This is a genomic window from Azospira sp. I13 (assembly GCF_003112695.1).
In the GTDB taxonomy this organism is placed as follows: Bacteria; Pseudomonadota; Gammaproteobacteria; order Burkholderiales; family Rhodocyclaceae; genus Azospira.
Genome location: NZ_BFBP01000026.1, coordinates 1 through 57,671 on the forward strand (window position 1 = coordinate 1; position 57,671 = coordinate 57,671).

Here is a 57,671-nt window from a genome sequence, read left to right on the forward strand (position 1 = left end):
CGAATGTCCGTCTTGCTCCCATAAATACCTCCAGTTTCACCTTCACACCTTAACAAGGTGTCCATGAAACCGGCAGCAGCCCAAATCACCAAGTTGGTGCGCATTGCTGCCATAAGCGCAAGTATTGCCCAAATGTCGGTGATATTTGATGACGACCGCCTGAGGATTGTGTATCGGCAGGGAGCGCGAGACCGCGGATGGGTCGCATTTGATGGGTCGCTTCGTACATTGGTGATCAGACAGCACCTAAAGGTCGAGTTCGGTGATCTCGAAAACGTGCCTGGATTCGGCTTTCTTGCCGATACCGACCTCGATCCGAGTGGTACAGGAGTCGTCGGCTTGTTGACCAGACGCTTCCCCGGACTGCACCACCCTTTAAAGCATGCTGTGTTGATTGCATTCCTGTTTGACTCAGGGGAACACTTTTTTGACGCGTATCGAAGCGCTATGTCAGCCGAGATATCCAATGAGCTTGACACCATGGTGGGCGACTGGCGTGAAGGATTGCGGCAGCTGGTCGAGTTTGACAAGTGGTCAGTGACCCGTGCTGCAAAAGCAATGGGGATACCATTGTGCCAGGCATGTCGGTGGCTGGATTCGGTTGGTGTGCCGTTCGAACACCGGCCTCGAGTGCTAAACGACCAGATGAAGGTGCAACTTAGATGTCTGCTGGAAGCAGGTAACGATTACGGGCAGATTGCTGAAATAACTGGGTTGAAAACGAGTCTTGTCCGAGCATTCGCAGGCTCAGAACCTTCTTTACGGGACACTTGGAGAGCGCGACGATTTGAGCGTGTTCGCGCTAGCCATCGAGCTCGTGCCATGGAGTTGTTTAATTCCCAGGATGGGGTTTCCATCAAGGGATTGAAGTCGATAAAGGGAAATGGATTGACGTGGTTGGAGCGCCATGATCGGGAATGGCTCGCAGAAGTCGCTCCTTCTCTTTGGTAACTTGAAACGAGTTTGTCGCGCGGGCCTCCGCAGCCATCCTCAAAACAATAGTTGTTTGAAAGGCTAACAAATTAGGCACTTACATCTTTTTGTCGAGCCGCGTAATCTAGGGGTTGTGAGTCAATTGCTTGAAACCATGACTCAACCATATGAATTTTTGCGATTTCAAGAAAATATTGTGCGGTGACAGTTCGCTTGAAGAAAAAGGGGGGCGTTGCCCCCTTTTTTTATGTGGAAAATGCCGCAGAAATAATGTGACTTTTCTGGCATTTCACTTGCTTGGAGGTGAGCACAAAAGTTCATTGAGAACTGTGGAGAGAATATGTTGAAAAGTGCTTCCATGGCCCTGTCCGGGGCCGAACGGCGCTGGCTGCCCCTGTGGGGGAAAAGCGGGAAACTGGCCATGGGTTGGGCCACCTACCTCAACCGGGACCGCCAGGAGGCGCTGGAGCAGGCCTTCGAGGGCTTTGCCGCCACCCGGGTGCGAATCCTGCAGCATTGGGCCGAGCAGTGCTGGCACCACCTGGCCGCCCTGGCCGGCGACTTCCAGGCAGCCCACCCCCGGGTGCCCCGGCGCCTGCTGCAGGAAAAGAAGGACTTCGCCCGGGACTTTGCCGAACTGTTCTATGTAGATGCCCGGGGCGTGGTGCTGGAATCCACCGCGCCGGGTCGGATCGGCGCCCGGGACCTGCCTGCCAGGGCACTGGCCGAGGGGTTGAAGCAGCCCTTCCTGCACGGTCCCTACGACGACCCGGTGACGGCCAGCCTGCCGCCTTCCACTTCCCGTTTCCACGATGGCGTCACCCTCATGTTCTACCAGCCCGTGATTGTGGCCGGCCAGGTGCTTGGCGTGCTTTGCGGCCGGGTGCCCAACGATGTCGTGGGGGATCTGATCCAGCGGGAGGCCGGCCATATCTTCCGGGAGTCCGGGGACAACTATCTGTTCATGGTGAAGTCGGTCTTCGACGCCGGCCTGCAGCCGGGCACCGCCCTGTCCCGTTCCCGCTTCGAGGATGCCACCTTCTCCCTTGGCGACAACCTGAAGCAGGGCATCCGTACCGGCTACGGCACGGTGCAGGTGCGCCAGCACACCGAGCTGGAGTTGGTATTCAACGATCCGGCTACCGGCCAGCTGCATCCCGGCATTCGTGAAACCATGCGTAAGGGGGAAAACCTCTTTGTCAGCTACCCCGGCTATGCGGATTACCGCCACGTGCCGGTGGTGGGCAAGGGCGTCACCTTCCGCTTGCCGGGCTCCCCCGATACCTGGGGCCTGATGTGCGAGGCGGACCTGGAGGAGGTCTATCGCTATCGGGGCATCGCCTACAAGCTGCAGAAGCTCTACTGGGCCGTGGTCATCCTGGCCTGGGGGCTGGGGGTCGGCTGCCAGGAGTGGCTGGGGCTCTCCGGTCTGTCGGCACGGCTGCTGGAACTGGGTCTGGTGATTGGCGGCGGCCTGTTCTTCAAGCAACTGGGCACGCGCCCCCTGAGTCTGCGTCTGCGGCGCAGCAGCGGCGTGCTACGCACCATCGCCGAAGGCGGCGGTGACCTCAGCCAGCGCCTCCCCCTCAGCGAGGGAGGCAGCGACGAAACCACGGTCATGGCCCAGTGGATCAACAGTTTCATCGACAATCTGGAGCAGATCATCCGCCGGGTCATCCAGACCTCCGGCGAGATCGGCGGCACCAATGCCAATCTGCAGGAAAAGAGCCGGGCCACAGCCCAGGCGTCGGCGGAGATGGCCGCGGAAATGCGCGATACGGAGGAGTCCATTCGCGGCCAGGTGGAAGACATCAACGCCGCCAGCCAGAAGGTGGAGGCCATGCGCGAAGCGGTGGCCCAGGTGACGGCGGAGGCACGGCGGCAGATGGAACTGGTGCAGTCCCGCAGCGCCGGCATTCTGGCCTCCGTCGGGGGCGCCACCCGCACCATCCGCGACCTGGAAAGTAGCACGGCCGCCATCGGGCGCATCGGAACGGTCATTCACGAAATCGCCAGTCAGACCAACCTGCTGGCCCTCAACGCCGCCATCGAGGCGGCCCGGGCCGGCGAACAGGGCCGGGGCTTCGCGGTGGTGGCTGACGAGGTGCGCAAGCTGGCGGAGCGCACGGCCGAGGCCACCAAGGAAATCGCCGCCATGATCGGCGGCGTCCAGTCCCGCGCCGAAGAGGCAGTGAGCAGCATGGATACAGGCATGACGGAGCTGGAGGAGGGGCTGCGCCTGGCGGCTGAGGCGGCTTCCGACAAGCGGGAGGTGCAGGACATCCTGGAACATTTGTTCGCCACCATCGACGAACTGGAGGCAGCGACCCGGAGCACCGGCGGGCGGATCGAAAGCATCGCCGTGGCCGCCGAGGCGGTGCGCCAGTCGGTGGATGAATCAGGCCGCAGCACTACCCTCACCGCCGGCGCAGCCCGCACCCTGGCCCAACTGGTGGGCCAGTTCAAGGTATCGGCGGTCTGAAGCTGTTTTCGGAGCCTGAAAGCGCCAGGGGCGGCCGCGCCGGTAATGCCGGCGGGCCGCCCCTGGGGTGCTTGAGTAGGGCTTACTTGCCCAGGCTCCTCAGCTTTTCCTCAATCTTTTCCAGTGGCACGGCGCCGGGGATGCGCTCGCCGTCGGCGAAGAAGAGGGTGGGGGTGCCGGTAATGTTGAGGCGGCGACCCAACTCGAAGGACTTCTGCACCGCCGTGGTGTCGCAATCGGTACGGCCGGTAAAGGCTTTGGCGGAGGTCATCATCTCGTTCCAGGCGCCCACCTGATCCTTGGCGCACCACACCTGCTTGGATTTCTCCAGAGAGTCAGCGGAGAGAATGGGGTAGAGGAAGGTGTAGATGGTGACGTTGTCGAGCTTCTGCAGATCCTTGGCGAGGCGCTTGCAGTAGCCGCAGTTGGGGTCTTCAAAGGTGACGATGATGCGCTTGCCGTTGCCCTTGACCTGCTTCACCGCCAGTTCCAGGGGCATTTCGGAGGGCTTGGCGGCACTCAGCTTCTTCATGCGCTCGGCGGTGACGTTCTGCATGGTCTTGCCATCCACCAGGGAGCCGATGATAAGGACGCTGATCTTTTCGTCGGTGTAGATCAGCTTGCCGTCCACATACACTTCATACAGGTTGAGGTAGCCGGACTTGGTGACGCTTTCCACCTTGCCGTCGATCTTGGCTTCCAGGGCCTTTTTCACCGAGGCTTCGTCGGCCCGAGCGGGCAGGGAGGAGAGGGAGAGGAGGGCGCCGGCGCAGCACAGGGCGGCCAGGGCTTTGAAATGTCGCATGGGGTACTCCACAGGGGGGAAAGTCAGGATTCGAGGGCGTAACGGACCAGGGCGCTCTTCAGCGGCCCCAGTTTGTTGACCAGATTGAGGCCAAGATTGCGCAGGGGCTTGAAGCCCGGCAGGTCCTCGCGGAAAAGGCGGCGCAGGCCGTCGGTGGTGGTTTGCAGCAGCACCACTTCTTCCTTGCGCGCCCGGCGGTAGCGGGCCAGCAGGCGGGCATCGCCGATGTCCTGCCAGGGGGCGGCGGCAGCGATGATCTCTGCCAGAGCCTTGGCGTCCCGGTAGCCCAGGTTGATGCCGTGACCCGAGAGGGGATGGATGCCGTGGGCGGCATCGCCGATCAGGGCCAGGCGCGGCGCCGTCGGTTCCGGCACGCGCATCAGCTTGAGGGCGAAGGCCGCAGCCGGGGTGATCAGCTCCAGCTTGCCCAGGGTGTGCTGGCCGGCAGCGGCCACCCGGGCACACAGTTCCTCGGCGGGCAGGGCCGCCAGTTCGTCAGCGTGGGCATCCGGGGTGGACCAGACGATGGACATGCGGTTGCCCGGCAGGGGCAGATAGGCCAGCACCCCATCGTCCCGGAACCATTGGTAGGCGATGCCTTGGTGGGGCTTTTCCGTGGCGAAGTTGGCCACCAGACCTTTTTCGCCATAGGGGCTGTAGTGGGCCGGCAGGCCGGCCTTGTTGCGTACCCAGGACTCGCGTCCGTCGGCGCCAACCACTAGGCGGGCAGAGAGGCTGCTGCCGTCTTCCAGATGCAGTAGGGCGGCATCGGCACGGAATTCCAGATCCCGCGGGCGGGCCGGGCAGTGGATGTCCACATTGCCCTGGCGCTTGACGTTTTCCCACAGCTCCCGGGCCATCAGGGAGGATTCGAGAATCCAGGCCAGTTCCGGCACGCCGGAATCGTAGGCGGAGAATTCGAGGCGGCTTTCGCCATCGCCCCGCACATCCATGGCCTGCACCGGCGCCATGCGCTGGGCGTCCAGGTGCTTCCACACGCCGATGTCGGCGAGGAAGCGGGCGTTGGCCGGGCTGATGGCGTAGATGCGGGCGTCCCAACCTTCCGGGGTGGTGGGGGCACGGCCTTCCACCAGGGCGATTTTCAGGCGGGATTCCTTCAGGGCGCAGGCGAAGGCCAGGCCGGCCAGGCCGCCGCCGACGATAACGATGTCGTATTTCATGGGGCAAGACTCCAGAAGCCCCGGATTGTGCCTGCCCCCTCCGGCCAGCACAAGGCAGAATCCGGCCGCCGGGCGTTGCCAGGCGCCGGACGGCCATGCTAGAAGTCGGCCCATGACTGCGCCCCTTGTTTACTTCCCGGCGGTGATCCGCTCCGAGCATGAATCCCCCATTGATGCCCTGGTGGCCCTGGGGGTGCCCCGGGAGGAGTGCATGGACATGGTGGCCGCCTCCTGGTGCGTCGGGGCAGGCGCCGAATCCTGCCTGCTCACCGAAGTGGATGGCGGGCGTGCCGTCGCGGTGTTGCCCCTTGCCGCGGGGCGCTGGGCAGCCTGCAATGCCTATCCGGAACAGGGTTGCGGCGATCCCCGGGAGGCGGCGCGGCGCCTCGCCAAGCTGCTCAAACGGGGGCGACGAGGGCTGGTGGGCGTCTGGGCCGGAGGTGCTGCTGGTACAATGGGCGGGTGAACACCAAGAAAGACAACATAATCCTGGTCGGCCTCATGGGCGCTGGCAAGACCACCATCGGGCGGCTTCTGGCCAAGCGCATGGGCAAGCGTTTCGTGGACTCCGACCATGAGATCGAGGCGCGCACTGGCGTCACCATTCCCGTCATTTTCGAGATCGAGGGCGAAGCGGGCTTCCGCAAGCGCGAAGCCATGGTCATCGAGGATTTGGCCCGGGAAAGCGGTCTGGTCATGGCCACCGGTGGCGGTGCTGTACTCAGCGCCGAGAATCGGCGTGCGCTCCAGGCCGGCGGTTTCGTCGTTTATCTCTGCGCTCCGCCGGAACTGCTCTACGCCCGCACCCGCAACGATCGCAACCGCCCCTTGCTGCAGGTGAAAGACCCCTTGGGTCGTCTGCGGGAGTTGTTCGTGCAGCGGGATCCGCTTTACCGGGAAGTGGCCGACATGGTCATCGACGCTTCCTCCCACTCGGCCAATGCGGCGGTGCAGCTGTTGCTGCGTATGCATCAGTCGGCCGGGGCGGTCTGCCCTGAATCGCATCCTTCCTCCGAAACGCCATGACCCTGCAAACCCTGGAAGTCGCCCTGGGCGACCGCAGCTACCCCATTCATATTGGTGGCGGCCTGCTGCAACGTGCCGACCTGATCCTGCCGGCCATCGGCCGCAAGAAGGCGGTGATCGTCACCAATACCACCGTGGCGCCGCTCTATCTGGCCCGCCTCACTGCCACCCTCGAGTCTGCCGGGGTGGCCGCCAGTGCCGTGATCCTGCCGGACGGGGAGGAGTTCAAGGACTGGCCCACCCTCAACAAGATTTTTGACGCCCTGCTGGAATCCCGTGCCGAGCGCTCCACCACGCTGGTGGCCCTGGGCGGCGGTGTGATCGGCGACATGACCGGCTTTGCTGCCGCCTGTTATCAGCGTGGCATGCCCTTCATCCAGGTGCCGACCACCCTGTTGTCCCTGGTGGATTCCTCCGTGGGCGGCAAGACGGCGATCAACCACCCTCTGGGCAAGAACATGATCGGCGCCTTCTATCAGCCCAAGCTGGTGCTGGCTGACATCAACACCCTGGATACCCTGCCGGACCGGGAGCTGAAAGCCGGCCTGGCGGAAGTCATCAAGTATGGCCTGATCCGCGATGTGGAATTCCTGACCTGGATCGAGGCCCACCTCGATGGTCTGTTGGCCCGGGATAAATCCCTGCTGGCCGAGGCGGTGTACCGTTCCTGCGCCCACAAGGCTGAAGTGGTGGCCCGGGACGAGCGGGAAACCGGCGAGCGGGCTCTGCTTAATTTGGGGCATACCTTTGGTCATGCCATCGAAACCGGCCTGGGCTATGGTGTCTGGCTCCACGGCGAGGCGGTGGCAGCCGGGACAGTCATGGCGGCTGAGCTGTCGGCCCGTCTGGGCTGGATTGCTGCGGCCGACGTGGCGCGAGTAGAGCAGCTGTTCCGCCGTGCGGGGCTGCCGGTGGCGGGGCCGGACCTGGGGGTGGCACGCTATCTGGAACTGATGCGCCACGACAAGAAGGTGGAAGCCGGCAAGCTACGCCTGGTGCTGTTCCGCGCCATCGGCGAGGCGGTGGTCAGCGATATCGCCAGCGATGCGGAAATCGCCGCTGCCATCACCGCCCGGGTATCGGGTAGCTGAGAGCGTGTGCACCAAACACCGGCTCGTGCGTTGGTGTGAGAATGGGCTATGACTTTGGTGTGATTTTCCCGGGGTGTCAGGCTAGGGTCCAGTACTGGCGGGCGATCGGGGTCATGTGAGGCAAAGCCTTGATGGCTCATGGTTTTCGGGCTAAAATTTAGTGTTGCTCTTTGCAAGTAAAAGGCCGGTGCCGTCCGCACCGGCTTTTTTGACGCCGTTCGGTTTATCCCGGCGGCAGTCTTAATTCATAAAAAGGACTCTAGCGTGATGGATAGTGTTGTCCCTGGTGGGGCCGTCCCCGGGCGGCAGGGCCTGTACGACCCGGCCAACGAAAAGGATGCCTGCGGCGTCGGTTTCGTTGCCCATATCAAGAACAAGAAGAGCCACGGTATCGTCGAGCAGGGTCTGTTGATCCTGAAAAACCTCGACCACCGCGGCGCGACTGGTTATGACCCCCTGCTGGGGGATGGTGCCGGCATTCTGATTCAGATGCCCGATGCCTTCCTGCGTGCCGAAGCCGCCAAACTGGGCATTACCCTGCCCAAGGAAGGCGAGTACGCCTGCGGTATCGTGTTCCTGCCCCAGTCCTCCAACGGCCGTGCCGCCGCTGAGTCCGCCGTTGCCCGCATCGTGCATGAAGAAGGCCAGACCTTCCTCGGCTGGCGCGACGTACCCCGGGACAACGCCGGCCTGGCTGCTGCCGCTCGCGAGATCGAGCCGGTGATGCGCCAGGTGTTCATCGCCAAGGGCGAGAACGTCGGTGACCAGGACGCCTTCGAACGCAAGCTGTTCGTCATCCGCAAGCGGGTCGAGCACGCCGTGCGCAAGCTGAAGCTGGACGACGGCAAGCAGTTCTACATCCCGTCCCTGTCCTCCCGCACCATCAACTACAAGGGCATGCTGCTGGCCCATCAGGTGGGCGAGTACTACCTGGACCTGCAGGACGAGCGCCTCGTTTCCGCTCTGGCCCTGGTGCACCAGCGCTTCTCCACCAACACCTTCCCCACCTGGGATCTGGCCCACCCTTTCCGCATGATTGCCCACAACGGTGAAATCAACACCGTGCGCGGTAACGTGAACTGGATGAAGGCCCGCCAGAAGGCCATGTCCTCCAAGTGGCTGAAGGAAGACCTGGACAAGCTGTGGCCCCTGATCGTGGACGGTCAGTCCGACTCCGCCTGTTTCGACAACGCGCTGGAACTGCTGGTCATGGGCGGCTACTCCATGGCCCAGGCCATGATGATGCTGATCCCCGAAGCCTGGGCCGGCAATCCCCTCATGGACGAAGAGCGTCGCGCCTTCTACGAATACCACGCTGCCCTGATGGAACCCTGGGATGGCCCCGCTGCCGTGGCCTTCACCGACGGCCGCCAGATCGGCGCCACCCTGGACCGCAACGGCCTGCGTCCGGCGCGCTACCTGGTGACCGAAGATGACCTGGTGCTGATGGCCTCCGAAATGGGCGTGCTGACCTTCCCGCAAGAGAAGATCGTCAAGAAGTGGCGCCTGCAGCCCGGCAAGATGTTCCTCATCGACATGGAACAGGGTCGCATCATCGACGACTCCGAGTTGAAGAAGTCTCTCTCCAGCGCCAAGCCCTATCGCAAGTGGATCGAAGAGTCCCGCTACTTCCTCGGCGACCTGCCGGAAGCCGGCAGCGAGGCCCCCAAGGCCGACGTGCCCCTCCTCGACCAGCAGCAGGCCTTCGGTTTCACCCAGGAAGACGTGAAGTTCATCCTGCAGCCCATGGCGGCTCAGGGCGAAGAAGCCACCGGCTCCATGGGTAACGACAGCCCGCTGACCGTGCTTTCCAACAAGGAAAAGCCGCTCTACAACTACTTCAAGCAGCTGTTCGCCCAGGTGACCAACCCGCCGATCGACCCCATCCGGGAAGAGATCGTCATGTCCCTGACCAGCTTCATCGGTCCCAAGCCGAACCTGCTGGGCGTGGATGAAACCAACCCGCCCCTGCGCCTGGAAGTGCACCAGCCGGTGCTGACCAACGCCGACCTGGCCAAGCTGCGCGCCATCGACCGTTCCACCTCGGGCCGTTACAAGTCCCTGGTGCTGGACATCACCTGGCCCGCCGCCGAAGGCGCCGCCGGTTGCGAGAAGGCCCTGGAGGCCGTCTGTGCCGCCGCCGAACAAGGCGTGGCCGATGGCTACAACGTGCTGATCCTGTCCGACCGCGGCGTCTGTGCCGAGAAGGCCCCAATCCCCGCGCTGCTGGCCACCTCCGCCGTGCATCACCACCTGGTGAAGAAGGGTCTGCGCACCTCCACCGGCCTGGTGGTGGATACCGGCTCCGCCCGGGAAACCCACCACTTCGCCCTGCTCGCCGGTTATGGCGCCGAAGCCGTCTGTCCGTGGCTGACCATGGACACCCTGGCCGAGATCGCCGGAACCCTGCCGGGTAACGTCACCGCCTACGACGCTCAGAAGCGCTTCATCAAGGCCGTCAACAAGGGTCTGAACAAGGTCATGTCCAAGATGGGCATTTCCACCTACCAGTCCTACTGTGGCGCCCAGATCTTCGAAGCCATCGGCCTCTCTTCCGAACTGGTGAAGAAGTACTTCGCCGGCACTGCCACCCAGGTGGAAGGTATCGGCGCCCTGCAGGTGGCTGAGGAAGCCCTGCGCGTGCATCAGGCTGCCTTCAGCGCCGATCCCGTGCTGGCCGAGCATCTGGAAGCCGGCGGCGAATACGCTTTCCGTGTCCGCGGCGAAGACCACATGTGGACCCCGGATGCCATCGCCAAGCTGCAGCACTCCACCCGCTCCGGCAAGATGGACACCTACAAGGAATACGCCAAGATCATCAACGACCAGTCCAAGCGTCACCTGACGCTGCGCGGCCTGTTCGAGATCAAGGCGGCCGGTGCTCCGGTGCCCCTGGAGGAAGTGGAATCCGCCAAGGAAATCGTCAAGCGCTTCGCCACTGGCGCCATGTCCCTGGGTTCCATCTCCACCGAAGCCCACACCACCCTTTCCGTGGCCATGAACCGCATCGGCGGCAAGTCCAACACCGGCGAAGGTGGCGAGGACGCCAACCGCTTCAAGCCGGTGAAGGCTGGCCAGAAGCTGTCCGAGATCATCGGTGCCGGCCGTATCGCCCGTGACCTGGAACTGAAGGAAGGCGACTCCCTGCGTTCCGCCATCAAGCAGGTGGCTTCCGGCCGCTTCGGCGTCACCGCCGAGTACCTGGCCAATGCGGACCAGATCCAGATCAAGATGGCCCAGGGCGCCAAGCCCGGTGAAGGCGGCCAGCTGCCCGGCCACAAGGTCTCCGAGTACATCGGTGCCCTGCGTCACTCCGTGCCCGGCGTCGGCCTGATTTCCCCCCCGCCGCACCACGACATCTACTCCATCGAAGACTTGGCCCAGCTGATCCACGATCTGAAGAACGTGAATCCGGTGTCCTCCATCTCCGTCAAGCTGGTGTCCGAAGTGGGCGTGGGTACCGTGGCTGCCGGCGTCTCCAAGGCCAAGGCCGATCACCTGGTGATCGCTGGCCATGACGGCGGTACCGGTGCATCCCCCCTGTCTTCCATCAAGCACGCCGGCACTCCCTGGGAACTCGGCCTGGCCGAAACCCAGCAGACCCTGGTGCTGAACCGTCTGCGTGGTCGTATCCGCGTCCAGGTGGACGGCCAGATGAAGACCGGCCGCGACGTGGTCATCGGCGCCCTGCTGGGTGCCGACGAGTTCGGCTTCGCCACTGCGCCGCTGGTGGTAGAAGGCTGCATCATGATGCGCAAGTGCCACCTCAACACCTGCCCGGTGGGCGTGGCCACCCAGGACCCGACCCTACGCGCCAAGTTCTCCGGCCAGCCGGAGCACGTGGTGAACTATTTCTTCTTCGTTGCCGAAGAAGTGCGCGAGATCATGGCCTCCATGGGCATCCGCAAGCTGGACGACCTGATCGGCCGTGCTGATCTGCTCGACATGCGCGCCGGTGTGGAGCACTGGAAGGCCCGTGGCCTGGATTACTCCAAGATCTTCTACATGCCGCCCGTGGGTGCCGACGTTGCCCGTCTGCACTGCGAGACCCAGGACCACAACCTGGTGAAGGCCCTCGACCACAAGCTGATCGAGCAGGCCAAGCCCGCCCTGGAAAAGGGCGAAAAGGTGGTCATCAACACCGACATCATCAATGTGAACCGCACCGCCGGCGCCATGCTGGCCGGTGAAGTGGCCAAGCGCTACGGTCACGCCGGTCTGCCGGACGACACCATCCACGTGAATCTGACCGGTACCGCCGGCCAGAGCTTTGGCGCCTTCCTGGCAAAGGGCGTGACCTTCGAGCTGACTGGCGAAGGCAACGACTATGTGGGCAAGGGCCTCTCCGGTGGTCGTATCGTCATCAAGGCACCCAAGGCTTTCCGCGGCAACACCGCCGAGAACATCATCGTCGGCAATACCGTGCTCTACGGTGCGATCGAAGGTGAAGTGTTCTTCAACGGTGTCGGTGGCGAACGCTTCTGCGTGCGCAACTCCGGCGCCACCGCGGTGGTGGAAGGCGTGGGCGACCACGGTTGCGAATACATGACCGGCGGCACCGTCGTGGTGCTGGGCCAGACCGGCCGCAACTTCGCAGCCGGCATGTCCGGCGGCGTGGCCTACGTCCTCGACGAAGACGGTACCTTCGAATCCCGCTGCAACCTGGCCCAGGTCGCCCTGGAGCCGGTGCCGGAAGAAGAAGCCGCCTCCGAGAAGCTGGGCGAGTTCGGCGACGTCACCAGCCACGGCAAGGTGGATATCCGCCATCTGGCCATGGCCGACGAAGCCCTGCTCAAGGGTCTGGTCGAGCGCCATTTCGAAATGACCGGTTCCAGCCGGGCCCGCACCATCCTGGACAATTGGGCGACCTACCGCGCCAAGTTCGTCAAGGTCATGCCGAACGAGTACCGCCGCGCCTTGGCGGAACTTTCCGCCAAGAACAAGCAGAAGGAGGCCGCATAAATGGGCAAGCCTACTGGTTTCATGGAGTTCCAGCGTCTTTCCGAGGCTTACGAGCCGGTTGAAGCGCGGCTCAAGCACTACAAGGAATTCGTCGGTCACCTGTCCGACGCCGATGCCAAGACCCAGGGGGCACGCTGCATGGATTGCGGCATTCCCTTCTGCAACAACGGCTGCCCGGTGAACAACATCATTCCCGACTGGAATGACCTGGTTTACCGCGGCAACTGGGAAGAGGCCATCGCCGTCCTGCATTCCACCAACAACTTCCCCGAGTTCACCGGCCGCATCTGTCCGGCACCGTGCGAAGCTGCCTGCACTCTGGGCATCAACGAAGCGCCCGTGGGCATCAAGTCCATCGAGCACGCCATCATCGACAAGGCCTGGGAAAACGGTTGGGTCAAGCCTCAGCCTGCCACGACCAAGTCCGGCAAGAAGGTTGCCGTGGTTGGTGGCGGTCCCGCCGGTCTGGCTGCGGCCCAGCAACTGGCTCGTGCCGGCCACGACGTGACCGTGTTCGAAAAGAACGACCGGGTTGGCGGCCTGCTGCGCTACGGCATCCCCGACTTCAAGCTGGAGAAGGGCCTGATCGACCGTCGTGTCGAACAGATGCAGGCCGAGGGCGTGACCTTCCGCACCAAGACCATCGTCGGCACCAAGACTCTGCCCGCCGGCATCGTCAATGACGCCACCACCGTGATCTCCGCCGAGCAGCTGAGCAAGGACTTCGATGCCGTGATCCTCACCGGCGGCTCCGAAGTGCCCCGCGACCTGCCCGTGCCGGGCCGGGAACTGAAGGGCGTGCATTACGCCCTGGAATTCCTCATTCCGCAGAACAAGGAAGTGGCCGGCGACGGCAAGAACCCCATCCGCGCCGACGGCAAGCACGTCGTGGTGATTGGTGGTGGCGATACCGGCTCCGACTGCGTCGGTACCTCCAACCGCCATGGTGCGGCTTCCATCACCCAGTTCGAAGTGATGCCCAAGCCCCCGGTGGAAGAGAACAAGGCGCTAAGCTGGCCCTACTGGCCCCTCAAGCTGCGTACCTCTTCCTCCCATGACGAAGGCTGCACCCGGGATTTCGCCGTTTCTACCAAGGAACTGGTGTCCGACGGCAACGGCAACGTCAAGGCCCTGAAGGCCGTGCGGGTCGAATGGAAGGACGGCAAGATGGTGGAAGTGGCCGGTTCCGAGTTCGAGATTCCTGCCGACCTGGTGCTGCTGGCCATGGGCTTCACCAATCCGGTGGCCGGTCTGCTGGAAGCCTTCGGTGTGGACAAGGATGCCCGCGGTAACGCCAAGGCCACTACCGACGGCAATGGTTGCTACGCCACCAACGTGCCCAAGGTCTTCGCTGCCGGTGACGTGCGCCGCGGTCAGTCCCTGGTGGTCTGGGCTATCCGCGAAGGCCGCCAGGCCGCGCGGGAAGTGGATGTTTTCCTCACCGGCGCCTCCGTGCTGCCGCGCTGAGGTTTGCCATAGCGCTATCCGCCAAAACCCCGCCCATCCGGCGGGGTTTTGTTTTGGCAGGGGGTCTTCCCCTGTGGCATATTACGGTCTGCGCGGGACGGGAGGCCCATAGGACATGGAATTGCAAAAAGAGATGCAGGTAAGCCAAACCTTCGGTGCCCTGGATGGGCATCTGCTGATCATTCTCGGCATCCTGATCACCGCCGGTATCCTGGGCGGTATCGCCAACTTCTTCCTGCGCGACCGCCAGGTGGAGCCCGAGGTCAAGGACTGGCTGAAGTACCCGCTGCTCGGCGTGGTGGCTGCTCTGACCGTTCCCCTCTTCCTCAACATGATTTCCAGCAACCTGTTGGAAGCTGCCCGCACCCGGGCTGTGGATTTCTTTGTGCTGGCCGGTTTCTGCCTGATTTATGTGGTGGCGTCCCGCCGCCTTTTTGAAAACATGGCCAACAAGCTGCTCTCCCAGCTTGATCTGGTGAAGGGCGATGTGCGTCAGCTCCAGGAGCGCAAGCCCGAAGTGGTGGTGGCACCGGCGCCCGAGGTGCAGGAGGTCGTCGTCAAGGAGGTACCGAAGGAGGCCCTGTCCTATAACGACGTCGAATTGATCCGTGCCATTGCCGAAGAGAACTACGTCTATGGCAACCTTGCCGGTCTGGCCGAGAAGACCGGCCTGGGCCGGGATCTCATCAGCCAGCGTCTGACGGTGCTGAAGAGCCAGGGTGTGATCGAAACCCGTATCAACGAAAAGAACATGCTGCACTGGTTCGTGTCCAACAAGGGCAAGCAGGTGCTCGGCGAGATTCTCTCCGGCCAGGAAGAGAAGAAGAGCGCCTGATCCCCGTCATTTGCGGCCGTCCTGCGGGGCGGCCGCTCTGCTTTACCCTCCGGGAATTTCCATGAATATCGTCATTCTCGCTGCCGGCCAGGGCAAGCGCATGCATTCCAACCTGCCCAAGGTGTTGCACCCCATCGGCGGCAAGGCCCTGGCAGCCCATGTCCTGGAAACCGCGCGTCAGCTGCAGCCCTCCCGCCTGTGCCTGGTGGTGGGCCATGGCGGTGACGTGGTGCGTACTGCCCTGGCGGCGCCGGATGTCAGCTGTGCGCTCCAGGAGCCTCAGCTGGGTACTGGCCACGCCGTGATGCAGGCTTTGCCGGCCCTCGATGGTACCGGCCAGACCCTGGTGCTGTACGGAGACGTTCCCCTGATCCAGGCTGCTACCCTGCAGCGCCTGCTGCAGGCCGCCGGGGAAGGTGTTGGCGTATTGACCGTCACGCTGGCCGAACCTACCGGCTACGGCCGCATTCTGCGCGATGCTGCGGGCCGGGTGGTGTGCATCGTGGAAGAAAAGGATGCCTCGCCGGAAGAGCGGGCGGTGCAGGAAACCAATACCGGCATCATGGTGTTGCCGACTGCTCGCCTCTCGGGCTGGCTGCAGCGCCTTTCCAACGACAATGCCCAGGGCGAGTACTACCTGACCGATCTGGTGGCCTTGGCGGTGGCGGACGGCGTGCCGGTGCATACGGCGCAACCCGCGGCAGAATGGGAAGTGGCGGGGGTCAACAGCAAGGTGCAACTGGCGGCCCTCGAGCGCTGCCACCAGCAATTCCTGGCCCGGCAACTCCTTGAGCAGGGTGTGCGTCTGGCCGACCCGGCGCGAATCGACATCCGCGGCCGCCTGGACTGCGGGCGGGATGTGGCCATCGACGTCGGCTGTGTCTTCGAAGGGGACGTGAGGCTGGAAGAAGCTGTGGATATCGGCCCCTACTGCGTGCTGAAAAACGTCACGATCAAGGCTGGCGCCCGCATTGCCGCCTTCAGCCATCTGGAAGGCGCCGTAGTTGGCCCCGATGCCATCGTCGGCCCCTACGCCCGCCTGCGGCCGGGGACCGAGCTGGGGGCCGAGGCCCATGTCGGCAACTTCGTCGAACTGAAGAACAGCATTCTCGGCCAGGGCTCCAAGGCGAACCATCTGGCCTATGTGGGCGATGCCACCGTTGGCCAGCGAGTCAATATCGGTGCCGGCACCATTACCTGCAACTACGATGGTGCCAACAAGTACCGCACCATTATCGAAGACGATGCCTTCATCGGCTCCGACAGCCAGCTGGTGGCTCCCGTTACCGTTGGCCGGGGCGCAACCCTGGGGGCCGGCACCACCCTGACCAAGGATGCCCCCGCCGACTCCCTCACCGTTTCCCGGGCCAAGCAGCTCAGCCTGGCCGGCTGGAAACGACCCGAAAAAATTAAAAAGTAAGGAATCCCCATGGACGCTTTTTTCACGATCTACGTCATGATTGTTGCCCTGGCCGTGGCCGGTGGCGGCATGTTGCTGCTGGTGGGCTATATCGACAGCGTACCCGCCTCTGTTGCCCACGGCTGGCGCTGGGCCGCGGTAACGCTGGCCTTGCCGGTGGTGGGGCCGATCTATTTCTGCTGCAAGCACTGGGATAACTTCGCCCGCACCGGCAAGCAGCTGATGGCTGGCGCTGTGCTGATGCTGTTGGCCATGGGCGGCCTGTATGGCCTGGGGCCCTGGTTCGCCAAGCGGGCCGTGGAAATGGCGGGGGGCTGACCATGTGCGGCATCGTCGCGGCAGCAGCCCGCAACAATATTGTTCCTGTTCTGCTCGAAGGGCTGCGCAAGCTGGAATACCGGGGTTACGACTCCGCCGGGCTGGCCCTGCTCAACGGCGGCCTGCACCGTTTGCGCAGCGTTGGCCGGGTGGCGGAGCTGACTGCCCAGGCCGAGGCGGCCCAGGCCAATGCCGAGACGGGCATTGCCCACACCCGCTGGGCCACCCATGGCGTGCCCTCCGAGCGTAATGCCCATCCCCATATTTCCGAAGGTCTGGCGGTGGTGCATAACGGCATCATCGAGAACTACGAGGCGTTGCGGGCGGAGTTACTGGCGGCTGGCTATGTTTTCTCCTCCGAAACCGATACGGAAACCATCGCCCACCTGATCCATCACACCCTGAAGACGGAGCCTGACCTGTTCCAGGCTGTCTGCCTCACCGTGCAGCGTTTGCAGGGCGCCTATGCCATTGCCGTGGTCAAGGAAGACGAGCCGGGCCGGGTGGTGGTCGCCCGGGAAGGGTCACCCCTGCTGCTGGGAGTCGGAGAACAGGGGCATTACGCCGCTTCCGATGCTTCCGCACTGTTGCAGGTGACCCGCCGCATCGTTTATCTGGAGAATGGCGACGTGGCCGAGCTACGGCCCGATTCCTGGCGCGTCGCCCGGGCTGACGGCAGCCCGGTGGAGCGGCCGGTGGCCTTGTCCACCCTTTCTGCCGACGCGGTGGAGCTGGGGCGTTTCCGTCACTACATGCAGAAGGAAATTTTCGAGCAGCCCGACGCTCTGGCCAATACCCTGGAAATGGTCGGCGGTGCCCGCTCCCTGCAGCCCGGCCTGTTTGGTGCCGAGGCCGAGGGCCTGCTCGGTGGCGCCCGTTCGGTGTTGATCCTGGCCTGCGGGACCTCCAGCCACGCCGGCATGGCCGCCCGCTATTGGATCGAATCCCTGGCCGGCATCCCCTGCAGCGTGGAAACCGCCAGCGAATACCGTTACCGGGATTCCGTCCCTCAGCCGGAACAGCTGGTCATCGCCATTTCCCAGTCCGGCGAAACGGCGGATACCCTGGCGGCCCTGCGCCATGCCAAGGCGCTGGGCCACACCCGTACTCTGGCCCTGTGCAACGTGCCGGAATCGGCCATCGTGCGGGAATGCGTCCTGCGCTTCGTTACCCGGGCCGGGCCGGAGATCGGCGTGGCCTCCACCAAGGCCTTCACTACCCAATTGGCTGCCCTGTTCTTGCTGACTCTGGTGCTGGCCAAGCTCAAGGGGCGCCTCTCGGAGGCCGAGGAATCTGCCCAGTTGCTGGCCCTGCGTCACCTCCCCGCCGCTGTCGGCCGGGCCCTGGAACTGGAGCCCCAGATCAAGGCCTGGGCCGAGCGCTTCGCCATGAAGCAGCATGCCCTCTTCCTGGGTCGGGGCATCCATTACCCCATTGCCCTGGAAGGCGCCCTGAAGCTCAAGGAAATCTCCTACATCCACGCCGAAGCCTATCCAGCCGGTGAACTGAAGCACGGCCCCCTGGCCCTGGTGGACCGCAACATGCCGGTCATCGCCGTAGCCCCCAACGACACCCTGCTGGAGAAGCTCAAGTCCAACCTGCAGGAAGTGAAGGCCCGGGGCGGCGAACTGTATGTCTTCGCCGACGCCGACTCGGAAATCGGCGAGTCGGAAGGGGTGCACATCCTGCGCCTGCCCGAGCATTACGGACGGCTGTCGCCCATCCTGCACGTGGTGCCGTTGCAACTGCTGTCCTATCACGCGGCACTGGTGAAGGGAACGGATGTGGATAAGCCACGCAACCTGGCCAAGTCGGTCACCGTTGAATAGCCTGTCAACAGCTTCGCTGGCGGTGCGGTTCCTGGGAATGGCTTGAGCCGTTAGTCGGGTGCCAGCCATGCGGCCTCCTCCCGGGGGCCGCATGGCTCATGCCTCGCGTATTCCTGCAACCTGTCGCCACCCTTCCAGAGACGGGTGCTCCCTTGGGGAGTCATCAAACGGGATGCGGTGCGCCCTATCCTGCGTTGAGTAATGTCTGCGGATCGTGGGCCACCCCGACATGGGAGGGGCAGGTCGCGTGCCTGCATTTGTGCTGCCTGCCATCCTGGCAGCGCTTCTGGATCATGTCTCGAGTGCGACAGAAGCAGCAATTGCTATCCCGCGAGCATTTGCCGTGGTGGCATACAGCACTCGCGTTGCCTCTCGCCGTCGGCCACAAAATCCACTTACAGATCGGTTATTATGACGAGCGCAAATTCACGCGTACGGTGCATGACTGGGCGGGGCTTGTCGCCAGGGATTTGGCCTGTATCCACCCGGAGCCGCCGTGATCTATCCGGACCATTGCTTCACTGGAAATCCGGTATGAGGCAATCCAGGGCGCAATGAGAAGTAAGCCGGCACAAGGCTGAAATGTTCATCGGGTATCACATGGGTTCCTGGTGTGCCGATTGCCCGGAGCGACAGACAGGATTCTAGGGAGTATTGAACAACAACCATGGCTATTCATTGTTTGCCCCTGCGCTTGATTCTCGGCCTTGGGTTGGCCATCGCGCTCGATACCGCGACCCAGTTGCTGTGGAAATCTGCCGTACTGGCATTCCCCGAAATGACCGCAGGCTGGCAACAGGCGGTGGCTGCCTTGCAGCAGCCCCTGTTGTTGGGAGTGGTCCTGTTGATGATCGGCCAGTTCTTGAATTGGCGCATGGTCCTGGGTCATGCCGATCTGAGCTTTGCCCACGCCATTACGTCCCTGAGCTATGTCACGGTTGCGTCATGCTCGGTGCTGCTGCTGGACGAACGGGTGGATTGGATTCAAGCCGCCGGTATTGTGTTGATCCTGGCCGGTGTCTGGCAGGTGAGCGGAAGTGGCCATGCAACGGTCACCCACATCCCCTCAGAGACGGATGCGGTCAAATGAGTAGTGACATCATGCAGGGCCTGGCGCTGGCAATTATCTGTACGGTCATGGAAGGGGTTGCCCAGGTCTGCCTGAAAAAAGCATCCATGGGTGGGCGCCAGCATTGGTACTGGACCATTTCGGGGTTGACGGTATTTGCCCTGGAGGCCCTGGTCTATACGGTGGTCCTGCAGATGTTGGCGGTGAGTGTTGCCTACCCGATCGGTGCCCTGGGTTTCGTGATGGTGACGCTGATGTCGAAGTGGTGGCTGCATGAAAAAATTTGCCCGTCCCGCTGGTCCGGTGTCGGGTTGATCATTGCTGGGGCCGCCCTGGTGGCGGTGCGCGCATGATTACCCTGCGCTTTGTCGATAGCTGCCGGGATATTCCCGTAGCGCTTTGGGATGCCTGTTTTCCTGCCCCCCATGAAGGCCTGTGGTGGTATCGCTCCCTGGAGGCGAGTGGCCTGGGCGACCAATTCTCCTTCTTCTACGGCGTACTTGAAGTTGTTGATGCCCAGGGAAAGGCGGCCCCTGTCGGCATTGCGCCTTGTTTCCTTGCCGATGTGCCGATGAAACTGGTGGTGCCGGAAGCCGTGCTACTGCTGCTCTCCCTGCCCACCAGACTGTTCCCCAGCCTTGGCTATCAGCGAACCTTGTTCGTCGGCTCGCCATGCGCCGACGAAGGCCGAATCGGCACCCTGCCTGAAGTTGATCGCCCAACGGCGGTCCAGGCCGTGTACGACGCCGTCCTGGCTGAAGCCCGTCGCCGCGGCGCCCCCATGCTGGTCTGGAAGGATATTCCCGGTCGGGAAAAAGCGCTGCTGGATGGTTTGGGGCAACAGCGCCCCCTGTTTTCCCTGCCGAGCTACCCCAACACCCTGGTGCGCTTCGGTAGCCAGAGCAAAGCGGACTATTTCGCCGCTCTGAAGGGCTCCCGTCGCCACCAGCTGAAGAAGAAGCTCAAACTCAGTGCCGAACGGGTGCAGGTCGATACTGAAGTTCTGCAGCGGCCTTCTGTGGCCGTGCTGGATGAAGTGTTTGCCCTCTTCATGCAGACCTTTGCACGTTCCCCGGTCCAGTTTGAACGCCTCAACCGCCGTACCTTCGCCCTGCTGGCGGAGGCGCCTCCGGTGCACTTCATTCTGCTACGCGAGCGGAGTTCCGGGGACCTGATTGCCTTCATGATGTGTTTCGCGATCGGCGACCTGGTGATCAACAAATACATTGGCTTCGACTATGACCGCCCTCGCGAGTGGCTTCTCTATTTTCGGCTGTGGGAGGCCGCGCTGGAATGGAGCCTGGCACGGGGAGCCGTTGCGATCCAGAGCGGGCAGACCTGCTATGCCCCAAAAATTGAACAGGGTCATCGTCTGATGCCCCTCTACAACTATGGTCGCCACCTGAACCCCTTGATGCACTGGATCTACAAGAAAGTGGCTTCCACCATCACTTGGCAGTCCCTGGATGATGATCTGGCGAGATTCCTTAAAGCCCACCCGGAAGAGAACCTGGAACACCCAGAATGTTGACCTTAGCGACACTGAAAAATCGGAAGTTGGCCATTGGTAGCGCACTGGCTGTGCTCTTGGGAGGGATTTGGTGGTTAGCCAGTGGTGCTGCAGCCAAGAGTGACGAAGCAATGGCCCCTGTTTCAAGCGAGATCGTGGCACGCGGTCGTATCGAACCATGGAGCCGAGTGTTGGCCATCCACGGCGCGGCAGATGGCTCGGTGATCCGCGAATTGAAAGTGGCGCAAGGCGAGGTGGTGGAGCAGGGGCAGATACTGGCGGTACTCGATGGCTATGAGATGCGTCGGGCCGATCTCCTGGTTGCCGAACGCAACCTGCGCTTGGCCGAACTGCAACGTACCCAGATTTCAGCAGGTGCCAAAGGTTCGGAAAAAATTGCCCAGCGCCACGTAGTGGCCGCCAAGGAGGCCCAGCTCACTCGCTTGCGCCTGGAGTGGGAGCGGCGCAACTCACTGGTCAGCCAGGGCTTTGCCTCGAAGCAGTCCCTTGAAGCCCTCAGAGCGGAGCTGGACCAGGTACAGAGCGAGGTTGAGCAGGCCAAGCATACCCTGCTGTCCCTGTCCGAGACCCGAGGGATCGATGATGAGGTCGCTGCCGCCCGGGTGACGCTGGCCAAAGCATCCCTGGAGCGGGCCCAGGCCGATGTGGAACACACCTTGATCAGGGCCCCCATTGCCGGGTCGATCCTGTCGATCCAGGCGCGTACCGGCGAGGCCATTGGCCAGGATGGCCTGCTGCGCATGGCAGCATTGGACCGTATCGGTGTCGTCGCTGAAGTGGATGAAGGCGAGGTTGCCAGACTGAAGCTGGGAATGGGTGCGACGATTGAGGCGCCCATCCTGAAAGGCCCCGTGGTTGCCAAGGTTTCCCGCATCGCCCAGGAGGTCTTTCGGCAGAAGCGCCCGGCGTCGGATGTGCTGATTGGTCGAGATGCGAAAGTCGTGGAAGTGGACCTGGCGCCGGAACAGCCCCTGCCATCCATTCTTGGTGCCGAAGTGCTGGTCCATATCCGGCTGGATGGGAGCGACAAGCGCTGATGTTGCCGGTTGCCCTCAACCTCGCCTATCGGCAGCTTACCCATCGCTGGGCAAAGCTCACCGGCACGCTGCTGGGGGTGTGCGTGGCCATCATCCTGATGTTCACCCAGGTTGGCTTTCGCAATGCCCTGTACGACAGCGCCGTGGCCATTCCCCAAGCCCTCGATGCCGATCTTTTCATCGCCGGACCCACCTTCCATTCCTGGGCCGATTCGCCCCCCTGGTTTGCCCGTAGCCTGCTGTTTGAGGCCGAGGGCGTGAGCGGTACCAAAAGAGTGACGCCCCTGTATTCGACAGCAATCCAGATTGCCAGCCCGGACGACGGGCATAGCCTGAGTTCCTTCCTCCTGGCGTTTCCTGCCCATGCGCCCACATTCCTCCAGGCCGATATCAATCGTCATGTGCAGGCCATTACCTTGCCCAACCGCGCCATCATGGATCGGCTTTCCCGTGATGACTTTTCCCTGATCAGTCATCAGGTAGAGCGCAAGGGTGCTGCGCGGATCATCTATCTCAACGCGGGCGATGCCTTGCGCAAGGAGCTTGAGATCACCCAGTTGTTCGAGCTGGGGCCATCATTCACCATCGACGGCACCATCATCACCACCGAGCTGAATTTCTACCGTCTGACGGGAATTCCCCTGGATCGTGTCGGGTTGGGGCTGGTCAAGGTCGCCGAGGGATATGACCCCACCGTGGTCAAGCAGGCGATTCAGCGCAAGTTGGGCACTCGGGCAAAGGTCTTTGGCAAGGGCGAGTTCATGGCCAACGAACGCAACTATTACGCGACCGAAACGCCCGTGGGTTACATCTTCCAATTGGGGATCGTGGTGGGCGTTCTGGTTGGCATCGTCTTCATCTCCCAGGCCCTACACAACATCGTTCAGGACAACATCAAGGAGTACGCCACCCTGCGGGCAATGGGATATCAGCAGAAGTTCTTCGTGATGCTGGTGGCTTCGATATCTTTGGTGATTTCGATTGTTTCCTACTTTCCCTCGGTCCTGGTGTCCTGGGGGGTGTATACCCTGGCGGCCTCCGCCACCCATCTCCCCCTGCGGATGAAGGCCGGGGATATGGCATCGATCTTCTTCATTGTCGTGGTCATGGGGCTAGTGGCCACCCTGCTGGCGATCCGCAAGTTGAAGAACGCTGATCCGGTTGATCTCTTCTCCTAGCGATTCAATGATGTCCGCCCCATTCCCGATGTCGTCTTCTGCCCCCCTCATCGTTGCCAGGAACATTTCGCATTATTTCGGCGAGGGAGAAGCGCGCTCCCAGGTGCTTTTCGACAATTCATTTCAGATCAATCCGGGGCAACTGGTGATCATGACCGGGCCTTCGGGCTCCGGGAAAACCACCCTGCTGACCCTGATCGGGGCGCTGCGAGGCGTACAGGCCGGAAGCCTGCAAGTACTGGGCAACGACCTGGTCGGGCTGGATGCGGTGGCACTGACCGAGATGCGCAGAAACGTCGGCTTCATCTTTCAGATGCACAACCTGTTCGAGTCCCTCAGCGCAATCGATAACGTCCTGATGGCAACCCACCTGAGCGGCATGACGCCAGATGAGGCGAAGCGGCGAGGCGTGGCGCTACTGGAGCGTCTGGGCTTGGGGCACCGCCTGGGGCACCGGCCCGCCGCCTTGTCGGGTGGGCAGCGACAACGGGTTGCGGTGGCGAGAGCTCTGGTGAATCGCCCCAGGCTGATCCTGGCCGACGAGCCGACGGCGGCCTTGGATAAGGCATCCAGCATGGAAGTGGTCGCATTGCTCCATGAACTGGCGGTTGAGGAAGGTGGCGGTGTCGTGATGGTGACCCACGACAACCGGATTCTCGACCAGGCGGATCGTCTCATGTCCATGGTGGATGGACGCATCATCTCCGATGTCCTGGTGCGGGAGTTGGTCGCACTCTGCGAGCTGTTGTCCCAGATCAACTTCTTTTCGCAACTCAGCACGGCCGAGCTGAGTGCCGTGGCTGAAAAGATGCGTCCGATCAGGTTCCTGGATGGGGATGTGCTCATCCGCCAGGGGGATATCGGCAACGACTTTTTCCTCCTCTACGAGGGTTACGCGGATGTATTCGTAGATGAAGGCATGTCTGAAGCACCTGTCGCCCGACTTGAACGGGGGCGCTACTTCGGAGAGCGGGCCCTGATCACGGGGGAGGCCCGAAACGCCACCATCATCGGGCGCGGCGAGGGGGTCGTGTATGCCCTGGACAAGGAGGCCTTCCAGGCTGCAATGGCGATTGCCCCCTCGTTGAAGGAACAGCTGCAGAAGCTCTATTTCGGGCGTTGAGACGGCTGCGGGCCTGCCGCGGGAAACAAGCCGTTACGCTGTTTCGGGTGAGTTGGCGCAGTGTGTGAAAAATTCACCAAGCCGCCTGGCCACGTCGTTCTTGCGCTTGTCCAAGGTGAGGACGTGGTAGGTGTCGTCAACAAAATAGGTTTCGATCCGGCGCGATCCCAGCCGCGCGGCGGCGTAATGGGCGTTTTTCACACTGGCCATGTCGTCTTCCGTTGCGTGGACAAGCAAGGTGGGGGAATGTACCCGGGGAAAGGCCTGCTTGGCTGCTTTGATCAAACCGAGGCTTTCACGAATGGTGACCGCCGGGGTACTGAATATGCCGACCTTCTCTGCTGCTTGGCTGTCACGGCTTTCGAGTATGGCCTGTACCTGGGCACGGGTCTTCTCACATTTAATGCCATAGGGGTGGCTTTCTTCCCAAGACATGAAATGGCGTAGGGGGGAGTAGAGAACAACCGCCCAGAAAATTTTCTGGTGCACTTTTGGCATGTTCCAGCCATCGTAAAAGAGCGTCAGGGATAGCAAGCCCAGCCCATCGACCCGGCTTCCCTTCTCTGCTGCCAGCTTTACAGCGATGAGTGCCCCCATGGAGAGGCCGGAGACAAATACCCGGCGATGGGTACGCTTCAGCGCTTCAAATGTCTGTTCGATGGTGCCATACCAGTCTTCCCATTTGCTGCGCTTCAGGTCCCCGACGCTGCCGCAATGACCGGCCAGTTGGGGGCAGGCAACACTGAAGCCCTGTTGCAGCAGCCGCTTGGCGACGTGCAGCATCTCGGCCGGCGTGCCGGTCAGGCCGTGTACCAACAGCACCACGTCGTCTCCCCGTCGACGATAGAAACCCGTCGGGCCCAGGCAGGCCTGCAATACATTATCTGCCGGATCTGCCGAAGGAGCCGTGGTGTCCTCGGACTTCATTTCACTGCCTTCCAATGCCACGGTCACTCAGCCCCACAGCGCTGAAGGAGCATTTCGAACAGCTGAATTCCCAGATCAATTTCCGCTTCGGAAATCAGCAACGACGGTGCCAGGGTGATGACATTTTTCTGATATCCCCCAATATCCAGCACCAATCCGTACTTCTTTCCATCGAGCTCCAGGTCCCCTTTCAGGCCGGCATTGAACATCCGATCAGCCAGGGCCCGGCTGGCAGTGAAGCCATCCTTTTCGCAAAGCTCGATGCGTAGCGCCAGACCAAGGCCGCTGACGTCACCAATGACTTTCCAGCGGGATTTCAGCGCTTCCAGTCGCCGGAGGAAGTAGGCGCCCCGCTCACGGACATGGGGCTCGAAGTCCTTCTCCTGGGTCATCTTCAGGACCTCGAGTGCCACTGCCGTGCCCAGAGGGTTGGAGGCGAACGTCGAGTGGGTGGACCCCGGTGGGAATTTTTCCGGGGAGATCAGTCCTTCCCGTGCCCAGATGCCGGAGAGGGGATTCAGGCCATTGGTGATGGCTTTGCCGAAGACAAAGATGTCGGGAACGATGTCAAAATTTTCCCAGGACCACAGTTTCCCGGTCCGATACACCCCCATTTGGATTTCATCGGCGACCAGCAGCACATTCCGCTTTTTCAGGGATTCCTGAAGCTTCTTCATGTAGCCGGCGGGGGGGACGATGTAGCCCCCGGTGCCCTGCATCGGCTCAATGTAAAAGGCACCGAATTCACATTGTCCAGACTTTTCGTCCCAGACCGACTGGTACTCGGTTTCAAAGAGCTTTTCGAATTCCTGATGGCAATAGGTGTGGCAAGAGGAAGGCTCTTTGCTATAGGGGCAGCGGAAGCAATAGGGGTAGGGAATGAACTGGGCGCGATCCGCAAAATTGCCGAAGCGTCGGCGATAGCGGTAACTCGACGTGATGGCTGAGGCCCCCAGGGTACGGCCATGGTAGCCGCCCATGAAGGCGAACTGATGGGTCTTGCCGGTGTGGTTGCGCACGACCTTCAAAGAGTCCTCAACTGCCTGGGCGCCTCCGACATTGAAGTGAACCCGCCCCTTCACACCGTACTTCTCTTCCATATAAGTGCAGATGAGCTCAGCCAGTTCGACCTTCTCCCGATGCAGGTACTGGCTGGCCAACTGCGGCAGCACGTCGATCTGGTTCTTCAGGACGTTGGCAATGCGCTGGTTCTTGTAGCCGAAATTGACGGCCGAATACCACATCTGCAAATCCAGATAGGGGGTGCCATGTTCGTCAAAAAGAAAGCTGCCGTCGCAGCTGGCAAACACCTTGGGGGGATCGGCGTAGTTCACCGTGTCGCCGTGTGAGCAGTACTTTTTGTTCTTGTCGAGAATCTCAATGATGTTTTGGGTCATGTTTGGATGGACTGGGAGCAGTTGTATTGGGGGTGGTCACGCGTGGCAGGGGGTGGCGAAGCCATCCCAGGTGCGCACGGTGGCCAGTACGTCGGCAAAGGTGTTGAATTTGTGATGGGCGATGTTGTGGGCTTCGCAATGCCTGATCAGGGAGCCCTTGGCAAAAACCACGTCGGCCTTGGCCGCCAGGCAGGCATCGGACTTGCCGTCACCCACCAGGACAACCCTGGATTCCGGGGGGACCAGCCGTTCAGCCATGGCGCATTTGCACACGCCATTTCCCGCTTGGCAGGCCGCGTTGAGGTGGGGCCAGGAAATATCCAGGCCCGTTGCGGTGAAATGCAGCTGGTTGGCGTAGATCGGCAACTGGGGGAAAGCGGATGCATTCATCGCCGTATGAATGGCGTGGTCCAGGCCGTCACTGACGATGACGATCCGGGCGTTCCGGGAAACGAGCTGGTAGAACGGCAGGAAGCTGGTGTCCAGTTGAATCTGGCGGAAAAAAAGCTCCAGTGCCGGGCGATCTGCGCTGACCATCTGCAATTGCTGCTGCATGCACTGCACGGCGCTGATCTGGCCATCCAGCCAGGCTTCCTCGACGGCCATCCAACTGGGTGGGGCGAACTTCTCCAACAGCGCATCCACCGTATCGCGGGTCGATAGGGTGCCGTCAAAATCGATGACAAAAAGCATGCTTCCCTTCTGGAGCCTTTCATTGAACGCACGGACAGCCGTCCGCGCCGATAGCAACATAATATGCTATACGCAAATCCTGACGGGAGGGCGCCAGCAGCCTTCGCTTTGCGCAAATTCATGCCGAAGGCCCGGCCCGGGGCTGTTGAGCAGTATCAATCCGAATCCCGCCGTTGTGCGGGCGCTAGCAAATTACCGAGGCCTGGGAATGGACCAGCAGTGCATCATGCAAGTCAAATGTTGCATGGGGATGGAGCAGTGGTTGGGGGGTATCTGAGGGGTAGTGCCGGAGGAAGCTGGCCCTTGTGCGCCTATCCTTGCGATAGGCGTTTGTTGCCGCGATAGCGATGGCATCGCTGTGGGCCGGAACGACATTTGCCCCCTATCGGCCGGGGATCCGGCCTAAGGGGGCAAGCTGGAGTGGGTGGGGGCGCGGAGCCTCAAGTGCCCTGGTCGAGGAAGTCCTCCGCCATACCCTGGAACCAGACGAAGTCCTCCTTCGCCAGATGGGTGTCATGCTCGTGGTATTCGCGCACGGTCTGCACGATCCGGCCGTCGTCGTTGAACTTGTACTGGAAGTCCACCAGGATGGCTTCGATGGGGTCGCCGTTCACAAACATGTAGCAAAGGTTGTCGGGCAGCAGCTTGGCGATGTCCTTGCCCTGCATGCGATTGACGATCTGCCGGGCAGCGATGCGGCCCAGGCGGTTGGCCACGTGGCCGCTCTTGGGGTACCAGCCGAAGAGATTGGAAGCCTTGCCCACGGCGTCGCCGATGATCCAGACGTTGGGGTCCTTCTCGCTGTGCAGGCCCACGTTGTGCTGGTCCGCCCAGCCGGTGCTCTGGCCGCTTTCATCCTTGCCGATGAGGTCGGCCATCCACACCAGATCGCCAGCCCGGTGGGGGGCCATGAGGATGGCGTCTTCGAATTTGAAATCGCCGGCCGCCGTCTTCACCTGTTTGTTGTACGGGTCCACTTCCTTCACCGTGGCATTAGGCACGTACAACACCTGATCCTTGTACAGCTCGTCAAAGGCCTGCTTGAAGCCGATGCCGATGGGAGTGGGGGCCGGCTTGGGGTCGAGCAGGACGATGCGCCCGGGAATCTTGTGCTGCTTCAGGTGCCAGGCCATCATGCACACCCGCTCGTAGGGGGAGGGCGGGCAGCGGTGGGGCGGGGGCGGCAGCACGGTGACGAAATCGCCGCCCTTGAAGTTGTGCAGCTTCTTCTTCAGCGTGATGTGCTCGGCGCTGGGAATGTAGGCGGCCGGGTAGTTGGCCTTGGTGTAGTCGATGGTCTTGCGGTCGTCGCCGAACCAGGCCTCGTACTGGTAGCGGATGCCGGGGGCCAGCACCAGGTAGTCGTAGCCAATGGCTCCCTGGCCGGTGATGACCTTCTTCTTGTCTCTCTCGATGCCGACGATTTCGGACTGCAGGAACTGGTAGCCGAATTTCTTCGCCACGGTTAGGTAGTCGTGCACCAGCAGGTTGGTGTCCACGATATCCACCAGCCACTTGTTGCTCATGGGACAGGACCAGAACACCGGGTTGCGTTCGATCAGCACCACCTCGATGGTGGGGTCCAGCTTGCGCAGGTAGCGGGCGACGGTGAGACCGCCCCAGCCACCGCCGCAGACGACGACCCGCTTGCCCTTTGGGGGCGGCAGCAGTTCGGCGGTAAGGGAGGGCAGCACCAGATTGGCGGCGTGGGCCCTGGAGACGACGCCAGCGCCCAATGCGCCGGCAGTCGCCAGGAAATGGCGGCGGGAAAGTGACATGAGTGGCTCCCAATAGCGTTGGCCGCTCCGGTGGGGATGGCACCGGGCGCAAGAGGCAGCCCGCAGGCCGCCGGAAGGGTCAGGCAGCACACTGGCCGCCGGGGCGCAGGATAGCGGCCGGCTCCTGCCATCGCAAGGGGAACTACGGCAATTGGCCGGCCCTGGCAGCGCTTTGCCAGGATCGGTCGGCAGGTCAGAAGCCCTGGATGAAGGTCAGTCGCCAGACCCGGGGTTCCGCCGGATGGCTATGGACATCGGCCACGGGGCTGGCTTCTCCCCGCAGTTGGGACTCGTAGTAGTAGTCGATGTCGCTGGCCTTGCGGTTGAGCAGGTTGAGTACTTCAAGGGTGAGCTGCTGCTTCGGTGCCAGCTTGTAACCCAGGTTGAGATTGAGCATCAGGGAGCTGGCGGAACGGACCGAGTTGTCCTCAATCAGGGCTCGGGGCCCCAGGTAGCGCAGGCGCAGGCCGCCCCGCCAGGGGCCCTGGTCATGCACGGCAACGCCGAGGGAGGCGGTGCGCTCCACCGCGCCGGGAATGCGGTCGCCAGCGCTGTCCGCATCGCGGAAGCGGGCCCGGGAGAGGGCGATATCCGCATCCAGGGTCAGCCACTCCCGGGGCGTCCAGTAGTTGGACCATTCGATCCCCTGGCGATGGCTGGGCCGGCTGGGTTCGGTGGTGCCGGCATCGCCGACGAAGAGCAGTTCGGAATCCAGGTCCAGGCGCCACAGGGCCAGGCTCATGTTCCAGCCCGGCGCGGGAGCGGCGCGCCAGCCCAGTTCCTGGCCCCGGGATTTGACCAGGGCCGGCACCCGCTGCATGGCGCTGGCCGGATTGGCCGGGTCCACGCTGATGGTGGCGCCCCGGGCATCGTTGCTGTGGAAACCCTGACCCCAGTTGTAATAGAACTCGTGATTGGCGAAGGGGCCGAAGATGAGGGAGAGCTTGGGGCTGGTGATGCCGTCGCTGGTATTGCCCGAGTTCTGCGACAGGCTCGAATCCACCTTGAAGCGGTAACGGTCATGGCGTAGCCCGGCGACGCTGCGCAGCCAGTCGTTCCACTGGGCGCTCCACTGGCCGTAAAGGCCCAGGCTACCCTGGTTCACGCTGTCGCTGCGGACGGTGGCCAGGCGTTGGCGGGCCTGGGTCTTGTAGAGTCCCACGTTGCTGATGTCGTCGAGACGGCCCTGCACGCCCCAGGTGAAGTCGCCCTGCCGGCCCAGCCAGCGCACCGGCTGGCTGCGGCTCCAGCCGAAGCCGCCATAGCGGCGCCGGTCGGCTTGCTCGAACTGGTCGCCGTTCACCGCATCGGTGGCGTAGGTGAAGTTGGAAAACAGGTTCAGCCGGTAATCCACCAGATAGGCATTGGCCCGGGTCTGCACTTCACCCTCCAGGCGTGCCCACTGGCCCGAGGCGGAGAGGCGGCGGGTGGTGCCGCCGGTGGTGGCGTCCAGGCTGCCGAAGCGGCCCACCAAGCCCTGCTCCACGGCCCGGCGGGCCACCTGGTCGGTGGAGGTCCAGTCGCCGTCGTAGGCCATGAAGGAAAAGGACTGGCCGTTATTGCGGGTACCGTCCGAATAGCGCAGCACACCGTTCAAGCGCTGGTAATGCTCCGGCACGTCCCAGGGGCCATCGTTATGGAAGACCTCCAGGGCGCCCAGCCAGCGGCCACCGCCCGCCACTTCCTTGTCGGCGGCCGTGAGCAGACGGCGGTAGCCGTTGCTGCCCATGCCGAAGCTGACGTAATCCTGGGGCAGGCTGCGGCGATAGCCGATATGGGCGGCGCCGGCCGAGGAAAAGTCGCCGTCCGCCGCGGAATAGGGGCCCTTCTGGTACTGGATGCGCTCCACCAGCTCCGGGATGAGGAAGTTCAAGTCCAGGTAGCCATGGCCATGGCCGTGGGTCGGCAGGTTCACCGGCATGCCATCGATATCCACGGCGAAGTCGGTGCCGTGATCCAGATTGAAGCCCCGCAGGAAATACTGGTTGGCCTTGCCGTCCCCCGCGTGCTGGGTGACGATCAGCCCGGGTACGGCTTCCAGGGCCTCCGCCGGGCGCAGCAGGGGGCGGTTTTCCAGCTGCCGCGCGGTGATGGTGCCGACACTGGCCGCATCGGCAACACCGATCAGGTCCCGGCTGCCGGCCTTGACCTCAATGACCTCCAAGGTGGGCATGCCAGCTCCCAGGGCCGGCAGGTACCAGGCCAGCAGGGCCGCCAGCACGGTTAGGCGCGGGATAGTCAGTGTGATGAAATCAATATTGTTCATATCGGTGGGCGTGGGCAACGGCAAGGCAGCAACCGCAAGGGGAAAAGAGGGGCTAGGCGGGGACTGGCCGGCGGGCCAAGTGCAGGGCGAGGACGAAGCTGGCGGCGATGATGGTCACCAGGGCAAAGCCGAAGGCCAGCTCCTTGCCGTCGCTCCAGGCCTCGACGGCCGGGGAAAGCATCTTGGCAGCGCCGAAGGCGGCCACCAGCAGGCTGACGGCGGAAACCACCAGCCCCATGACCCGGGAGGCTACCAGCGCCACCATGTCGGCCCGGGCGATGAGGCGGGAGATCCACAGGCCGTTGATGCCGTCGGTCACCAGCATGCCCAGCATGAACAACAGGGAGAGGCCCAGGGCATGTTCCCAGCCACCGTGGCGGGTGGCGGTGAAGGCGAAGAGGGCAGCCTGGGAAAGGGTATCGAAGGAGAGGGCGAAGAGGGCACCCACTGCCGCCACCAGGAGCGGATGGCCGGCTTGTTGCAGGCGGCCGAGAAAGCGCCCCTTGAGCCCGGCTGGGCGCACCAGTTCGCCGGGGGCAGCGGCCAGCACGGCCCGCAGGTTCATGATGCCGAGGACGGTGAGAAAGAGGATGGAGATCAGGCCCCCCACCCATTCGAACCATTCCGGCACCTGCCAGACATCGGACAAGCCGCCCACCACCAGGGCGATGGCGACGACGATGGTGCCGTGGCCGAGGGAAAAGAGGGTGCCGCAGTAGCGGGCGAGGCGGGGATTGGCGCGGGCGTTGAAGCGGATCAGCCCGTCGATGGTGGCCAGGTGGTCGGCATCGAAGCCGTGCTTCATGCCCAGGATGAGAACCAGGGAAGCGAGGGCAAGCCAGTTGTCGGGCAAGGTATCCACAGCCGCAGACCTTCCACCAGGATTGGAAAGGTAGGAAGAATAAACTTTAGTTCATACGAATTGGGTTGACCTGGATCAGATTTCTGCCGGGAAAGATCGCCCGCCGCAGCGCGCTGCCGGCAGCGAAGCCCAGGAATAGGGAATAGGGCGCAGAACATCGGAAAGCCGGCCTGGCCAGCCTCAGCATCAGGAACGCTTCGACAACGAGGGGAGGAGGAAGGCCTCCATCTGGCGGTACAGCCCATGGCAGTCCGCGAGTTTTCTATTGCCGATGGCACCCTCAGGCCGCCGTGCCGCCATCCCGGGGTAGAGTGAGGCGGAAAACGGCACCGCCTTGTGGATGGTTGCTGGCGACGATACGGCCACCGTGGCGTTCGACGATGCCATAGGAGATGGAGAGCCCCAGGCCCGTGCCTTCCCCCACCGGCTTGGTGGTGAAGAAGGGGTCGAAGAGATGGCCCAGGGCCTCGTCGGGAATGCCGGGGCCGTTGTCGTGGAAAGTCAGGCGTACTTCCCGCTCGCCCAGCTCGCCGCTGATCTCCAGCAGGGGCGCGGGCTGCGCTGCCGTGGCCTGCAAGGCGTTCTGCACCAGGTTCATCACCACCTGCTGCAACTGGCCCGGGGAGCCCCGCAGGGGCAGCGCTTCCGGCAGCTCCGTGTGCACGGCGAAGTGGGGCGGGGCGCTCTTGGCCACCCAGCGCACGGCGCGTTCCACTACCTCAGCCAGATTGAAGCGCTCGGCGGCCTCCCGGTCCAGGGCGGAGAAACGCTTGAGGCCGTCCACTATGTCCCGGGTACGCTCGGCCCCTTCGATCATGCCGTCGATGAGGGGCGACATGTCCTCCATGATGCGGTCGATGCGCAGTTCGCTGCGCAGCTCTTCCAACTCGGGAATGCAGTCGCAACCCCGGTTGTGCACCGCTTCCAGATAGGTTTGCAGGCGCCCGGCGTAGCGTTGCAGGGCCAGCACGTTGCCCAGCACGAAGCTGATGGGGTTGTTCAGTTCATGGGCCACCCCGGCCACCAGGCGGCCTAGGGAGGCCATTTTTTCCGAATGCAGCAGTTGTTGCTGGGTACGCTTCAGGTCTTCGTGGGTTTGCCGCAATTCCCGATAGGCCCGGCGCAGTTCCCCCACCGGGCGGCCGGTGACCACCATGCCGATGAGCTTGCCGGTGCCGGAGAGGCGGGGCGTCCAGTTGAAGGAAACCGGCACGGCGCCGCCGTCCTCGGCCTGCAGCAGCAGCTCCACATCCTGGCCCCCCTGGTCGCCGCTGGGCGCGTGGATGAAGAGGCTTTCCGCCGTTTGCCGGGCCGCCGGGTCGGTGAATAGATCGAAGATCAGGGTGCCCTTGAGGGCACTCTCGGTGCGCCCCGTATAGCGCTGGAAGGCCGGATTGACCTCCTCGATGCGGCCGTGGCGGTCGCACACCACCAGGATATCCGACATGGAGGCGAGGATGCTGGCGATGAAGCGGTGGGATTCTTCCAGAGCCGCATTGTTTTGCTCCAGGGCTACTTCGTACTGCAGTAGGTCGTTGTAGACCTCGTCCATCTTCTGGATGACTTCGATCCAGACCTTTTCATTGACGCCATCCAGCAACTGGGCCGGCTCCGGCAGTAGGCTGCCATCGAGCAGGGGGCGGGCGGGGCGCTTGGCGGTCATGGGGCGGGCCGGCTCAACGGCTGGGCTTGAGATGGAGGTGGCGGTAGCCATGGCCATGGGTATGGCTGTGGGGGTGGCTGTGCTGGTGGGTTTCATCCAGCTCCACGGTGACCAGGTTGAGCTGGCCGTGGCGTACGCCCCGCTCGGCCATGAGGGCCTGGGCGAAGGTGCGGACCTGCTCCGTCGGCCCCTTGAGGATGGTACTTTCGATGCAGTGCTCGTGGTCCAGATGGGCGTGCAGGGTGGAAACGGTCAGATCGTGGTGGTCGTGCTGGATGGCTGTGAGACGCTCCGCCAGCTCCCGCTCATGGTGGTTGTAAACGTAGGAGAGATTGGCGACGCAGTGGGCCGATTCCTTGCGGGCCTGGCGCCAGTTTTCCAGCTGGCTGCGGAGCAGATCGCGCACGGCTTCGGAGCGGTTGCTGTAACCCCGGGCGGCGATGAGGGCGTCGAATTCCCGCGCCAGCTCCTCGTCCAGGGATATGGTGATGCGTTCCATGGGGTCTCCCGGGCCGGAAGGGAAGAGGGAAGGTGTCCGGCCCCAATCGCGCCAGTCTACCAAAGGCCCAGGACTCAAAGAAAAAGGCCCGCCGAAGCGGGCCCGAGGTGAGGCAGGGAAATCAGCCGCGCTGCTGCAGGGCGGCGATGCGTTCCTCGATGCTGGGGTGGCTGGCGAAGGCGCTCATCCAGCCCTTGCCACCCGCGATGCCGGAGGCCGCCATATTGCTCGGCAGGGGCTCCGGCGACAGGCCGCCGAGGCGCTGCAGGGCTGCCATCATGGGGCGCGGGTTGTTGCCCATGAGTCGGGCGGCGCCGGCGTCGGCCCGGAATTCCCGCTGACGGGAGAAGTACATGACGATCATGCTGGCCAGGATGCCGAAAACGATGTCGCAGACCACCACCGTCACCATATAGCCCATGCCGGGGCCGGAGGATTCCTCGTTATCCTTCTTGAGGAAGCTGTCCACCAGATACCCCACTACCCGGGCCAGGAAAAAGACGAAGGTGTTCACCACGCCCTGGATCAGGGTCAGGGTCACCATGTCGCCGTTGGCCACGTGGGCGACCTCGTGGGCCAGCACTGCCTCCACCTCCTCCTTGCTCATGGATTGCAGCAGGCCGGTGGATACCGCCACCAGGGAGTTGTTGCGGCTGGGGCCGGTGGCGAAGGCGTTGGCCTCGCCCTCGTAGATGGCCACTTCCGGCATGGGCAGGCCGGCGTTCTTCGCCAGGCGGGCGACAGTGTCCACCAGCCACGCTTCGGTGGGGTTGCGCGGCTGTTCGATGACTTGGGCGCCGGTGCTCCATTTGGCCATGGGCTTGGACAGCCACAGGGAAATGAAGGAGCCGCCGAAACCCATCACCGCGGCAAAGCCCAGCAACATCGGCAGGTTGAGGCCGTTGGCGGTGAGGAAGCGGTTGAGGCCCAGCAGATTCACCACCAGGCCGAGAACCACCATGATGGCCAGGTTGGTGGCAAGGAAGATCAGAACGCGTTTCATGGTTTTACTCCGTTGAAAATCCGGATCAGAAAGCCGGCACCGGCTCTGCTGCCAGCATTGGCTCGGCGTGGCGCTCCTGGCGTGCCTTGCGGCGCAGGGGGGCAACGCTGCGCCCCAGGGCGCGGGTCAGCACCTGGGCGGCGCGATGGGCGGCACCGTCAATGGCGGCCCGCAGGTCGCCGGCCACATCACTGACCACCAGGGGCGCCTGGCCGTCCACATCCACCTGGATGCGGCACAGCTTGTCCACGCCGCCCCGGTGGCCGTTGCGGTCCATCAGGCGCACGGTGATGGCGCGGATGCGGTGGCGGCTGCGGTCCAGGGCGAAGCCCAGGCGATGGGCGATGTACTGGCGGATGTCGGACCCGATAGCGATACGACGGGCGATGATTTTCGGCTTCATGGCGTCCTCCTGAGGAAGAAAGCGAATCGAGGGCTCAGGTTACGGGTTTTGTTTTTCAGTAAAAAGCAGAGAGAATGAGATTATTGCTGCGGAAAAAACTGAGTATGAGCGCGCCGAACCTTTCTTCCACACCCCTCAATCACCGGCACCTCCACTACTTCTGGGTGGTAGCCAAGGAGGGCGGCATCAGCCGGGCTGCCCAGCGCCTGGGGGTGGCGATACAAACCATCAGCAGCCAGCTCAAGGAACTGGAGCAGGCCCTGGGCACGGCCTTGTTCACCCAGGAAGGCCGGCGCCTGGTGTTGACGGAGGCGGGGCGCACCACCCTGCATTACGCCGACCAGATCTTCCTGCTCGGCGAGCAGTTGCAGGAGGCTTTGCAGGCGCGGACGGCGGCCGAAGGCTTACGTCTGGCTGTCGGCATTTCCGATGCCCTGCCCAAGCTCATCGCCTACCGTCTGCTGCAACCGGCCATGAACCTGCCCCAGAGTGTGCGCCTGGTTTGCCATGAGGGGGAGTTCGACGAACTGCTGGCCGACCTCGCCCTGCACAAGCTGGATGTGGTACTGACCGACCGGCCGGCGGGCAGTCATCCCAATCTTAGGGTGTTCAGCCACCCCCTGGGGGAGTGCCGCATGGGCATTTTCGGCACGGCGGCCTTGCAGGCAAGCCTGGCCCCGGGCTTCCCCAACTCCCTGAATGGCGCGCCGCTGCTGCTGCCCACCCGGGATACCGCCCTGCGGGGGCGCATCGATGCCTGGCTGTCGGCCCGCAACCTGCATCCTGAAATTGTCGGAGAGTTCGAGGACAGCGCCCTGATGATGACCTTCGGCCGCTCCGGGCTGGGCCTGTTTCCTGCGCCGTCCTTGCTGGCAGACAATCTCGAGGAACAGTTCCTCTCCCTGCCGGTGGGTGAAATGGAAGGGGTGCGGGAGCAGTTTTATGCCATTTCCAACGAGCGGAAAATTCGTCATCCGGCGGTGGAAGCCCTGCGGTTGGGCATTGGGAGTTTGAAACTGGGCTGACGGGCCGTCATCGAATTCCTGGATCACCCTGTTTTTAATCAAGTTTTGCTTGGCAGCGGGAGCGGCAAAAAGTAAACTTGCGTCCCTGCCGAGGAGCGCTGCGACCCGACCGGTTATTTCCGGATGACGGGCCAGGCTCGGCAACGATCAACGGCGCTCGCAAACCCCAGAAATGGTTTGTGGCGCCGTTTGCTTTTCCAGCAATGCAAAGTGGCGGCGCCCGGCCGATGAATCACTGAAACGCCGAGGTAATCCATGCAGCCCGACCGCAGCTCCGAACTCTCCGCCCTTCTCCAACAACGCCTGCTCGTTCTCGACGGCGCCATGGGCACCATGATCCAGCGCCACGGGCTGACCGAGAAGGACTACCGCGGGACGCGCTTCGCCGACCACGCCCACGACCTGAAGGGCAACAACGATCTGTTGCTCCTGACCCGCCCCGAGGTCATCCGCGGCATCCACGCCGAATACCTGGCGGCCGGTGCCGACATCCTGGAAACCAACACCTTCAACGCCACCAAGGTGTCCCAGGCCGATTACAAGCTGGAAGCCATAGTCTACGAACTGAACGTGGCCGGTGCCAAGCTGGCCCGGGAAGTGTGCGACGAATTCACGGCAAAGAACCCGGCCAAGCCCCGCTTCGTCGCCGGCGTGCTCGGTCCCACCAGCCGCACCGCCTCCATCTCCCCGGATGTGAACGATCCGGGCTACCGCAACGTCACTTTCGACGAGCTGGTGGAAAACTACCTGGAAGCCATCCGCGGCCTCACCGACGGCGGCGCCGACATCCTGCTGGTGGAGACGGTGTTCGACACCCTCAACGCCAAGGCCGCCCTGTTCGCCATCGAGACCTTCTTCGACCGTGTCGGTCGCCGCTGGCCGGTAATGATCTCCGGCACCATCACCGACGCCTCCGGCCGCACCCTCTCGGGCCAGACCGCCGAGGCCTTCTGGAACTCGCTGAACCACATCCGGCCCCTTTCCTTCGGCCTCAACTGTGCCTTGGGGGCCAAGGAGCTGCGCCAGTACGTGGAGGAGCTGTCCCGCGTCTGCGACTGTTTCGTTTCCGCCCACCCCAACGCCGGCCTGCCCAACGCCTTCGGCGGCTACGACGAGACCCCGGAACAGCTGGCCGAAGAAGTGGCCGACTGGGCCAAGCACGGCTTCGTGAACATCGTCGGCGGCTGCTGCGGCACCTCGCCCGACCACATCGCCGCCATCGCCAAGTTGGTGGCCGGCGTCGCCCCCCGCGCCATTCCGGCGATCGAGCCCCAGCTGCGCCTCTCCGGCCTGGAGCCCTTCAACGTCGGCCCCGACAGCCTCTATGTGAACGTGGGCGAACGCACCAACGTCACCGGCTCCAAGGCCTTCGCCCGCATGATCCTGGAAGGCCGCTACGACGACGCCCTGGCCGTGGCCCGGCAGCAGGTGGAGAACGGTGCCCAGGTCATCGACATCAACATGGACGAGGCCATGCTGGATTCCCTGGCCGCCATGGAACGCTTCCTCAAGCTGATCGCCTCGGAGCCGGATATTTCCCGGGTGCCCATCATGCTCGACTCCTCCAAATGGGAGGTGATCGAGGCCGGCCTCAAGTGCATCCAGGGCAAGGGCATCGTGAACTCCATTTCCATGAAGGAAGGGGAGGCCAAGTTCCTGGAACAGGCCAAGCTGGCCCGCCGCTACGGCGCCGCCGTCATCGTCATGGCCTTTGACGAGAAGGGCCAGGCCGATACCTACGCGCGCAAGACCGAAATCTGCAAGCGGGCCTATGAACTACTGGTGGCATCGCCGGAGCAGGGCGGAGCCGGCTTCCCGGCCCAGGACATCATCTTCGACCCCAACATCTTCGCCATCGCCACGGGCATCGAGGAGCACGACAACTACGCGGTGGACTTCATCAACGCCACCCGCTGGATTCGTGAAAATCTGCCCCACGCCCAGATTTCCGGCGGCGTCTCCAACGTCTCCTTCTCCTTCCGCGGCAACGACCCGGTGCGGGAAGCCATCCACACCGTCTTCCTCTACCACGCCATCCAGGCCGGCATGACCATGGGTATCGTGAACGCCGGCATGCTCGGCGTGTACGACGACCTGGAGCCGGAACTGCGGCAGAAGGTGGAAGACGTGGTGCTGAACCGTCATCCGGGTGCGGGCGAGGCATTGGTGGAATTCGCCCAGACGGTGAAGGAAGGCAAGGCCAAGGACACGGGGCCGGACCTCACCTGGCGAACCCTGCCGGTGGAAAAGCGCCTGGAGCACGCCCTGGTCAAGGGCATCACCGAATTCGTGGTGGCCGATACGGAAGAAGTGCGGGCCGCCCTGGCTGCCGCCGGCAAGCCGCCCCTCTCGGTCATCGAAGGCCCCCTGATGAACGGCATGAACACCGTGGGCGACCTCTTCGGCGCCGGCAAGATGTTCCTGCCCCAGGTGGTCAAATCCGCCCGGGTGATGAAGCAGGCCGTGGCCCACCTCATTCCCTATATCGAGGAGGAGAAGGCCCGTACCGGCGCCTCCTCCAAGGGCAAGATCGTCATCGCCACGGTCAAGGGCGACGTGCATGACATCGGCAAGAACATCGTCGGCGTGGTGCTGGGCTGCAACGGCTACGACGTGGTGGACCTGGGAGTGATGGTGTCCACCGAGAAAATCCTCCATGCCGCCAAGGAGCATGGTGCCCAGGCCATCGGCCTCTCCGGCCTGATCACGCCGTCTCTGGAGGAAATGAGCCACGTCGCCGCCGAGATGCAGCGCCAGGGCTTTGCCGAACTGGGCGTGCCTCTGCTCATCGGCGGCGCCACCACCAGCCGGGCCCACACTGCCATCAAGATCGCCCCCAACTACGAGGCGCCGGTGGTCTATGTGCCGGACGCCTCCCGGGCCGTGGGCGTGGTCACCAGCCTGCTCTCGGAAAGCCAGCGGGACAACTACGCCGCCGAGGTGGCCGCCGACTACGCCAACATCCGCCAGCAGCACGCCGGCAAGAAGGGCAGCGCCATGGTCACCCTGGCCGAGGCCCGGGCCAACCGCCTGCCCTGGGATACGGCGGTGACACCCGTGGTGCCCAAGAAGCTGGGCCTGCAGGTGCTGCAGGACATCGACCTGGCCACCCTGGCCAATTACATCGACTGGGGCCCCTTCTTCCAGACCTGGGACCTGGCCGGCCGTTTCCCCGCCATCCTTGACGATGCGGTGGTGGGCGAGACCGCCCGCGGCGTCTATGCCGATGCCCAGGACATGCTGGCCCGCATCATCAGTGAGAAGTGGCTGACGGCCCGCGCCGTCTTCGGCCTCTACCCGGCCAATGCCGTCGGCGACGACATCGTCTTCTACGCCGACGAGCGCCGCAGCGCCCCGGTGCTGGCCTGGCACGGCATCCGTCAGCAGCACAAGCGGCCGGAGGACAAGGCCAACCTGTGCCTCTCCGACTACGTGGCGCCCAAGGAAAGTGGCGTCGCCGACTACGCCGGCGCCTTCGCCGTCACCGCCGGCATTGGCATTGAGCAGAAGCTGGCCGAGTTCGAGGCGGCCCACGATGATTACAAGTCCATCCTGCTCAAGTCCCTGGCCGACCGCCTGGCCGAAGCCTGTGCCGAGTGGCTGCACGAAAAGGTGCGCCAGGACGACTGGGGCTATGCCGCCGACGAGCAGCTCTCCAACGAGCAGTTGATCAAGGAAGAATATCGCGGCATCCGCCCGGCCCCCGGCTACCCGGCCTGCCCGGACCACACCGCCAAGGGCGGTCTGTTCCAGTTGCTGCAGCCGGAGGCCAACATCGGCATGGGCCTCACCGAGAGCTACGCCATGACGCCGGCGGCGGCCGTTTCCGGCTTCTTCCTGGCCCATCCCCAGGCCCAGTACTTCGCCATCCAGAAGATCGGCCAGGACCAGTTGGAGGACTGGGCTGCCCGGGCCGGCTTCAGCCGGGAGGAAGCCCGCCGCTGGCTGGCGCCCAACCTCTAAGGCCACCTGCCCGGAGAGGCAGGAAAGACGCCAGTCTTCCGGTCAGCATGGCCGGGATGCCCGTCTTTCCTGCCTCTCCGGGCAGCCACCCCCGTGCAGCGGCCCGCCCTCTTCGGCGGGCCGTTTCCTTTTGCTGCACCGCCAGACTACGGCCATTTTCTTGGTGACATAATGAAATCGCCATGGCGTCCCCCATGGGGTGCCGCCGGGCGAGATTTCCGGGTGGCAAGCCACATTCTTTTTACAAGCCTCCCGGTCCCCAAGCCAAAAAAACGAGGAGGTTGTATGAGTCAAAAACTGGCATACGTCACGGGGGGGATGGGCGGCATCGGTACCGCCATCTGCCAGCGCCTGCATAAGGATGGTTTCAAGGTCGTCGCCGGTTGCGGGCCGACCCGCAATTACCAGGAGTGGCTGGCCGAACAGAAGGCCTTGGGTTTCACTTTCTACGCCAGCGCCGGCAACGTCGGCGATTGGGATTCCACGGTGGAGGCCTTCGCCAAGGTTAAGGCCGAGCACGGGCCGGTGGCGGTGCTGGTGAACAACGCCGGCATCACCAAGGACGGGCAGTTCCGCAAAATGAGCAAGGCGGACTGGGATGCGGTGCTATCCACCAACCTGGACAGCCTTTTCAACGTCACCAAGCAGGTCATCGAAGACATGGTGGAGGCCAATTTCGGCCGCATCATCAACATCTCTTCGGTGAACGGCCAGAAGGGCCAGTTCGGCCAGGTGAACTATTCCACCGCCAAGGCCGGCATCCACGGCTTCACCATGGCCCTGGCCCAGGAAGTGGCGGGCAAGGGCGTCACGGTGAACACCGTCAGCCCCGGCTACATCGGCACCGACATGGTCCGCGCCATCCGCCCCGAAGTGTTGGAGAAGATCGTCGCCACGGTGCCGGTGAAGCGTTTGGGGGAACCCTCCGAGATCGCTTCCATGGTGGCCTGGCTGGCCTCCGCCGAAGGGGGCTATGCCACCGGGGCGGACTTCTCGGTCAACGGCGGTCTGCACATGGGCTGATTCGTCACCCGCGTTGGCCCCTCAGCCGGCCCCTTGCGGGCCGGTTTTCATTGGTGGGCCAGGAGGGCCTAATCGGCCAGGGCCAGCTCCGCCTGCCGCAGTCCGCGGGCCTGGCGGATGCGCTCGATCCAGATTTCTGCCGCTTCCGGCTCGCCATGCAGGTAGCCCTGGTGGATGACGGAGCCGCAATCCCGCAGGAAGTCCGCATGGGCCTGGGTTTCCACCCCTTCGGCGACGATTTCCAGCTCCAGGTGCTGCGCCACGGCAATGATGGTCTGCACCAGGGCCGCGTCGCTGGGGTTGTTGGGGGCATCCTGGATGAAGCTGCGGTCGATCTTCAGTTCATGGACCGGCAGCCGCTTCAGGTAGGCCAGGCTGGAATAGCCGGTGCCGAAATCGTCCATGGAGAAGCGGACCCCCAGGGTGGTCAGGGTGTCCATCTTGGCGATGGCTTCATCCAGGCTGTCGATGACCAGGCCTTCGGTGATTTCCAGAACCAGCAGACCGGGGTCGGCCCCGGTCTCCAGCAGGGTCTGCTGCACGTTGGCGAGGAAGTCGGGGCGCTGGAAATGGCGGGGGCTGACGTTTACCGAAATGCGCAGGGGCATGCCCATGCCTTCCAGCTCGGCCAGGAGCTTGCACACCTCGGTGAGCATCCAGCGATCCAGGGTGACGATGAGATCCGACTCCTCGGCCAGGGGAATGAAGCGCCCGGGATAGGTCAGCCCGATCAGGGGGTGCTGCCAGCGCACCAGGGCCTCGGCGCCGACGTAACCGCGCTGTTCATCCACCTGGGGTTGCAGGAAGAGGCGTAGTTCGCCGTCGCGACAGGCGCGGTGCAGCTCCCGCTCCATCAGGTAATGCTCGCGGATGGCCTCGGCCATGGCGCTTTCGTAGAAGACGGTATGGCCGCCGCCGGCATCCTTGGCCTGGTGGATGGCGGTTTCGGCCTGGCGCAGGATATCGGCGGCATCGGTGCCGCGGCTGTTGGGGGGCAGCAGGGTGATGCCCATGCTGGCTTCCAGGTGGAAGGTCTCCCCGCCTACCTCGATCCCTTCCCGCAGGCGCTGGCGTACCTTTTCGGCAATGGCCTGGACGTTGCTGGCCAGGCTGCTGGCGGGGTCGCCCTGGTGGGCCAGGAGAATGGCGAATTCATCTGCATCCACCCGGGCCAGCAGGTCGTCATGGGACAGGCTGCGGGAGATGCGGGCAGCGACGATCTTCAGCAGGGCATCGCCCACCGCCAGGCCCCGGGCCTCGTTGATGCGCTTGAAGCGGTCCAGGTCCACCAGGATCAGGGCGGCGAAGCGATTGCGCTCCTCACCGTCGGCGCCATGGCGTTCCATTTCCCGCAGCAGCTGGGCCCGGTTGGCCATGCCGGTAAGAGGGTCGTTCCAGGACAGGTGCTCGGCTGCCTGTTGGGCATTGCGGATTTCCGTCAGGTCGGCGAAGACGAAGACATAGTTGGTCACTTCGCCCTGCTCGTTGCGCACGCTGCTGATGGTCTGCCACTTGGGGAAGATCTTGCCGTTCTTGCGGCGGTTCCAGATTTCGCCGGTCCAGCGGCCGCTGTCCAGCACCGTGCGCCACATGGCCTTGTAAAAGGCCGGGCTGTGCTGGTCGGAACGCAGGAAGCGCATGCTGCGGCCCTGCACTTCCTGTTCCGTGTAGCCGGTGATCTGGCAGAAGGCCGGATTGACGGCCAGGATGTTGGCGTCCACATCGCAGACCACGATGGCTTCGGCGGTGGTCTCGAACACATGGGAGGCCAGGCGCTGGCGGTCTTCAGCCTGGCTCCAGGCGGCCAGGAAGCGGTTGAAGGCCCGGGCCACGATGCGGATTTCCCGGCTGCCGCTTTCCGGCACCGGACGGGCCTTGGCCTCCAGCCCTTCGGCCTCGGTGCGTTGCTCCACAGCGGCCGCCAGTTCCCCCAAGGGGCGCATCTGGCGGCGGGCGAAAGACCACAGCAGGGGGGCGCAGAGCAGCATCAACATCAGGGTGGTGAGGATCATGCGCCGCTGCACCGTGCCCAGGGCCTGGAAGGCTTCGGTGGCGGGGATGACGGAGGCCAGCAGCCAGCTGTTGGTCTGCAGGCGCTTGAAGGTAAACAGGCCGTGCAGGCCACGGCTATTGACCCCTTCGCCGGTACCCTCGAAGCCGGCAAAGGCTCGGTCCAGCACCGGATTGCTGCCATAGGGGGCGATGGGCTTGAGGATGCGCTCCCGGTCCGGGTGGGCGATCACGGTGCGGTCCGGTGCCACCATGTAAAAGTAGCCGGTGTCGCCGATCTTGCGCTGGGGCAGGGAGCCCAGGAGGTTGGGCTTGTAGAGGTTCAAGACGCCGCCAAGGATGCCGGCCAGACGACCTTGGGCATCCAGGATGGGGGCGGCGATGACGACGATGGGCTGGCCGGTGGAGCGCCCCAGGACCGGCTGGGAAACCACCGCGGCAAGCCGCTCCTGCACGCCCTTGATGTAATCCCGGGCCGACATGTCGAGGCCCCGGCGACTGGCCTTGCGGGGCCAGTCCACCAGCAGCAGGCCCTTGGCGTCGAAAATGTAGAGATCGTCGAACATGGAGAGCAGGGCCCGCTCTTCCGTGAGAAAACGCTCCAGTTCGTCATGGCGCCCCATGGCGGCTATCGGCACTACCTTGGCAGCCTGGGAGAGGGCTTCCTGCCGTTCCTGGATCTTTTCGTCGAGGCCCGCGGCCACTTCGGAGACCAGGGCAAACTGATCCACCTTGATGCGCTCGATCATGTCCCCCCGCAGGACGAAGAACTGCACCATGGATTGCACCAGCAGCAGGGTGAGACCCAATACGACGGCCCCCAGGGTCAGCTTGAACTTCAGGCTGGCACCCTCGAAATCGAGTAGGCGTCTGGCAGATGGGGGCAGTCGGATCATGGTGCGGGGCGTAGGCCGGTCCCTTGTCATGTGGCGGTGATAGTCATCGGTCATGCTACCCACCGTCCCCGGCAGCGTCTATGAACTAAGTGGTGCTTTTGGACCAAAAAGCATCGTTTTCCGGGGCGTGCCCGCCTACAATAGCGGTTTGATCCTCCGCACTTATTGCCCACGGAAATTGCCATGACTTTCAAGGTATTCATCGACGGCCGCCACGGCACCACCGGTCTGAAGATCGACGAGCGCCTCTCCATCCGCCCGGAAATCGAAATCCTCACCATCCCCGAGGAGCAGCGCAAGGATCCGGCGGTCAAGGCCGAATACATCAACAGCGCCGACGTGGTCTTCCTCTGCCTGCCCGATGCCGCCTCCAAGGAATCCGTCTCCCTGCTGGCTCCGGGCAACACCAAGACCCGCTTCCTCGATGCCTCCACCGCCCACCGTACCCACCCGGACTGGGTGTACGGCCTACCCGAACTCAACGGCGGCCAGCGCCAGCGCGTGGCTAAGGCCCAGAAGGTGGCCGTGCCCGGTTGCCACGCCAGCGGCTTCATCATGCTCATGCATCCCCTGGTGGCTGCCGGCATCGTGCCCAAGGATTACCCGGCTAGCACCTACTCCATCACCGGCTACAGCGGTGGCGGCAAGGAAATGATCGCCAGCTATGAAGCGCCGGCCAGCCTGCCCGAAACCATGAAGAGCCCGCGCTTCTACGCCCTGGGCCTGGCCCACAAACATCTGCCGGAAATGCAGATGCAGACCGGCCTGGCCCACCAGCCCCTGTTCACCCCCATCGTCGGCAACTTTGCCCAGGGTATGGTGGTGGCGGTGCCCCTGCTGCCTCGTTTGCTCGGCAAAAAGGTCACCCCGGCAGACGTGCAGGCCTTCTACAGCGAGTATTACGCCGGTGAAGTCTTCGTCAAAGTAATGCCCGCCGATGCCGCCCCGGTGCTGGATAACGGCTTCCTGCCCGCTACCACCTGCAACGACACCAACCGTGCCGAGATTTTTGTTTTCGGCCACGGCGAGCAGATTCTGGTGGCCGCCCGTTTCGACAACCTGGGCAAGGGTGCTTCCGGCGCCGCCATCCAGTGCATGAACCTCATGCTGGGTGTGGACGAGGCGACCGGTCTGGCGCGCTGATCGCCCCCTGCCGTATGGCCCTCAGGCCGGTATGGGAAACCATGCCGGCCTTTTTGTTGTCTGCCGCCGGGGCCGCCAATGGGGGGCAGGGTGGGGTAGGTGGCGTCGTGCCGTGTGGTGCCTGCCTTTCCAGCAAGAGTGGAGGGCGTCGTAAAATGGCGCCATGCGTTTAAAGGCCAGCTCCCCCCCTTCTGACGAGACGCTGTTCCTGCGCCTCGACCTCCTGCGTTTTCCCCTCATCGTCGGCGTCGTTTTCATCCATGCCTACGAAACCAGCGTTGGCTTTGCCGGTGGCGCCATCGGCAGCAGTCAGGGTAGCCCGGTGGGAGATTTCATCCGCAACCTCATCTCCCAGGGCCTGGCCCGGGTGGCGGTGCCGCTGTTTTTCCTCATCTCCGGCTTTCTTTTCTTCCGGCATTTCAGCGCCACCTTGCCGGCCTACGGCGCCAAGCTCCGGGCCCGCCTGCACACCCTGCTCATTCCCTATCTTTTCTGGAATCTCGCCACCCTGGCGGTGGTGGCCCTGGCCCAGGCCCTGCCGGCCACTGCCGGCTTCTTCTCGGGCAAGAGCCTGCCCATCGCCAGCTATGCTTCCGGCGATTACGTCGATGCCCTCTTCGGTATTGGCCGTATGCCCATTGCCTACCAGTTCTGGTTCATCCGGGATCTGATGCTGCTGGTGCTGGCGGCCCCCCTGGTCTTCCTGGGCGCCCGCTTTCTGCCGCGCCTCGGCGTCCTGCTGCTGGTCGTGGGCTGGGTGCTGCCGCTCTGGCCCCTGGCCATGCCGGCGGCGGATGCGGCCCTGTTTTTCTTTCTGGGGGCTGCCGTTGCCCTGCAGGGCTGGAACCTCTTCGCCCTGGACGGTCATGCCCGCTGGCTTGTTCCCACCTACCTTGTGCTGGCCTTGGCCGATGCCGCCCTGGCCCAGCAGGGCCTCGGCGTGTACCTCCACTCCGTATCCATCATTGTCGGTATCGGCGCCGCCCTGTGCCTCTCGGGGCCCCTGGCCCGCAGCGGGCGGTTGCGGCAATGGCTCATGCAGCTTTCCGGTGCCAGCTTCTTCGTCTATGCCGCCCACGAACCGGTACTGACCATCGCCCGCAAGCTGGCCTACAAAGCCTTGCAGCCAACTTCAACGCCGATGGTGATGCTGCTTTATTTCGCCATTCCCCTCGGGGTAATCGGAGTGCTGCTGCTGGCGCAGGCGTTGCTGCGCCGCTGCCTGCCCGGAGTGGCCCGGGTGATCAACGGCGGGCGGGCCTAGGCGACGTTCAATGCACCGTGCACACCATGCACGGATCGAAGGAGCGCACCACGTGCTGTACCAGCACCGGCGCTGCTTCGTCCTTGGGGATGGGCAGGCCCACCAGGGCCTGCTCCAGGGGGCCGGGGGTGCCGGCGGCGTCCCGGGGGGAGAAATTCCAGGTGGTGGGGGCGATGATCTGGTAGCCGGCGATGGCACCGTTTTTGACCGTCAGCCAGTGGCCCAGGCTGCCCCGGGCGGCTTCGGTGAGGCCGACGCCGACGGCGGCATCCGGCCGTTCGCCGTGGGCGCAGAAGGGTTCGCCGGGGGCCAGTTGCTGCACCCAGTTTTCCATGGCTGGGATGAGGGCGGCGATTTCGAGCATGCGGGCGACGATGCGGGCGGTGACGTTGCCGCCGGCGGATTTCCCTCCGCTTTTGGGTGATTGATCCCGCACCAGGTCCTGGGCCAGGGGCTGGCCGGCCACCAGTTGCCGTGCCAGGGCGCCCACCTCGGCCACCTGGCCGCCGTAGCGGGGGGCCTTGCACCAGGTGTAGGCGTCCTCCTTCTCCAGCAGGGGCCGGGTCTGGCCCTGGGCGGGCGCCTGGGGGGCGTCGCCGGCCAGCCAGGCGTGGCTCAGGTCCTCGACGATGCGGGCGGTGTCCAGCTCGGCGCGGCGGCCCTTGGCGCCGTCCCAGACGCCGGCGGGGAAGAGGCTGCCGACGGAGCCCGGGTAGGCGCCGACGCTCAGGAAGAGATTGCCGGCCCGGCCCACCTGCTGCAGGCCCAGGTCGTCGGCCAGGGCCAGGAAGCGGGGAAAGTCGGCCTGGCGTCCGGCGGCCCAGGCCCGCAAGGCGTCGGCCGAATCCAGGACGGCCACGGTTTCCAGGGCGTCGCCGAACAGTGTGCTTTCCAGCCAGGCACGGAACTCCCGCAGTACGGCGTAGAGGCGGATTTTCTCCGCCGCCAGCACCGCCCGGGTGGTGCCGCCGGGCTGCAGGGCCATGGTGTGGGGCCATTTGCCGGCCAGGTAGCCCTGCAGGCGCATGAAACCGGCCCGGGCGGGCAGCATCTCCGCCGTGGCCCGTCCCGTCTGGGCCTTGAAGCGGCCTTCGGTCTCGGCGAACCAGGGCTTGGCGGCGTAGGCGGCCCGGGCGAAGTCCGGCATGAAAAAGAGGTAGAAGTGGGTCAGGTGGTCCGCCAGGTTTTCCCCGGCCTGGATCAGGTTGCGGGCGAGGCGGCCGTTGGGCGGCGAGGTCAGGCCCATGGCCTCGGCCAGGGCGCTGGCGGCGGCGGCCGACTGGGCCACGGAGCAGATGCCGCAGATGCGCGGCACGATGGCCAGGGCGTCCAGGGGTGCCTTGCCCAGCAGCATGGGCTCGAAGCCGCGGTAGAGGGGGGCGTTCACCCGGGCCGAGTGCACAGCGCCGTCACTCACCTCCAGGCTCACTTCCAGGTCGCCTTCGACCCGGTTGAAGGGACCCAACACCAGCTTGCTCATTTCAACCCCGTCTTGCGGATGGCCGGCATCACCACCGGATGGTCGGCGGCGGCGTTTTCCCGCACCCGCTTCGGCGTCGCCGATTTCGACAGGGCGGCGAGGGCGACGAACCAGGCCTTGGGCATGTCCGAAGGCAGGCCGATGGGAATGCCCGCCACCTTGGGCGTTTCCATGAAGGGATGGCCCGGCTCCTCGAAGCCCGGCTCGGTGCAGGAGATGCAGGGGTAGCCGCCGCGCAGGCAGGAGCCGACGCCGTTCCACACCCGAGTGTTGCAGTCGGCGTGGGCCTGGGTGCCCTTGCAGCCCAGGTTCTCCATGAGGCAGCCCAGCTCCGAGGGCTTGTGGGCGCTGGCCTTGAATTCGTAGAACTCGTTGCGCGGGCAGCCGTGGTGCACCAGCTGGTCCGAATAGAAACGGGGGCGCTGCAGGGCGTCCAGGTCGTTGTTGCCAAGCTGACCAAGGGCCAGGGCCATGAGGCTGTCCACCACCCAGCCTGGGTGGGTCGGGCAGCCGGCCACGTTCACCACCGGCAGGCCGGCGGCGCTGCGCCAGTCTACGCCCAGGACGCCGCCCTTCTCATCGCCCTCGAACTGCAGGCCGCAGGCGTCGGTGCTGTTCTCCCCCGCCGCCGGCACGCCGCCGAAGGCGGTACAGGAGCCGATGGCGAAGACGTGGCGGGCCTGGCCGGCCAGACGCTGCACCCAGTCCAGCATGGGAATGCCGGTGCCGGCGAGGATGTGGAAGCGCCCGCTACCGTTGGGTCCCCGCAGCACGGCGCCCTCGACGCAGAGGATGTCCACCGGCACCTTGCCGCTGGCAGCGTCTTCAAGAATAGCCAGGGCTTCGGGGCCGGAAGCTTCGGAGAGGGCCGGGTGGAAGAGCACGCGGATGCCCACGTCCTCCAGCTGCCGCAGCAAATCCCGGGCGTCGGCGCCGAGCAGGGAGAGGGTGCAGCCGCCGCAGCCGCCGGCCTGGAGCCAGAGGAGGTTCACGGGAAAACCTTGGCCACAGAGGGCACAGAGATCACAGAGGGTGTCCTCTGGAATTTGCCGTTCCTCACGCTTGAAGCAAGCGCCGACCGTTGCACAGCCCGGAAAAACTCTGTGTTCTCTGTGCCCTCTGTGGCAACGAATCTAAGCATCACCCCTTCTCCAGCCCGTAGCGCACCAGCTTGTTGCGCAGGCCGACGCGGGAGAGGCCCAGGTCGGCGGCGGCCTTGGATTTGTTCCAGCGGTGGCGGATCAGGGCCTCCTTCACCACCTTGGCTTCCAGCTGTTCCATGCGCTCCTTGAGGCCGCCGGAGAGGTCGGCGAGGAAGGACAATTCCGCATCCTCATGGACCCCCACCGGCGCCCGCAGCACCCGGGGCGAGAGCAGCTCGGCGCCCAGTTGCTTGCCTTCGCACAGGGCCAGCATGCGCAGGATCTCGTTTTGCAGTTCCCGCACGTTGCCGGGCCAGCGGTAGGCGGCGATGCAGGCCAGGGTCTCGGTGGTGAAACCCTGCACGGTCTTGCCCAGGGCTTTCTGGGAGGCTTCCAGCAGGCGCTGGGCCAAGAGGGGAATGTCCATGGGCCGCTCCCGCAGGGGCGGCACGTGCAGGGTGACGGTGGCCAGGCGGTAGTAGAGGTCCTCGCGGAAGCGACCTTCCCGCACCTCGGCCTCCAGGTCCCGGTTGGTGGCGGCGATGACCCGCACATTGACGCTCACCGGCCGGGGGCTGCCGAGGGGGCGGAACTCGCCCTCCTGCAGCACCCGCAAGAGCTTCACCTGGAAGGCCGGGGAGGTCTCGCCGATTTCGTCGAGGAAGATGGTGCCGCCGTCAGCCTGCTGGAAGAGGCCGATGCGGTCCTCGTAGGCGCCGGTGAAGGCGCCCCGTTTGTATCCGAAGAGTTCCGCTTCCAGCAGCTGGTCCGGCAGGGCGCCGCAGTTCTCCACGACGAAGGCCTGGCGGTCCCGCCGGCTCTGGTAGTGGATGGCCCGGGCCAGCATTTCCTTGCCGGTGCCCGACTCGCCCATGAGCAGCACCGAGAGGTCATAGGGGGCGATGCGCTGCACCATGTCGCAGACCGGGTTCATGGGGCTGCCGGCGCTGCGGGTGAGGCCGTCCAGGCCCAGCTCCCGCTTCACCCGTTCGTACTTCATCTCCACCTTGCTCGCCAGCACCGGCTCGGCGGCGCGCAGTTCCAGGGAGAGGCGCTGGTTGTCCTGCTGCAGGCGCCACACGTTGGCGGCGCTTTTCAGGGTCAGCAGCAGCTGTTCCGGCTGCCAGGGCTTCAGAAGGTACTGGTAGATGCCGGCCTCGTTGATGCCGGCGATGATGTCGCCAGCCTCGGTGTAGCCGGAGAGGACGATGCGCACCACATCGGGCCAGCGCTGGCGCACTTCGGTGAGGAAGGCGACGCCGGAGGTGCCGGGCATGCGCTGGTCGCACAGCACCACCTGCACGCCACGGCCCGCCTGCTCCCGCTCCATGATGGCCATGGCTTCGTCGGCGCCGGAGGCGGTGAAGACGGTGAAGTCTTCCTCCAGGGTACGGCGCAGGGCCTCCTGGGAGCGGACTTCATCGTCCACCACGAGGACGGCGGGCAGGGCGGGGGCATTTTTCATGGCGCTTCAGTTCGTCTCGGGGACGCTCCAGCCCAGGTCCCGGTGCTTCGACAGGTGGCGCGGCGTCCAGGACTGGGGCGACTTGTGCACGAAGTGGTAACGGGCCACATGATAGCTGGGGTCGAAGCCGTAGAAGTTGCGCTGCATGTGGGCCAGCTCCTCGGCGCGCCAGGCGGAGAGGGGCTTCTCGGCCTCGTCGGAGGCCCGTCGGGCGGCCTTCGCGGCCAGGCGCTGGGCCAGGTCCGGCGCGGCGGCCAGCTCGGCGGCGCGGCGCGCCACGTCCACGCGGAAGGCCTGCGGCGTGCCGGCCAGGGCAGCGTCGAGGAAGCCCAGGGCCACGCCCTCGTCGGCGGTCATGGGCAGGCGGTGCTGCATGATGGCCCGGGCCCCGTCCGCGCCGACCCGGGGCGGCAGCAGGTAGGTCCAGAACTCGGAACCGTAGAGGTTGCCCATGTTCTTGTAGTGGGGGTTGAGGATGACGCCCTGGCGGGCCCACAGCAGATCGGCAGCCCGGGCCAGGAAGCAGCCGCCGGCCCCGGCGTTGCCGCCCAGGGCGGCGATGGTGAGCTTGCCGGTGGCGCGGATGAGGGCCTCGGCCAGGTCGTCCATGGCGTTGATGTTGCGCCAGGATTCGTCGGCGGGGGAATCCGCCGCCTCGATCAGGTTGAGGTGGATGCCGTTGGACCAGAAGTCCCGCCCGCCCATCAGCACCAGTACGGACGTCGGTCGTTCCAGGGCGAAGTGGAGGGCTTCCAGCAGCCGCTGACAGTGGCCGGTGCCCATGGCGCCGTTGTAGAAGTCGAAGTGGAGGAAGCCGACGGCGCCGGCCTCCTCATAGCGGATGTCCTGCCAGGTGGCGTGGTCGGCGGCGAACCAGCCGTCCAGGGGCGCTTCCGGGATCTCGGCCAGCCGCTCGGCGAAGGCCGTGGTGGCGGGCAGCTTGAAGGCGTGAGGGTAGGCTCCGCCCCGCTTCACATGGCCCAGCCACAGGGCGCCGTCCGCCGTGGCCCGGCACAGGGCGGTTTCGCGGCGGGTGATGATGGCGCCGGGGGTGCCGCGCAGCTTGGCTTCCGGCCAGGCGTCGTAGAGATGGCAGGGTTCGCCGAAGAGTTCGTCGAGCACGCCGGGAAAGCCGTCGGCGGCGTTGAGCTTGCGCAGCACGGTGGCGGTGTCGTCCCGGGACCAGTCGATGCCCCGGTCCGTCTGCCGCATCAGGGGGCGCTCCCGGCCTCGGACCGCAGGATCGGCCGGGTCGGGGCGGCGGGGCGTGAAGCCGCCGGCCTGGAAACGCTCGATGGCTTCCAGGGAGGCGCGGCAGGCGGCCTCGGTCACTTCCTGGCGGTACACGCTGGCCTTCTTGCCGCCGCCCAGGGGGAATTCGGCGCTGGCCCAGACCGGGCCAGCATCCATCTCCTCCTCGGCCTGCAGCACGGTGACGCCCCAGGTCTCCTCCCCGTTCTGGATGGCCCAGTCCAGGGCCGAGGGGCCCCGGTCGCCGACGATGCCCGGATGCACGATCAGGCACAGGTGCTTGGACCACAGTTCCTCGGCGATGGCCCGCTTCAAGAAGGGGGCCAGGATCAGGTCGGGGCGGAAGAGGGCGACGGCCTCGGCGGTGACCGAATCGGCAATGTCGAACTCCACCGACACCTCATGGCCCCGGGCCGTCAGTTCGGCGTGGAGGCGCTGGGTCAGGCTGTTGAAGGTGTGGGTGAGGAGGAGGATGCGCAGGGAAGCCATAGGGCCGCAATTCTAGCGGCCCCGGGGCTTTTTTGACTTGATGTAACGCAATCAGCCGAGGAAGAGGTCCACCCCCAGCATCAGGGCGATGCCGCCGGCCAGGGCGCCGGAGACCTGGGGCAGGCCGCCCCGGCTCTTCAGTTCCGGCAGCATTTCGTGGAAGACCACGAAACCCATGGCGCCGGCGGCGAAGGCCAGGCCCACCGGGTAGAGGGCCGGGTTGTCGCCCAGGACCGTGGCGGCGATCCAGGCCCCCACAGGCTCGGCCAGGCCGGTGGCGGCGCCCAGCAGCACGGCCCGCTGCAGGTTCATGCCGGCAGCGCCCAGGGCCAGGGCCACCAGCAGGCCCTCGGGCACATCCTGCACGGCGATGGCCAGGGCCACCGGCACCACGGCCCCTGCACCGCCGCTGGCGGCGATGCCCACCGCCATGCCTTCGGGGAAGTTGTGCAGGAACAGGGCCAGGGCCAGCAGCAGGCCCCGGGAGGCATGGGTGGCCGGGCCATGGACGCCGCTGACGGCGTGGGCGTGGGGCAGGGCCTTGTCCAGGCCCAGCATCAGGCCGACGCCGGCGCCCAGGGCCAGCAGCACGGCCAGGGGCGAGGCATTGCCAAAGACCGGCGCGGCGGCTTCGATGGCGGGAATGAAAAGGGAGACGATGGCGGCGGCCAGCATCACCCCGGCGGCGAAGGCCATCAGCTGGTCTTCCCGGCGGCCGTTGAGCTTGCCGAGGAAAAGCATGGCCACGGCGCCGGCGGCGGTGGCGGCGGCGCCGGCCAGGCCTCCCAGCAGCGCGCCGATCATGGCGCTGCTGGCCAGGGCATCGCCCAGGGCGGCGGCCCCATGGGCGGCCAGTACCACCGAACCGGCCACCGCCACGGCTAGGCCGGCCAGGCTGCGGACGGGGTGCCGGCCATGCAGGAGGTGGGCATCGACTTCATGGATGAGGGCAGACATGGCGGGCTCCGGCTGCGTAGTGATCAGGGAATGAGGCCATTACAGCAAAGTCGATTTGATTGATCCAATGAATTGATGGAATTGTTTCAATAGTCAGGCGCAATAATATCGGGCTAGCCCTGCCGTCCCATGCCGTATGGCTATTTGGTGCCCGGGTGAAAAAAATTATCCACTGTCTTTTTAGGGGCTTAGGCCATTTTCTCCGGGGTTGAAGCGGTGCTTTATCACCTTCGTATTATTTTTCAAAGGGTTAGCTTTGGTTAGCATGGCTGCACTCTCACCGCATTGACGGGAGAGGCGTCAAAAAAACAAGAGTCGCTGTCTTCGCTGCTGTTCCTGGGAGGTTTGTTTCGCATGCAACGCCAACGCCGTTCCGCTTCGTCCGAGACCACCGCGCCTCGCCGTCCCCGTCGTCCCAAGACCCCTTTTCTGGCCTCGGTCCGCTTTACCGATGGCACTCGTAATATTTATGAAGTCTCCAACGCCCAGAATGAAGCCGATGCCCGGCGCATGATTCTGGAAGAACTGGAAAATGTGGTGGCGGCGATGATCGTCGTCCGGGGCTGAGCGCTTCCTTCCTGATTCCCCACCCCCGTGCCGGGATGCCCCTAGCGGCGTCCCCTCCCGGTTCTTTGCAGTGCCGCCGTGCCCCAGTCTGACGTTCTCCCTGCCGCCGCCTCTCCCCATTCCCGCTTGGCGCGCCTGCGCCGGCGCTTCGGTGGCCACTTGCGGGGGGATTGCCTTGGCGGCATGCAGGCCGTGCTCGGTGGCGTACCGGTAGAACTCAACTACGGCCTCATCACCCTGGCCCCTATGGGGGTCACCTATGGCAGCCTGGGCATCATGCTGGCCTTCATGGGCTGCATCTTGGCCGGCCTCTTCGGCCCCCTGCTGGGGGGCACCCGGGGCGTCATCAGCGGTTCCCGCCCCGGCATCGCCATTATCCTCGCCCACCTCATCGAGACCCTGCTGCGCCACCCGGACTTTCCCCTTGGTGCTCCGGGCACCGCGCCTGCCATCCTGCTGCTGTTGCTCAGTTGCTGTGCCCTGGCCGGGCTCCTGCAGATGGCCATCGGCGCCGCCGGCCTGGGGCGCGCCATCCGCTATCTGCCCTACCCGGTGCTTTCCGGCCTGATGTGCGGCATTGCCTTGCTGATGCTGCTATCCGCCCTCAAACCCCTGTTCGGCCTGGACCGGCACGCAGCCTGGGCCGCCCTGGGCTGGGCTGATGTGCGCTGGCTGTCAGTGGTGGTGGCTGGTGCCAGCCTCTACCTGTCCTTTGCTCCGCCTCGCTTCCTGCGCCCGATTCCCCCGCCCATCCTGGCGCTGACGGGAGGTACGGCCCTCTATTACGCCCTCGGATTGGCGGCCGGCTCCGAATGGCTGGGCCCGACCCTGCCGGCCTTGAGTTTCCAGTGGCCTGGCCAGTGGCTGTCGGCCCGGGAAACCCTGCTACCCGATGCCCGCCAGTGGCTGGCCCATCTGCCGACCCTGCTGCCTTTTGCCGCCACCATTGCCGTGCTGGCCTCCCTGGAAGCCATGCTCTGCGCCGTCAGCGCCGACCAGTTGTTGCACAGCCGCCACGACAGTCGCCGGGAACTGCTGGCCCAGGGCGGCGCCAACCTGGGGGCGGCCCTGCTCGGCGGCACCACCACCGCCGGGACGGCGGCCCGCTTGCTGGCCAATGTGCGAGGTGGTGGGCGTACCCCGACGGCTTCCCTTTTCTACGCCCTGGGGATGGCCGTCGTGGTACTGCTGGGCCTGCCCTGGCTGTCCCGGGTGCCGGAGGCGGTGACGGCGGTGCTGCTGGTGGCCATCGCCGTGGGCATGGTGGATGACTGGCTGCGCCGCCTGCTGCGGCAACTGATCGGCGGCCTGGGGCGTGGCGTGTCGCCGGCTGAGGCGGCCCAGCATCGGCAACTCCTGGCCCAGGGCGGCCTGGCAGCTGGTGTGGCCCTGACGGCGGTATTCCTGGGATTGCTATGGGCGGTGGGCGTCGGCGTGCTGGCCGCCATGGTGCTCTTCGTGCGCAACAACAGCCGGCCGGTGGTGGGCCGCATCAGCAGCGGCAGCCAGCGCCATTCCCTGCGGGTGCGCAGCGCCGCCGACATGCACTGGCTGGAGACCTACGGCCGGCAGATCGCCCTCATGGAACTGCAAGGCAGTCTCTTTTTCGGCACGGCAGACCGTATGCAGCAGGCGGTGGAGCAGAGCTCGGCCCGCTGGGTCATTCTCGATTTCAGCGGCGTCAAGGAAGTGGATGCCACCGGCGTGCGTTGCCTGCAGCAGCTGGCCTCCCGCCTCGAGCGCCAGGGCTGCCATCTCCTGCTGGCCCGGGTGCCGCCGGAAAGCGCCGTGGGTCGTAACCTGCTGGGCTTTGGCCTGGCTCTCAGCCTGCCGCGCCAATACTGGTTCGCCGATGCCGATAGTGCCCTGGAATTCTGCGAGAACCTGCTGCTCGACGAGCGGGGCGGCGCTGCCACCCACGATGCGCCGGTGAGCCTGGATGACTGCCTGCTGGCCCGTGGGCTGTCGGTCACGGAGCTACGCTTGCTCGAATCCTGCATGGCCTGCCATACCCTGGCCCAGGGCAGTGAAGTCTTCGCCCAGGGCGATGCGGGAGATGCCCTGTATCTGGTTAGCCGGGGGACCGTTTCCATCCGCCTGCCGGGCCAGGGCAGCCACAGTCATCGCATTGCCGCCTTTGGCCCCGGGGTGATTTTCGGCGAAATGAGTTTGCTGGAAGGCAAGCCCCGCTCCGCCACGGCCGTGGCCGACGAGGATGTGGAATTGTGGAGCCTCAGCCGCGACCGGCTGGACTGGCTGCAGGACAACCACCCGGGCGTGGCCGCCCGCCTGGTGCGCAACCTGAGTCTCGATCTGGCGGACCGCCTGCGTCTCACCACAGCGGCATTGGGAGAGGCCCAGGCCACCCTGTGACACTCCGGGCCGGGCCTGGGCCGATAGGCCGGGGGACGCCCCGGCGGGGCATCAGCAGATGCGCGGCAACTGTTCCCCGGTGAGCCAATCGACGATGCGCTTGCCGCCGAAGCCGGTGGTCATTTGCACGAAGTGGTGCGGATCCTCATGCACGCTGCCGACGATGGCGGCGCCGCTGCCCAGGGGATGGGCCTGCAGGGCCGCCAGGGCCTTGTGCCGATCTTCCCCGGCGACGATGGCGATGAGTCGTCCCTCGCAGGCACAGTAGAGCGGGTCCAGGCCGAGAAATTCGCAGGCGGCGGCCACCGCCGGCTGCACCGGGATGCGGGCCTCCTGCAGCATCATGCCGACGCCCGACTGGCGGGCGATTTCATTGAGGGTGGTGCCCAGGCCGCCCCGGGTCGGGTCCCGCAGCACCTTCACCGCGATGCCGCTGGCCAGCAGGGCCGCCACCAGGCCGTGCAGGGCTGCGGTGTCGGAAACGATGGGGGATTCGAAGGCCAGGCTTTCCCGCTGGCTCATGATAGCCATGCCGTGGTCGCCGATGGGGCCGGAGACGAGGATGGCATCGCCGGGCGCCGCCCGGTTACCGGAAAGCGCGATGCCGGCAGGCAGCCAGCCGACGCCGGTGGTGCTGATGAACACCCCGTCGCCCTTGCCCTGCTCCACCACCTTGGTGTCGCCGGTGACCACTGGCACGCCGGCTTCCTGTGCCGCGGTCGCCATGGATGCGACGATGCGCTTGAGGTCGGCCAGGGGGAAACCTTCTTCCAGGATGAAGCTGGCCGAGAGATAGAGAGGCTTGGCGCCCATGACGGCCACGTCGTTGATGGTGCCGTGTACCG

43 protein-coding genes and 1 riboswitch (1 of these 44 running past the window's edge) are annotated in these 57,671 nt (G+C 64.5%); of the genes, 24 read left to right on the top strand and 19 right to left on the bottom strand.

Annotated features, from left to right (window positions below):
• The first annotated feature begins 63 nt into the window (after positions 1-63).
• Together AZSI13_RS16425 and AZSI13_RS16430 are read left to right on the top strand one after the other, a co-directional pair.
• The gene (locus AZSI13_RS16425) at positions 64-951 is read left to right on the top strand and encodes a TnsD family Tn7-like transposition protein (protein WP_109042276.1); all 888 of its coding nucleotides are present in this window, start codon (positions 64-66) and stop codon (positions 949-951) included.
• A gap of 322 nt (positions 952-1,273) precedes the next feature.
• A complete protein-coding gene (locus AZSI13_RS16430; RefSeq protein ID WP_109042277.1) occupies positions 1,274-3,415 on the top strand; it encodes a methyl-accepting chemotaxis protein in 2,142 nt (713 codons plus the stop codon).
• A gap of 82 nt (positions 3,416-3,497) precedes the next feature.
• Here the strand turns inward: AZSI13_RS16430 and AZSI13_RS16435 are convergent, their stop codons facing one another.
• Positions 3,498-4,220 (bottom strand): DsbC family protein, encoded by a 723-nt coding sequence (locus tag AZSI13_RS16435; RefSeq protein ID WP_109042278.1) that lies wholly within the window; start codon positions 4,218-4,220, stop codon positions 3,498-3,500.
• 23 nt (positions 4,221-4,243) lie between these two features.
• Complete coding sequence (locus tag AZSI13_RS16440) at positions 4,244-5,401, bottom strand: UbiH/UbiF family hydroxylase (RefSeq protein WP_109042279.1); 1,158 nt, start codon at positions 5,399-5,401, stop codon at positions 4,244-4,246.
• 112 nt (positions 5,402-5,513) lie between these two features.
• Here AZSI13_RS16440 and AZSI13_RS16445 point away from each other — a divergent pair, with 112 nt between their 5' ends.
• From AZSI13_RS16445 to AZSI13_RS17755, 15 genes are all read left to right on the top strand, one after another.
• Positions 5,514-5,867 (top strand): hypothetical protein, encoded by a 354-nt coding sequence (locus AZSI13_RS16445; RefSeq protein WP_109042280.1) that lies wholly within the window; start codon positions 5,514-5,516, stop codon positions 5,865-5,867.
• On the top strand, positions 5,864-6,427 hold the full coding sequence (locus AZSI13_RS16450) for a shikimate kinase (protein ID WP_109042281.1): 564 nt from the start codon (positions 5,864-5,866) through the stop codon (positions 6,425-6,427). Before AZSI13_RS16445 ends, AZSI13_RS16450 begins: the two co-directional genes overlap by 4 nt.
• 2 nt (positions 6,428-6,429) lie before the next feature.
• Complete coding sequence (gene aroB / locus AZSI13_RS16455) at positions 6,430-7,518, top strand: 3-dehydroquinate synthase (RefSeq protein ID WP_109042403.1); 1,089 nt, start codon at positions 6,430-6,432, stop codon at positions 7,516-7,518.
• A 267-nt stretch (positions 7,519-7,785) separates the two neighbouring features.
• Complete coding sequence (gltB, locus tag AZSI13_RS16460; RefSeq protein ID WP_109042282.1) at positions 7,786-12,480, top strand: glutamate synthase large subunit; 4,695 nt, start codon at positions 7,786-7,788, stop codon at positions 12,478-12,480.
• Entirely contained in the window at positions 12,481-13,947 is a 1,467-nt protein-coding gene (locus tag AZSI13_RS16465; RefSeq protein ID WP_109042283.1) for a glutamate synthase subunit beta, read from the top strand.
• A 115-nt stretch (positions 13,948-14,062) separates the two neighbouring features.
• Positions 14,063-14,782 (top strand): YEATS-associated helix-containing protein, encoded by a 720-nt coding sequence (locus tag AZSI13_RS16470; protein WP_109042284.1) that lies wholly within the window; start codon positions 14,063-14,065, stop codon positions 14,780-14,782.
• 61 nt (positions 14,783-14,843) lie between these two features.
• Positions 14,844-16,202 carry a bifunctional UDP-N-acetylglucosamine diphosphorylase/glucosamine-1-phosphate N-acetyltransferase GlmU gene (gene glmU, locus AZSI13_RS16475; protein WP_109042285.1) on the top strand — a complete coding sequence of 453 codons (1,359 nt, stop codon included), beginning with the start codon at positions 14,844-14,846 and terminating at the stop codon, positions 16,200-16,202.
• A 9-nt stretch (positions 16,203-16,211) separates the two neighbouring features.
• The gene (locus AZSI13_RS16480; protein ID WP_109042286.1) at positions 16,212-16,520 is read left to right on the top strand and encodes a hypothetical protein; all 309 of its coding nucleotides are present in this window, start codon (positions 16,212-16,214) and stop codon (positions 16,518-16,520) included.
• Positions 16,521-16,522: 2 nt separating this feature from the next.
• Positions 16,523-18,349 (top strand): glutamine--fructose-6-phosphate transaminase (isomerizing), encoded by a 1,827-nt coding sequence (gene glmS, locus AZSI13_RS16485; RefSeq protein ID WP_109042287.1) that lies wholly within the window; start codon positions 16,523-16,525, stop codon positions 18,347-18,349.
• Between the two features lie 667 nt (positions 18,350-19,016).
• Positions 19,017-19,439 carry an EamA family transporter gene (locus AZSI13_RS16490; RefSeq protein WP_109042288.1) on the top strand — a complete coding sequence of 141 codons (423 nt, stop codon included), beginning with the start codon at positions 19,017-19,019 and terminating at the stop codon, positions 19,437-19,439.
• Complete coding sequence (locus AZSI13_RS16495) at positions 19,436-19,771, top strand: multidrug efflux SMR transporter (RefSeq protein WP_165833601.1); 336 nt, start codon at positions 19,436-19,438, stop codon at positions 19,769-19,771. The genes AZSI13_RS16490 and AZSI13_RS16495 overlap by 4 nt, the downstream gene beginning before the upstream one ends.
• The gene (locus AZSI13_RS16500) at positions 19,768-20,949 is read left to right on the top strand and encodes a GNAT family N-acetyltransferase (protein WP_109042290.1); all 1,182 of its coding nucleotides are present in this window, start codon (positions 19,768-19,770) and stop codon (positions 20,947-20,949) included. Before AZSI13_RS16495 ends, AZSI13_RS16500 begins: the two co-directional genes overlap by 4 nt.
• A 110-nt stretch (positions 20,950-21,059) precedes the next feature.
• Positions 21,060-21,986, top strand: coding sequence for an HlyD family efflux transporter periplasmic adaptor subunit (locus AZSI13_RS16505; protein WP_268807546.1), 927 nt, complete (start codon positions 21,060-21,062; stop codon positions 21,984-21,986).
• Positions 21,986-23,164, top strand: coding sequence for an ABC transporter permease (locus AZSI13_RS16510; RefSeq protein WP_109042292.1), 1,179 nt, complete (start codon positions 21,986-21,988; stop codon positions 23,162-23,164). The genes AZSI13_RS16505 and AZSI13_RS16510 overlap by 1 nt, the downstream gene beginning before the upstream one ends.
• 28 nt (positions 23,165-23,192) lie before the next feature.
• Complete coding sequence (locus tag AZSI13_RS17755; protein ID WP_201262422.1) at positions 23,193-24,287, top strand: ATP-binding cassette domain-containing protein; 1,095 nt, start codon at positions 23,193-23,195, stop codon at positions 24,285-24,287.
• 33 nt (positions 24,288-24,320) lie between these two features.
• On the opposite strand, the gene AZSI13_RS16520 is transcribed toward AZSI13_RS17755, so the two are convergent.
• From AZSI13_RS16520 to AZSI13_RS16565, 10 genes are all read right to left on the bottom strand, one after another.
• Positions 24,321-25,214, bottom strand: coding sequence for a carboxylesterase (locus AZSI13_RS16520; RefSeq protein WP_109042293.1), 894 nt, complete (start codon positions 25,212-25,214; stop codon positions 24,321-24,323).
• Between the two features lie 23 nt (positions 25,215-25,237).
• Positions 25,238-26,611 (bottom strand): aspartate aminotransferase family protein, encoded by a 1,374-nt coding sequence (locus AZSI13_RS16525; protein WP_109042294.1) that lies wholly within the window; start codon positions 26,609-26,611, stop codon positions 25,238-25,240.
• A gap of 36 nt (positions 26,612-26,647) precedes the next feature.
• Complete coding sequence (locus tag AZSI13_RS16530; RefSeq protein ID WP_109042295.1) at positions 26,648-27,304, bottom strand: MtnX-like HAD-IB family phosphatase; 657 nt, start codon at positions 27,302-27,304, stop codon at positions 26,648-26,650.
• A 440-nt stretch (positions 27,305-27,744) separates the two neighbouring features.
• Complete coding sequence (locus AZSI13_RS16535) at positions 27,745-29,082, bottom strand: FAD/NAD(P)-binding oxidoreductase (protein WP_109042296.1); 1,338 nt, start codon at positions 29,080-29,082, stop codon at positions 27,745-27,747.
• A gap of 193 nt (positions 29,083-29,275) precedes the next feature.
• Positions 29,276-31,348 (bottom strand): TonB-dependent receptor, encoded by a 2,073-nt coding sequence (locus AZSI13_RS16540; RefSeq protein WP_165833605.1) that lies wholly within the window; start codon positions 31,346-31,348, stop codon positions 29,276-29,278.
• Between the two features lie 52 nt (positions 31,349-31,400).
• Positions 31,401-32,210, bottom strand: coding sequence for a nickel transporter (locus AZSI13_RS16545; protein WP_109042297.1), 810 nt, complete (start codon positions 32,208-32,210; stop codon positions 31,401-31,403).
• A gap of 280 nt (positions 32,211-32,490) precedes the next feature.
• A complete protein-coding gene (locus tag AZSI13_RS16550) occupies positions 32,491-33,873 on the bottom strand; it encodes a sensor histidine kinase (RefSeq protein ID WP_109042405.1) in 1,383 nt (460 codons plus the stop codon).
• 13 nt (positions 33,874-33,886) lie between these two features.
• Positions 33,887-34,372, bottom strand: a complete 486-nt coding sequence (nikR, locus tag AZSI13_RS16555) for a nickel-responsive transcriptional regulator NikR (RefSeq protein ID WP_109042298.1) — start codon at positions 34,370-34,372, stop codon at positions 33,887-33,889.
• A 121-nt stretch (positions 34,373-34,493) separates the two neighbouring features.
• Entirely contained in the window at positions 34,494-35,375 is an 882-nt protein-coding gene (gene htpX / locus AZSI13_RS16560) for a protease HtpX (RefSeq protein ID WP_109042299.1), read from the bottom strand.
• A 25-nt stretch (positions 35,376-35,400) separates the two neighbouring features.
• A complete protein-coding gene (locus AZSI13_RS16565) occupies positions 35,401-35,778 on the bottom strand; it encodes an HPF/RaiA family ribosome-associated protein (protein ID WP_109042300.1) in 378 nt (125 codons plus the stop codon).
• A 104-nt stretch (positions 35,779-35,882) separates the two neighbouring features.
• Here AZSI13_RS16565 and nhaR point away from each other — a divergent pair, with 104 nt between their 5' ends.
• From nhaR to phbB, 3 genes are all read left to right on the top strand, one after another.
• Positions 35,883-36,803, top strand: a complete 921-nt coding sequence (gene nhaR / locus AZSI13_RS16570) for a transcriptional activator NhaR (protein ID WP_109042301.1) — start codon at positions 35,883-35,885, stop codon at positions 36,801-36,803.
• Between the two features lie 84 nt (positions 36,804-36,887).
• Positions 36,888-36,969: riboswitch (S-adenosyl-L-homocysteine riboswitch) on the top strand.
• Positions 36,970-37,058: 89 nt separating this feature from the next.
• Positions 37,059-40,766 carry a methionine synthase gene (metH, locus tag AZSI13_RS16575; RefSeq protein WP_109042302.1) on the top strand — a complete coding sequence of 1,236 codons (3,708 nt, stop codon included), beginning with the start codon at positions 37,059-37,061 and terminating at the stop codon, positions 40,764-40,766.
• A gap of 285 nt (positions 40,767-41,051) precedes the next feature.
• Complete coding sequence (gene phbB, locus AZSI13_RS16580; RefSeq protein WP_109042303.1) at positions 41,052-41,789, top strand: acetoacetyl-CoA reductase; 738 nt, start codon at positions 41,052-41,054, stop codon at positions 41,787-41,789.
• Positions 41,790-41,857: 68 nt separating this feature from the next.
• Here the strand turns inward: phbB and AZSI13_RS16585 are convergent, their stop codons facing one another.
• On the bottom strand, positions 41,858-44,695 hold the full coding sequence (locus tag AZSI13_RS16585) for an EAL domain-containing protein (RefSeq protein WP_165833607.1): 2,838 nt from the start codon (positions 44,693-44,695) through the stop codon (positions 41,858-41,860).
• Between the two features lie 183 nt (positions 44,696-44,878).
• On the opposite strand from AZSI13_RS16585, the gene argC reads away from it, so the two are divergent.
• The gene (argC, locus tag AZSI13_RS16590) at positions 44,879-45,838 is read left to right on the top strand and encodes an N-acetyl-gamma-glutamyl-phosphate reductase (protein WP_109042305.1); all 960 of its coding nucleotides are present in this window, start codon (positions 44,879-44,881) and stop codon (positions 45,836-45,838) included.
• A 163-nt stretch (positions 45,839-46,001) separates the two neighbouring features.
• Positions 46,002-47,102 (top strand): acyltransferase, encoded by a 1,101-nt coding sequence (locus AZSI13_RS16595; RefSeq protein ID WP_109042306.1) that lies wholly within the window; start codon positions 46,002-46,004, stop codon positions 47,100-47,102.
• A 7-nt stretch (positions 47,103-47,109) separates the two neighbouring features.
• Here AZSI13_RS16595 and AZSI13_RS16600 read toward each other — a convergent pair whose 3' ends face one another.
• The 5 genes from AZSI13_RS16600 to AZSI13_RS16620 form a co-directional block, all read right to left on the bottom strand.
• On the bottom strand, positions 47,110-48,582 hold the full coding sequence (locus AZSI13_RS16600) for a nickel-dependent hydrogenase large subunit (RefSeq protein WP_109042307.1): 1,473 nt from the start codon (positions 48,580-48,582) through the stop codon (positions 47,110-47,112).
• Entirely contained in the window at positions 48,579-49,574 is a 996-nt protein-coding gene (locus AZSI13_RS16605) for a HupU protein (RefSeq protein WP_109042308.1), read from the bottom strand. Before AZSI13_RS16605 ends, AZSI13_RS16600 begins: the two co-directional genes overlap by 4 nt.
• 148 nt (positions 49,575-49,722) lie before the next feature.
• Entirely contained in the window at positions 49,723-51,189 is a 1,467-nt protein-coding gene (locus AZSI13_RS16610) for a sigma-54 dependent transcriptional regulator (protein ID WP_109042309.1), read from the bottom strand.
• A gap of 6 nt (positions 51,190-51,195) precedes the next feature.
• Positions 51,196-52,929, bottom strand: a complete 1,734-nt coding sequence (locus AZSI13_RS16615; RefSeq protein ID WP_109042310.1) for an enoyl-CoA hydratase-related protein — start codon at positions 52,927-52,929, stop codon at positions 51,196-51,198.
• Between the two features lie 51 nt (positions 52,930-52,980).
• A complete protein-coding gene (locus tag AZSI13_RS16620) occupies positions 52,981-53,886 on the bottom strand; it encodes a ZIP family metal transporter (protein WP_109042311.1) in 906 nt (301 codons plus the stop codon).
• Between the two features lie 354 nt (positions 53,887-54,240).
• On the opposite strand from AZSI13_RS16620, the gene AZSI13_RS16625 reads away from it, so the two are divergent.
• The gene (locus AZSI13_RS16625) at positions 54,241-54,453 is read left to right on the top strand and encodes a hypothetical protein (protein WP_109042312.1); all 213 of its coding nucleotides are present in this window, start codon (positions 54,241-54,243) and stop codon (positions 54,451-54,453) included.
• 78 nt (positions 54,454-54,531) lie between these two features.
• The gene (locus AZSI13_RS16630) at positions 54,532-56,826 is read left to right on the top strand and encodes an SLC26A/SulP transporter family protein (protein ID WP_133247350.1); all 2,295 of its coding nucleotides are present in this window, start codon (positions 54,532-54,534) and stop codon (positions 56,824-56,826) included.
• A gap of 51 nt (positions 56,827-56,877) precedes the next feature.
• Here the strand turns inward: AZSI13_RS16630 and hypE are convergent, their stop codons facing one another.
• On the bottom strand, positions 56,878-57,671 hold the 3' portion of the coding sequence (gene hypE / locus AZSI13_RS16635; RefSeq protein ID WP_109042314.1) for a hydrogenase expression/formation protein HypE. Its footprint extends 253 nt past the window's final position; the window shows 794 of its 1,047 coding nt (coding positions 254-1,047); its start codon lies beyond the right edge, outside the window; its stop codon occupies positions 56,878-56,880.

What these genes read in the sequence shown, in the direction of transcription:
- AZSI13_RS16435 (WP_109042278.1), bottom strand. Translation starts at nt 4,220, where the DNA reads ATGCGACATTTCAAAGCCCTGGCCGCCCTGTGCTGCGCCGGCGCCCTC.
- nhaR (WP_109042301.1), top strand. Translation starts at nt 35,883, where the DNA reads ATGAGCGCGCCGAACCTTTCTTCCACACCCCTCAATCACCGGCACCTC.
- AZSI13_RS16530 (WP_109042295.1), bottom strand. Translation starts at nt 27,304, where the DNA reads ATGCTTTTTGTCATCGATTTTGACGGCACCCTATCGACCCGCGATACG.
- AZSI13_RS16595 (WP_109042306.1), top strand. Translation starts at nt 46,002, where the DNA reads ATGCGTTTAAAGGCCAGCTCCCCCCCTTCTGACGAGACGCTGTTCCTG.
- AZSI13_RS16425 (WP_109042276.1), top strand. Translation starts at nt 64, where the DNA reads ATGAAACCGGCAGCAGCCCAAATCACCAAGTTGGTGCGCATTGCTGCC.
- AZSI13_RS16540 (WP_165833605.1), bottom strand. Translation starts at nt 31,348, where the DNA reads ATGAACAATATTGATTTCATCACACTGACTATCCCGCGCCTAACCGTG.
- nikR (WP_109042298.1), bottom strand. Translation starts at nt 34,372, where the DNA reads ATGGAACGCATCACCATATCCCTGGACGAGGAGCTGGCGCGGGAATTC.
- AZSI13_RS16465 (WP_109042283.1), top strand. Translation starts at nt 12,481, where the DNA reads ATGGGCAAGCCTACTGGTTTCATGGAGTTCCAGCGTCTTTCCGAGGCT.
- AZSI13_RS16550 (WP_109042405.1), bottom strand. Translation starts at nt 33,873, where the DNA reads ATGACCGCCAAGCGCCCCGCCCGCCCCCTGCTCGATGGCAGCCTACTG.
- AZSI13_RS16445 (WP_109042280.1), top strand. Translation starts at nt 5,514, where the DNA reads ATGACTGCGCCCCTTGTTTACTTCCCGGCGGTGATCCGCTCCGAGCAT.
- AZSI13_RS16490 (WP_109042288.1), top strand. Translation starts at nt 19,017, where the DNA reads ATGGCTATTCATTGTTTGCCCCTGCGCTTGATTCTCGGCCTTGGGTTG.
- AZSI13_RS16480 (WP_109042286.1), top strand. Translation starts at nt 16,212, where the DNA reads ATGGACGCTTTTTTCACGATCTACGTCATGATTGTTGCCCTGGCCGTG.
- AZSI13_RS16600 (WP_109042307.1), bottom strand. Translation starts at nt 48,582, where the DNA reads ATGAGCAAGCTGGTGTTGGGTCCCTTCAACCGGGTCGAAGGCGACCTG.
- AZSI13_RS16615 (WP_109042310.1), bottom strand. Translation starts at nt 52,929, where the DNA reads ATGGCTTCCCTGCGCATCCTCCTCCTCACCCACACCTTCAACAGCCTG.
- AZSI13_RS16495 (WP_165833601.1), top strand. Translation starts at nt 19,436, where the DNA reads ATGAGTAGTGACATCATGCAGGGCCTGGCGCTGGCAATTATCTGTACG.
- AZSI13_RS16625 (WP_109042312.1), top strand. Translation starts at nt 54,241, where the DNA reads ATGCAACGCCAACGCCGTTCCGCTTCGTCCGAGACCACCGCGCCTCGC.
- AZSI13_RS16430 (WP_109042277.1), top strand. Translation starts at nt 1,274, where the DNA reads ATGTTGAAAAGTGCTTCCATGGCCCTGTCCGGGGCCGAACGGCGCTGG.
- htpX (WP_109042299.1), bottom strand. Translation starts at nt 35,375, where the DNA reads ATGAAACGCGTTCTGATCTTCCTTGCCACCAACCTGGCCATCATGGTG.
- AZSI13_RS16510 (WP_109042292.1), top strand. Translation starts at nt 21,986, where the DNA reads ATGTTGCCGGTTGCCCTCAACCTCGCCTATCGGCAGCTTACCCATCGC.
- AZSI13_RS17755 (WP_201262422.1), top strand. Translation starts at nt 23,193, where the DNA reads ATGTCGTCTTCTGCCCCCCTCATCGTTGCCAGGAACATTTCGCATTAT.
- metH (WP_109042302.1), top strand. Translation starts at nt 37,059, where the DNA reads ATGCAGCCCGACCGCAGCTCCGAACTCTCCGCCCTTCTCCAACAACGC.
- phbB (WP_109042303.1), top strand. Translation starts at nt 41,052, where the DNA reads ATGAGTCAAAAACTGGCATACGTCACGGGGGGGATGGGCGGCATCGGT.
- AZSI13_RS16525 (WP_109042294.1), bottom strand. Translation starts at nt 26,611, where the DNA reads ATGACCCAAAACATCATTGAGATTCTCGACAAGAACAAAAAGTACTGC.
- glmS (WP_109042287.1), top strand. Translation starts at nt 16,523, where the DNA reads ATGTGCGGCATCGTCGCGGCAGCAGCCCGCAACAATATTGTTCCTGTT.
- gltB (WP_109042282.1), top strand. Translation starts at nt 7,786, where the DNA reads ATGGATAGTGTTGTCCCTGGTGGGGCCGTCCCCGGGCGGCAGGGCCTG.
- AZSI13_RS16565 (WP_109042300.1), bottom strand. Translation starts at nt 35,778, where the DNA reads ATGAAGCCGAAAATCATCGCCCGTCGTATCGCTATCGGGTCCGACATC.
- AZSI13_RS16470 (WP_109042284.1), top strand. Translation starts at nt 14,063, where the DNA reads ATGGAATTGCAAAAAGAGATGCAGGTAAGCCAAACCTTCGGTGCCCTG.
- argC (WP_109042305.1), top strand. Translation starts at nt 44,879, where the DNA reads ATGACTTTCAAGGTATTCATCGACGGCCGCCACGGCACCACCGGTCTG.
- AZSI13_RS16610 (WP_109042309.1), bottom strand. Translation starts at nt 51,189, where the DNA reads ATGAAAAATGCCCCCGCCCTGCCCGCCGTCCTCGTGGTGGACGATGAA.
- AZSI13_RS16585 (WP_165833607.1), bottom strand. Translation starts at nt 44,695, where the DNA reads ATGATCCGACTGCCCCCATCTGCCAGACGCCTACTCGATTTCGAGGGT.
- AZSI13_RS16520 (WP_109042293.1), bottom strand. Translation starts at nt 25,214, where the DNA reads ATGAAGTCCGAGGACACCACGGCTCCTTCGGCAGATCCGGCAGATAAT.
- AZSI13_RS16500 (WP_109042290.1), top strand. Translation starts at nt 19,768, where the DNA reads ATGATTACCCTGCGCTTTGTCGATAGCTGCCGGGATATTCCCGTAGCG.
- AZSI13_RS16505 (WP_268807546.1), top strand. Translation starts at nt 21,060, where the DNA reads ATGGCCCCTGTTTCAAGCGAGATCGTGGCACGCGGTCGTATCGAACCA.
- AZSI13_RS16620 (WP_109042311.1), bottom strand. Translation starts at nt 53,886, where the DNA reads ATGTCTGCCCTCATCCATGAAGTCGATGCCCACCTCCTGCATGGCCGG.
- AZSI13_RS16535 (WP_109042296.1), bottom strand. Translation starts at nt 29,082, where the DNA reads ATGTCACTTTCCCGCCGCCATTTCCTGGCGACTGCCGGCGCATTGGGC.
- glmU (WP_109042285.1), top strand. Translation starts at nt 14,844, where the DNA reads ATGAATATCGTCATTCTCGCTGCCGGCCAGGGCAAGCGCATGCATTCC.
- AZSI13_RS16440 (WP_109042279.1), bottom strand. Translation starts at nt 5,401, where the DNA reads ATGAAATACGACATCGTTATCGTCGGCGGCGGCCTGGCCGGCCTGGCC.